Annotated in this window: 44 protein-coding genes; 10 read left to right on the forward strand and 34 right to left on the reverse strand. The window is 63.4% G+C overall.

The genetic code is table 11. The annotated features are described in order from the left end of the window. The first annotated feature begins 134 nt into the window (after positions 1-134). Positions 135-536 (forward strand): hypothetical protein, encoded by a 402-nt coding sequence (locus IED13_RS25625; protein WP_210323758.1) that lies wholly within the window; start codon positions 135-137, stop codon positions 534-536. Positions 537-607: 71 nt separating this feature from the next. Here the strand turns inward: IED13_RS25625 and IED13_RS25630 are convergent, their stop codons facing one another. The 6 genes from IED13_RS25630 to IED13_RS25655 form a co-directional block, all read right to left on the reverse strand. Further along, positions 608-1,684: a hypothetical protein gene (locus tag IED13_RS25630; protein WP_191125845.1), complete on the reverse strand. Its 1,077-nt coding sequence runs from the start codon at positions 1,682-1,684 to the stop codon at positions 608-610. Between the two features lie 181 nt (positions 1,685-1,865). After that, on the reverse strand, positions 1,866-2,954 hold the full coding sequence (locus IED13_RS25635) for a hypothetical protein (protein ID WP_191125846.1): 1,089 nt from the start codon (positions 2,952-2,954) through the stop codon (positions 1,866-1,868). A gap of 65 nt (positions 2,955-3,019) precedes the next feature. Beyond that, positions 3,020-4,585 (reverse strand): SAVED domain-containing protein, encoded by a 1,566-nt coding sequence (locus IED13_RS25640; protein ID WP_191125847.1) that lies wholly within the window; start codon positions 4,583-4,585, stop codon positions 3,020-3,022. A 10-nt stretch (positions 4,586-4,595) separates the two neighbouring features. After that, on the reverse strand, positions 4,596-5,540 hold the full coding sequence (locus tag IED13_RS25645; protein WP_191125848.1) for an AAA family ATPase: 945 nt from the start codon (positions 5,538-5,540) through the stop codon (positions 4,596-4,598). After that, positions 5,540-6,055, reverse strand: a complete 516-nt coding sequence (locus IED13_RS25650; protein WP_191125849.1) for an HORMA-1 domain-containing protein — start codon at positions 6,053-6,055, stop codon at positions 5,540-5,542. The genes IED13_RS25645 and IED13_RS25650 overlap by 1 nt, the downstream gene beginning before the upstream one ends. Positions 6,056-6,064: 9 nt before the next feature. Further along, positions 6,065-7,030 (reverse strand): CBASS oligonucleotide cyclase, encoded by a 966-nt coding sequence (locus IED13_RS25655; protein ID WP_191125850.1) that lies wholly within the window; start codon positions 7,028-7,030, stop codon positions 6,065-6,067. Between the two features lie 156 nt (positions 7,031-7,186). On the opposite strand from IED13_RS25655, the gene IED13_RS25660 reads away from it, so the two are divergent. From IED13_RS25660 to IED13_RS25675, 4 genes are read left to right on the forward strand one after another with little or no spacing between them, the layout of a single operon-like run. Continuing rightward, complete coding sequence (locus IED13_RS25660) at positions 7,187-7,399, forward strand: transcriptional regulator (protein ID WP_034464881.1); 213 nt, start codon at positions 7,187-7,189, stop codon at positions 7,397-7,399. Beyond that, entirely contained in the window at positions 7,396-8,016 is a 621-nt protein-coding gene (locus tag IED13_RS25665) for a GNAT family N-acetyltransferase (RefSeq protein WP_191125851.1), read from the forward strand. Before IED13_RS25660 ends, IED13_RS25665 begins: the two co-directional genes overlap by 4 nt. A gap of 4 nt (positions 8,017-8,020) precedes the next feature. Beyond that, a complete protein-coding gene (locus tag IED13_RS25670; protein ID WP_191125852.1) occupies positions 8,021-8,521 on the forward strand; it encodes a helix-turn-helix domain-containing protein in 501 nt (166 codons plus the stop codon). Further along, positions 8,518-9,438, forward strand: coding sequence for an ImmA/IrrE family metallo-endopeptidase (locus tag IED13_RS25675; RefSeq protein WP_191125853.1), 921 nt, complete (start codon positions 8,518-8,520; stop codon positions 9,436-9,438). The genes IED13_RS25670 and IED13_RS25675 overlap by 4 nt, the downstream gene beginning before the upstream one ends. A gap of 27 nt (positions 9,439-9,465) precedes the next feature. Here the strand turns inward: IED13_RS25675 and IED13_RS25680 are convergent, their stop codons facing one another. Beyond that, positions 9,466-10,725, reverse strand: coding sequence for a DUF2235 domain-containing protein (locus IED13_RS25680; RefSeq protein WP_191125854.1), 1,260 nt, complete (start codon positions 10,723-10,725; stop codon positions 9,466-9,468). Between the two features lie 357 nt (positions 10,726-11,082). On the opposite strand from IED13_RS25680, the gene IED13_RS25685 reads away from it, so the two are divergent. Then, positions 11,083-11,328 carry a WGR domain-containing protein gene (locus IED13_RS25685; RefSeq protein ID WP_191125855.1) on the forward strand — a complete coding sequence of 82 codons (246 nt, stop codon included), beginning with the start codon at positions 11,083-11,085 and terminating at the stop codon, positions 11,326-11,328. 85 nt (positions 11,329-11,413) lie between these two features. On the opposite strand, the gene IED13_RS25690 is transcribed toward IED13_RS25685, so the two are convergent. The 5 genes from IED13_RS25690 to IED13_RS25710 all read right to left on the reverse strand — a co-directional run bounded on the left by IED13_RS25690 (position 11,414) and on the right by IED13_RS25710 (position 15,116). Beyond that, complete coding sequence (locus IED13_RS25690) at positions 11,414-11,728, reverse strand: DUF736 domain-containing protein (protein ID WP_152014041.1); 315 nt, start codon at positions 11,726-11,728, stop codon at positions 11,414-11,416. Between the two features lie 682 nt (positions 11,729-12,410). Further along, the gene (locus tag IED13_RS25695) at positions 12,411-12,569 is read right to left on the reverse strand and encodes a hypothetical protein (protein ID WP_191125856.1); all 159 of its coding nucleotides are present in this window, start codon (positions 12,567-12,569) and stop codon (positions 12,411-12,413) included. 323 nt (positions 12,570-12,892) lie between these two features. After that, the gene (locus tag IED13_RS25700) at positions 12,893-13,078 is read right to left on the reverse strand and encodes a hypothetical protein (protein WP_191125857.1); all 186 of its coding nucleotides are present in this window, start codon (positions 13,076-13,078) and stop codon (positions 12,893-12,895) included. A 430-nt stretch (positions 13,079-13,508) separates the two neighbouring features. After that, on the reverse strand, positions 13,509-14,594 hold the full coding sequence (gene dinB / locus IED13_RS25705) for a DNA polymerase IV (protein WP_191125858.1): 1,086 nt from the start codon (positions 14,592-14,594) through the stop codon (positions 13,509-13,511). A gap of 12 nt (positions 14,595-14,606) precedes the next feature. Further along, positions 14,607-15,116 carry an SOS response-associated peptidase family protein gene (locus IED13_RS25710; protein WP_191125859.1) on the reverse strand — a complete coding sequence of 170 codons (510 nt, stop codon included), beginning with the start codon at positions 15,114-15,116 and terminating at the stop codon, positions 14,607-14,609. 58 nt (positions 15,117-15,174) lie between these two features. Between IED13_RS25710 and IED13_RS25715 the strand changes: the two genes are divergently transcribed. Continuing rightward, on the forward strand, positions 15,175-15,765 hold the full coding sequence (locus tag IED13_RS25715) for an SOS response-associated peptidase family protein (RefSeq protein ID WP_191125860.1): 591 nt from the start codon (positions 15,175-15,177) through the stop codon (positions 15,763-15,765). Between the two features lie 7 nt (positions 15,766-15,772). Here the strand turns inward: IED13_RS25715 and xth are convergent, their stop codons facing one another. The 19 genes from xth to IED13_RS29380 form a co-directional block, all read right to left on the reverse strand. After that, positions 15,773-16,603, reverse strand: a complete 831-nt coding sequence (xth, locus tag IED13_RS25720) for an exodeoxyribonuclease III (RefSeq protein ID WP_191125861.1) — start codon at positions 16,601-16,603, stop codon at positions 15,773-15,775. A 3-nt stretch (positions 16,604-16,606) separates the two neighbouring features. Next, positions 16,607-18,499: a DNA ligase D gene (gene ligD / locus IED13_RS25725; RefSeq protein ID WP_191125862.1), complete on the reverse strand. Its 1,893-nt coding sequence runs from the start codon at positions 18,497-18,499 to the stop codon at positions 16,607-16,609. Positions 18,500-18,562: 63 nt separating this feature from the next. After that, positions 18,563-18,778 carry a DUF3606 domain-containing protein gene (locus IED13_RS25730; RefSeq protein WP_404801911.1) on the reverse strand — a complete coding sequence of 72 codons (216 nt, stop codon included), beginning with the start codon at positions 18,776-18,778 and terminating at the stop codon, positions 18,563-18,565. Between the two features lie 98 nt (positions 18,779-18,876). Next, the gene (locus IED13_RS25735) at positions 18,877-22,149 is read right to left on the reverse strand and encodes an error-prone DNA polymerase (RefSeq protein WP_191125864.1); all 3,273 of its coding nucleotides are present in this window, start codon (positions 22,147-22,149) and stop codon (positions 18,877-18,879) included. Beyond that, entirely contained in the window at positions 22,146-23,669 is a 1,524-nt protein-coding gene (locus IED13_RS25740) for a Y-family DNA polymerase (protein ID WP_191125865.1), read from the reverse strand. Before IED13_RS25740 ends, IED13_RS25735 begins: the two co-directional genes overlap by 4 nt. Next, positions 23,584-24,336, reverse strand: a complete 753-nt coding sequence (locus IED13_RS28985) for an ImuA family protein (RefSeq protein WP_248312773.1) — start codon at positions 24,334-24,336, stop codon at positions 23,584-23,586. Before IED13_RS28985 ends, IED13_RS25740 begins: the two co-directional genes overlap by 86 nt. Positions 24,337-24,444: 108 nt before the next feature. Further along, positions 24,445-25,377, reverse strand: a complete 933-nt coding sequence (locus tag IED13_RS25750) for a hypothetical protein (protein WP_191125867.1) — start codon at positions 25,375-25,377, stop codon at positions 24,445-24,447. Next, entirely contained in the window at positions 25,377-26,303 is a 927-nt protein-coding gene (locus tag IED13_RS25755) for an ArdC family protein (RefSeq protein WP_191125868.1), read from the reverse strand. Before IED13_RS25755 ends, IED13_RS25750 begins: the two co-directional genes overlap by 1 nt. A 319-nt stretch (positions 26,304-26,622) precedes the next feature. Beyond that, positions 26,623-27,210 (reverse strand): hypothetical protein, encoded by a 588-nt coding sequence (locus tag IED13_RS25760; RefSeq protein ID WP_191125880.1) that lies wholly within the window; start codon positions 27,208-27,210, stop codon positions 26,623-26,625. Between the two features lie 765 nt (positions 27,211-27,975). After that, positions 27,976-28,395 carry a hypothetical protein gene (locus tag IED13_RS25765; RefSeq protein WP_248312774.1) on the reverse strand — a complete coding sequence of 140 codons (420 nt, stop codon included), beginning with the start codon at positions 28,393-28,395 and terminating at the stop codon, positions 27,976-27,978. Continuing rightward, positions 28,392-29,279: a DUF7007 domain-containing protein gene (locus IED13_RS25770; protein ID WP_191125881.1), complete on the reverse strand. Its 888-nt coding sequence runs from the start codon at positions 29,277-29,279 to the stop codon at positions 28,392-28,394. The genes IED13_RS25765 and IED13_RS25770 overlap by 4 nt, the downstream gene beginning before the upstream one ends. Next, on the reverse strand, positions 29,276-29,752 hold the full coding sequence (locus tag IED13_RS25775) for a hypothetical protein (RefSeq protein WP_191125869.1): 477 nt from the start codon (positions 29,750-29,752) through the stop codon (positions 29,276-29,278). The genes IED13_RS25770 and IED13_RS25775 overlap by 4 nt, the downstream gene beginning before the upstream one ends. A 90-nt stretch (positions 29,753-29,842) precedes the next feature. Further along, positions 29,843-31,522, reverse strand: a complete 1,680-nt coding sequence (locus tag IED13_RS25780) for a ParB N-terminal domain-containing protein (RefSeq protein ID WP_191125870.1) — start codon at positions 31,520-31,522, stop codon at positions 29,843-29,845. A 259-nt stretch (positions 31,523-31,781) separates the two neighbouring features. Next, positions 31,782-36,878 (reverse strand): DEAD/DEAH box helicase family protein, encoded by a 5,097-nt coding sequence (locus tag IED13_RS25785; protein WP_191125871.1) that lies wholly within the window; start codon positions 36,876-36,878, stop codon positions 31,782-31,784. A 105-nt stretch (positions 36,879-36,983) separates the two neighbouring features. Further along, positions 36,984-37,385 (reverse strand): DUF3085 domain-containing protein, encoded by a 402-nt coding sequence (locus IED13_RS25790; RefSeq protein ID WP_191125872.1) that lies wholly within the window; start codon positions 37,383-37,385, stop codon positions 36,984-36,986. An 8-nt stretch (positions 37,386-37,393) separates the two neighbouring features. Then, positions 37,394-37,996 (reverse strand): DUF1419 domain-containing protein, encoded by a 603-nt coding sequence (locus IED13_RS25795; RefSeq protein ID WP_191125873.1) that lies wholly within the window; start codon positions 37,994-37,996, stop codon positions 37,394-37,396. Positions 37,997-38,165: 169 nt separating this feature from the next. Next, positions 38,166-38,843 (reverse strand): hypothetical protein, encoded by a 678-nt coding sequence (locus IED13_RS25800; RefSeq protein WP_191125874.1) that lies wholly within the window; start codon positions 38,841-38,843, stop codon positions 38,166-38,168. Positions 38,844-39,027: 184 nt separating this feature from the next. After that, on the reverse strand, positions 39,028-39,957 hold the full coding sequence (locus tag IED13_RS25805; RefSeq protein WP_191125875.1) for a DUF3991 and toprim domain-containing protein: 930 nt from the start codon (positions 39,955-39,957) through the stop codon (positions 39,028-39,030). A 453-nt stretch (positions 39,958-40,410) separates the two neighbouring features. Further along, a complete protein-coding gene (locus tag IED13_RS29380; RefSeq protein WP_141694512.1) occupies positions 40,411-40,509 on the reverse strand; it encodes a (2Fe-2S)-binding protein in 99 nt (32 codons plus the stop codon). 99 nt (positions 40,510-40,608) lie between these two features. Between IED13_RS29380 and IED13_RS25815 the strand changes: the two genes are divergently transcribed. From IED13_RS25815 to IED13_RS25825, 3 genes are all read left to right on the forward strand, one after another. After that, a complete protein-coding gene (locus IED13_RS25815; protein ID WP_191125876.1) occupies positions 40,609-41,007 on the forward strand; it encodes a hypothetical protein in 399 nt (132 codons plus the stop codon). Between the two features lie 186 nt (positions 41,008-41,193). Then, complete coding sequence (locus tag IED13_RS25820) at positions 41,194-41,817, forward strand: acyl-homoserine-lactone synthase (RefSeq protein WP_191125877.1); 624 nt, start codon at positions 41,194-41,196, stop codon at positions 41,815-41,817. A gap of 30 nt (positions 41,818-41,847) precedes the next feature. Next, the gene (locus tag IED13_RS25825) at positions 41,848-42,093 is read left to right on the forward strand and encodes a hypothetical protein (RefSeq protein ID WP_019200156.1); all 246 of its coding nucleotides are present in this window, start codon (positions 41,848-41,850) and stop codon (positions 42,091-42,093) included. 8 nt (positions 42,094-42,101) lie between these two features. On the opposite strand, the gene IED13_RS25830 is transcribed toward IED13_RS25825, so the two are convergent. The 3 genes from IED13_RS25830 to IED13_RS25840 form a co-directional block, all read right to left on the reverse strand. Continuing rightward, entirely contained in the window at positions 42,102-42,794 is a 693-nt protein-coding gene (locus IED13_RS25830) for an acyltransferase (RefSeq protein ID WP_191125878.1), read from the reverse strand. After that, on the reverse strand, positions 42,791-43,270 hold the full coding sequence (locus tag IED13_RS25835) for a hypothetical protein (RefSeq protein WP_210323759.1): 480 nt from the start codon (positions 43,268-43,270) through the stop codon (positions 42,791-42,793). Before IED13_RS25835 ends, IED13_RS25830 begins: the two co-directional genes overlap by 4 nt. Positions 43,271-43,337: 67 nt before the next feature. Further along, entirely contained in the window at positions 43,338-43,928 is a 591-nt protein-coding gene (locus IED13_RS25840) for a hypothetical protein (protein ID WP_318652317.1), read from the reverse strand. Positions 43,929-43,930: the final 2 nt, after the last annotated feature.

Raw genomic sequence — 43,930 nt, forward strand, 5'->3', positions numbered from 1 at the left:
CCTCGTGATCCAGCACCATCCGCACAGCCCGGGCACGCACCTCAGGCGAGAACTTGTTCGTCGTCTTGTTCGTCATAGCCCCATCCTCTCAGGAGTTGGGGCCTCCGACAAACCCGGGGCGGTTCAAAGCAAATATGTTCGACGATGTTTTCGAACTCCAGAAGTTCGGGCAATTAAAGGCAAGTTTTGACTTCGTCGCCGAGACGTTGATCGGCGCTCATGGAGACTTCTATGTCGTCCCCGGAAAGGGGCACACGCTCTCGGTCTCCGTGGTGACCGAGAAGGAGAAGCGGGGCAGGCGGATCACGGGCGTGTTCATCGACACCGTTAACGTCTTCACATTGCGCGACCCGGAATATGCAGAAGATGAGGAAGGGCCGACGCTCACGCGAGGGGTGACGCGTGACGATTTCGAAGCAGAACTCGCCAAAGAATTGGTCGTTCCTCAACGCCTCCTCCAAGTACGATATACCCCGCCTCTCGAGAGCGACGAGACCCTCCGGCACCCGTATGGATGGGGCGTCTCTAAGCGGTAGCGAGAGCGGTTTTGCGCGATGAGTTTACGCTAAGAGGCAGGCCGGCCAACGAACCTTCTCGGCCGATCATGTTACCTGCTTGGCAACGGGTTTTTAAGGAGCCAATCAAGGATCGCGCGAACAACCTGCTCGGCCGTCGCCTTCGCGTCACGCGCTTCATCTGGTCGCACATCAGGAGGGCCGGCCGGGAAGTCCGACAACAGGCGGCCAGCGTGAATGCGCTGCCGCGACCGAATTAGCATTTCGGCTCGAGCTTTAGTCGGTAGATCGAGGATCGCCGAAGATCCGCCGGACGCAGCGCTCGCGACGAGTTTGTCGATGCGCCAAGTTTGAGGATCCTTAGCATAGTCCGGCGATTGGAAGTGACCGATCCGGCGGGCATGGGCAACGATAAATGTGAGCGCTCCTTCGACCAATGCCGCGGCAAGTACTGATGCGGATACAGGCGCCGAGTTGGGATCGAGGAGGCGCAACTCTGAAACCGTTTGCGTCCACCACAAGCGAAAGGGCCCATAGCCCAAACTCTCAAGTTGCTCAGCAAAGGCATCCAACGGCTCAGCGCGGGCGGGCCGCCCGTCTGAGCGGCGCGCAATGACGTCCTTTACGATCTGAAAAGCTCGTTCACGGTCAGGCTTGCGATGCGGCCGTGGGTGCATAAGCAATTGTTCACTCGGGAGCCCTCGCACGCCGCCATTCGCAAAGCGAACGAGACCATCCTTTTCCGTCAGTTGTTTCGACATGACTTGCCAAGTGATCGCGACTTCCACGTCATTGCGAGGAATGCCCCTGGCCGCACCGCGTTCGACAAGCACACTTCGTTCAATGAGGGCTCGAGAGGCCCCCTGCGATCGCATCAGCCCGTTTAGTTCCTCGACGACAAAATCGAACGCTTCGAAATTGCGATAGTCCGGCTCCTCGGGAAAATAAAACACCCAGGATTGGGTCTCTTGCGACGACGGCAGCAATTTCTTGACGCCGAAATACCCTGTCCCGACGTGCGGCAGAGCGTCACCGATTTCGCCGTCTTGGTAGCCAGCACGCTTGCCGATCTCGGCGAGTTCCTGAAACGTCAGGCCCGGCTCGACTGGAGCAATGAGCACGCTACATTCCAATGCGGTTTTCAGGAAGGAGATGATTTCTAAATTCATCGGACGATCTGTTTCCGGAAAACTCGCTAGGCGATTGAACAGAGATTATACGACGACCTCACGAGAGATGCCTCACACAAATAGTGCCGCGCCAAATCTTCCTGTCTCTAATCAGTAACGCGGCCAAAACGGAACCACATGTCCTCGATTACGCTGTTGGCCATGCGCACAGCAAAGGCAATCAGGTGACAGGCACGTTTCCAGATAGCGTCTCGATAAGTTCAGCCAAAACATACTCCGGCATTGTGTTAGGAGTAAATGGGATGTCGACGTGGAATGTACCATCGTCTCTATGATTGGAGATCGTCATCTCGCCGTCTGCGACGATCTCGTCCGCGACATCACCCAAGGCCTCGAAGGCACTACGATCCGTCCACTCGCCGTATCCAGCAGCGATATCCCCCAAAGCCCGTTTGAGCTTGCCGAAGAATGGCTCGAACCAGTGGCCGCTCAGGGCAGCGGCCGTCTTCGGCACGTCATTGAGTGTCAGACCGAGGCCAGTCAGGTTACCGAGGTGGTAGCTGGCGAACTTCATGAGCTCGCCATAGGCGCCGTAGACCTCGGCAATGACCTGCTCGAGATTGCCGTGAAGGCGATAGGCTCTTATGCAGCCATTCGCCTGAGGTCGCGTCTGGTCCAGCGCTGCAATGAATGTTTCCTCGTAGCCGTCGGTCGGACGCTGCCCGAAAGGCGCGCATATCTGGGTGACGGCGTATTCGTCCCAGCAGGCCTTGATGATCTCCCACCGACAATGGGCGTGGAGATTCGGCGATTTGCTCTGAAGCAGAACGCCGGGAAACGCGGCATTGAAACGCTCCGTAACCTCGACGTGCGCGCACTCATGGGCGAGGGTGTGGAGCGCTTGTTTAAACAATTCATTCTTCTCGTCTTCGAGCGGAAGCAGGACGCCGGCATTGAAGAGGATGTGGCTCTTGACGTTCCCGTTACGTATAACAGCGGGCGTCATGGCTACGCCCATTGCGATGCCTTCAGACGGTGTAAGCTTGTGGTTGGTCTCGTAGCCCCGGTCGAGTTCGAGGAGCGCCAGGGTGTAGTCGGCCGCGATGGTAATGCCGTCGAGGGCGGACATATCGATGTAGCGGCTCAACGCGCGGATATATGTGGCGACCAGGTTGCCAAAGGTTCTGGCGTGCTCCTCGGTGTCGAAACCCCGCAAGCTGACAGAAATGTTCTCGGGCGCGGTTGGGGGCGGCGGCTCAGTATCGGGGGTGGCTCCTGACTCCACCTCAGCCTGCGCGGCATCGGTCATTGGAAGCCTTCGAACGTTTGCGGTCGGGCGAGAGACGTTGGATGAGCACGAGAGTAGACATTAAACTAGGATCTCGCTGGAGGGGACACGCCGCTATTTGCATTGCTGGCGGAGACGCCGAGAGGCAAAGTTAGCGCTGGCATGTAGGAACGGCCGCGCCCTCCGTCGAAGTCGAACTCATAGAGACGAACAGGCCCGAGAGCGGTTCGACGCTGTCCGAGGAAGAATGTGAAGGCGTTAGGGGCTGCCACAAACAGATGCGCGAGCCCCACCTGGTGAGGCCGCGCCGTCCGGACCGCCGTGGATGCCGCATCGGCAAGCTCGAAAGCGTGCCGGCCACAGGCTACCGATTGCGCGCCGGGGCCAGTGTTGGGCTTCAGGATGAGCAAACGGCCAACGGAGGGAAGCGAGGTTTCGCAGTAACGCTGCACGTCCGCGACGACGTCATGAGTCAAACCGATCGCCACAGCGACGTCGGATTGGTCGGAACGGAGTTGCACGGTCTCGGCGATGAGCGTCGGCCATTGCGGATCGCGATCGACGTCGTCGGGTGCCCAAATCCGCCGGCCCGTGCCACGCTGGTCGAGCTCGACCGTGCGACCCGATTTGATGTCGATGATCGAGCCGGCCGCGAAGGCCAAGGTAACATGCGCATCGAGGGCCAGCCGGAGGCGAGCATGGTCCTTGGCCGCGTCCCTCAGAAAGCGGTGAAGCGCGGGATAGAGCGTCCCCTCCCAGTCTTGGTCACTGCGAATGTAGCGTTCGTCGAACGCGGGGATCAGATCGAGCACTGCATGGCACCGCTCTTCGAGCCGATCGAAAGCGTGTTCGAAAGATTTGACCCCGTAAATGCGCGGGCCGCCTTGCGCGGGTCCGAGCAGCCCTTCCCGGGCACAGATTGATTTGAAACTGGATCGATCGAACTCGAGCCGCCCCTGCGCCATCCACTGAAAGACTACGTCGTCGTAGGGAAAGGCGCTGTGATTGGCGGGGATCCGGCGTAGCCCCACAAGACCGAACAAGATGTCGAGGTTATCGCGCAGGGCGTCGAGCGTGTCGTTGGCCTCGCCAAAAGCAAGCGTGCGCGCCAGAAGACGCAGCTCATCCTCATCGATGCCGAGGTGCTCTCGCCAGGCCTTGCGGACGGTGCCGGCCTTGCTGTTGTCGGTCAGCGATCCGTAAAGTCGGTCGAGCCGGACGGCGCCGGATCGGTTGCCGACCATCGCGCGAAGCGGATCGCTGCGATCGAGTCGCCAGTTCGTCACGAGCTTAAAGCGGACGCCAACACCTGATTGCGCGTAGGCTAGCTGCGCGTCGCGGGCCCGCTGCAGCAGCGAGCGGGCATTGGCGTTTATGAATTCCGGATCGACCAGATGCGCGTAGCCGTAATTGTCAGGGGTGACATGCCATTTGCATTGCATGTGCTCACGCAGCAGCGGTTCGCCGTACTGATCAAGCGCGCTGCGGGCGGGGTCATATTCGACCCAGATGTCATCGAAGCTCTTCGGCCCAGTCTTGAAGGCGACGCGCGTAACCGGGCTTTCGGGGTCAAGCAGACGCGCCGCATGCCACCAGAAAAGGCGCGCCTGGAAGGTGTCGCCATCGCGGCGGACGGTTACGGCTTGCGTCATGTCGCTTTCCTCATGCGGCGGTGCCGTCCTTGAAGGGCGGCGTCGGAGCCATGGCGCGGGCAATCTCGACCGCCCGCGCGCCATCGATGGCTTTCGCAGGATAGGCGTCGAGAACGATCCCCGGCAGGAGCCGCTGCGTCAGATCGGAAAAGGTGAAGCCGAAGTCGCGGCCGCCGTGCTGCGCGCCGGTGGCTGCGACCAAAGCATCGACGTGGTGGCGGCTGAAGCCTATCGACTCCAGGCGGCTCGACAACACGAAGCGGCGTTGCTCATCGCTTGGTCGTGCGAAGCTCAAGACGTCGGCCGCGCGCCGCCGGACCGCTGGGTCCAGCGCGCTGAGACGGTTGGTGCACATGAGGACCGCTGCTGGGAGCTTGGCATTCGCGATGCGATCGATGCCGCGGATGAAAGCATTGACGCCGGCCCGGTCCTCGTGGTGCATCTGCGCCGCTTCGCGCGACTGGGCGAGCGCGTCGGCCTCGTCGACTAGAAGGATGACCGCGCCCCGCGCTTTCCCGCCGGAGGACTTCAGTTTCGTGGCCTCCGCCACGGTGTAGTCGAAGGCGGCCGACAGAAGCTGTGTCATCTCGCCGACGCGTCCTTGTCCACGCGTCGACAGGCTGAGCGGCAGGAGCGTGATGTCGATCTTCTCTTGCCGCGCCACCGCGTCGCCAATCGTCTCGGCGAGCTCGGTCTTGCCGGAGCCGACGTCCCCAGCCAGCACCACCAGGGGCGGACGCCGAAGGACCGCATCGAGCAGCGCCTCGGCACCGGGATGATGACGCTGAGCCCACGCGGCGAGACCACCGGGATTGACCAGGAGGCCGAGAATTTTGCCGAGGCGGGCCTTCTGCTCGTCCAGCCCCACAAGGCGTGCGAGCCGCGCTTGCGGCTCGAAGTCGGGGTAGGTGATGCGGCGCTCGAAAAGCTCGTCGAGGGTCGGCTTGGTGTTCATCAGAAGCTCCGGACAGTGGCACGATCGAGGGCGCGGCCGCCCGCGGAGTAGGTGCGGTCATTGGAAAGGTAGCCGGTGACGCCAGGCTCCGGCGCCCCGCTTCGGGAGAACGGAAGGCCTTGCTCGAATGCGGCGCGCCCGGTCTCGCCGAGCTGGAACCAGGCCGACGTGTAGGTCATGTAGCTGTAGAAGGAAGCCCCGCTGACGTCCGCGCCCGGTCGAACACGCCCGGGGTCGTCGTCGTTGGCGGCGGCTCCGGCAAGATCGCGGGCCGTGTAGCGCAAGGTCGGCTCGACCCAATTGCCGTCCCGCTTGAAGCCGTAGGTCACGGTCTCGAGGTAACCGGCCTTGAGCATTTCCGTCGCCTCGGCTTCGAACTCCGCGATCTTGGCGTCGGACGGGCTTCCGTAGAACCGCTGCATCCGCTTCAGGTCGGTGGCGACCTTGGCGGCCATGTGCTTGGCGTGGGTGACGGTGAACGTCGAACTCTCGGTGTAGCTGTAGCTATACGACATGGCTGAACCTCACGCCTGGAAAGAGGAGCCGAAGACCTTCTGCCAATAGGCGACGGTCAGCTGCTTGTTGGGGGCGGCGAGCGCGGCGTCGATCGCGTCGCCAGCTTCGAGAGCGGCGTCGACGATGGCGTCGGCATTCGCCGCAGTGTAGAGCCGCGCCACGTTGTTGGCGGCGTTCACCGGGTCGATGATCTGCACCGTGTCGCTGCAGGCGGCGACCGAAGACGCCGCATAATAGTCTGTGAAGACGATGCGCTGGCGGAAATCGGTGCGGGCGATGTAGGTGAAGAAGTGCTGCAGCGCTTCGGGGTAGTCCGAAAAGTCCAGGCCGTCGTCGCACAGCTTGGCGAGGACCATCTCGATCATGAATGATTTGAAGCGGAAGCCATCCCGCTCCTGCTTCATGCGCCTCGCCCAGAACTTCGCGAGCCGGACGACCTGCGCAAAGTGCTTCTCCTGCGTGCGCTTGCGCTTGGAGGCGAAATCAAGGTGCAGCGGAATGCTGGTCTTCAGGAACGATCCATCGTCCTGACTAACCAGGTTGCCATACCATTGCGCGTCGCCGTCGTAGAGGATCGGAACCACATCGACGTCGAGGCCGGTGCCGCGGAACGAAACGGTGACCGAGTATGTCTGCGGCTGGACCTGATCGGCGCTGAAATTTGGAAATGCCTTGCGAAGCCGCTCCGCGAGGTAATCGAGCAGCGCCCTCACATCCTTCGGCGCATCTGCGCCGCTGACATAGCAGGCGACGTCGATATCGTTGAGGGAGCGCAGGGCGGTGCCTTTCGCGAGGCTGCCCGACAGCATCATTTTCCTCAGTGTGAAATCGGGGTGTTCGGCAAGATACCCTTCGAGCTTCTCGCGCAGCCGCCTCGCTTGCGCCCGATATTCGTCCGCCTTGTCCTTCGGCAGGTTGACCTTGTCCTGCGCGAAGGCGGCTATCTCGCTGTGACCGACGTGTTGCCGTCCCATCTTCCCGCTCCTCTGTGGCCGGCGGCCTGAGGCTGCGGCGTTGACGGGAGAGATATAATAGCTACTTTTTGGCTATTCAATGGCATGCAAAGTAGCTATTTCACGTTGACAAATAACTCCTGATTCTCTATATGCTGCTCAACGACGGAGGACGAGATGACAGCGAAAAAGACCATGACGCTGAACCTCACCGACGCCGAAATGCGTGTGCTGGACGATTTGTCGGCACGGAAAGATCTGACTAAAACCGCTGTGATCCGGCAGGCTTTGCGCCTTTATCAAACCGTCGAGGCTAGGCTCGAAAAGGGCGAGAAGCTCTTGTTCGAGAACGATGCGACGAAGGAGAAGGCGGAGCTGATGCTCCTATGACCGACGTCTCGACCATCTACCTGGTGGACGTAGCGAGCGGGCAGGGCGTCGAGGCGGAGTTGCGCGACGCCATCGAGGAAGCGCAGCTCGCCGATTGGCAAACGCAGTGGCGACCTGCGCTCATCAAGTTGCTCCAGGAGCTGCGTCGTCAAGGTGTGCCGATCGCGCAATGGCCGCAAAGTTGGCATTGGGATTGGCGAGAAAAGACAACAAGGGTCCAGGGATTTCTGGCGTTTCCGGGATTTAGTGTCGTTTGCCACGGCGTGACCCAGGGCCTGATGTTGCTTGACCTGCGACGAGCTGCGCGTGAACCGTCGCAAGCGGGCAAGCCGCTGGTCTACGTGAATTATCTCGAGGTCGCGCCCTGGAACCGGCCGGACCTCGGTCAACACCCGCAACTGAAAGGCGTCGGCACGGCTCTTTTGACGGCTGCCGTCGCGCTGAGTGAGCAGGAAGGATACCGTGGCCGGATCGGCCTTCATTCCCTGCCGCAGTCAGAGGTCTTCTATCGCGAGCGGTGTCGTATGGCGGACCTCGGTCCCGACGATGCTTATCAAAACCTCAGATATTTCGAGATGACTGCGGAGAGCGCCCAGTCGTTTCTCGACAAGGAGTGACGCCATGAGAATCGAGCGAAGCAAGCAGTGGTGGCTTGATCGCGCCGCGCGCGAGGGCGCCGATGTGATCGGCGCTGGCCTCGTCGCGCGCGATCCTGTTTTGGAAAGCCGCTCTGGCGCCAGCGCGCCGACTCCGCGCGAGGAAGCGCGCATCGCGTTCGGACGGTTCATCAATTTGATGCGTCGCCAGCGCGGGTTTTCAATGGAGCGGCTGGCCGAGGAGGCCGAACTCGACGCTAGCGAATTGCTGGTGATTGAAAGCGACGTCCACTACATTCCGGAACCACGGACTGTTTATCGATTGGCTCAGACGTTCAGCGTTTCGCAACAGCGCTTGATGCAACTTGCCGGCCTTTCGGCGGCGAATGACAGCGGCCTCAGCCAAGAGGCGGTGAAGTTCGCGGCTCGATCCGAGTCGATGCAGAAACTTAGCCGAGAAGAGAATGCCGCACTCGATGCATTCATTGCCGTTCTCAGTCGGCAGGACCCAAAGCAGGGCAAGTGAAGAACATCCAGCTTGGCACGCGCACGGTCGCAGACATCGACGCACAGGTCGTCAAGGTTCTCCGGGGCCTCGGCAATCCTGAACCGCCGATCGATCTCGCTTTGGTGCGTGACCTGCTTCGGCTCGATCGCCAATATTACAGCACGACCGACGATGGCCTCCTGCGGGAAACCGTCAGTCGACTGAAAGTGGCGGGATTGCAAATCCTGCTGCGGCCGACCTTGCTCAAGGAAGCCGTCCAGACCCTCAGCCTGAAGGCCCTCTATTTACCTGACCAGAAGCGGATTCTCATCGACAGGGATCTGCCGAAGTTGAAGCACCGCTGGAATGAGGCGCATGAAGTCGGCCACGACATCATTCCCTGGCACGAAGGCATGATGCTCGGTGATACGGAGCAGACGCTTACGCCGACATGCCACGCGATCATGGAGGCCGAGGCAAATTACGCGGCCGGCCAACTGCTATTTCTGGCCGACCAATTTCGCACGAACGCCTGCGATTCCGAGCCGTCCCTGCAACATGTTCGGCAGCTAAGCGAGCGCTTCGGCAACACGATGACGTCGACCTTGTGGCGCTTCATCGAGCAGGGACACGGCGGTCGGCCGATGGTGGCACTCGTGAGCGGGCACCCGCATCCTGCCAAGCGCAAGCCGGATTTCGATCCAACCAATCCCTGTCGCTATTGTGTGCAGTCGCCGGCCTTCGCTCTGCGCTTTGGCGGGCTGGGCGAAATCGACCTGTTTCAGGTCGTCACGGGCTATGCTGGCGCGCAGCGCGGCGGAACCTTGGGAACGAGGGAGGTCGTCCTTTCCGACGCCGCGAGCGAGCGCCACCTATTCAAGTTTGAGACGTTCTTCAACGGTCATGAGGCTTTGACGCTTGGACATTGGCTCCGAAGCGCTCCGAAGCCAGCGTGAGGCGACATCCGCTGCCCGCCGCACGAATTAAGGCTGAGCGGAGGAAACGACTTGGTGACGGGACGGAAGATTGATCGGCGTGTACGCCGGTACGGCCTCCATCCGCGCGAAGACGGACTCATGGATATGGGCGCCCTCTGGGATCACGCGCGGCTCTGCGGCAGGGATATAATAACCGAACCGTGACGTGCGACTATTCCACTCTTTGAAATCGTCTGCCTTCGGAATCCATTCAAGGGCGCGCCAAGCCAAAGTCATCGAGTCATGAGGGTCACGCATGATGTCGGGGGCGACGTAACTGAACGGACTGCCCTGCCGCTGGATGCCCCAAGCGAGGTGGTTGACGGTCTGCCTGCTAACCGTCAATCCGCATTTGGTCGCCTCGTCGATCATCCACAGCAGCGGAAACTTGGACAAACCGCTTTCGCTCTCGGGGTAGCCTCCGCCAATGTCGGCATGGACGCCCGCAAACCAGACCTGTAGCGCATCCTGCGGTTCAGCGTTATTGGTCGAGCTGAAGCGGTTGTGCATGAAGGTTTGTGGTTCTCGCCATGGCTGGAGCCGAAACATTCGACGCCTCTCGTCGATCGCGATGGCTTGGCGAAACACCTTTACGCTGGGGTTTTCCTGCGTGAACGCCAACTTTTCGAGGCTAAAGGCATAGAAGCGATCCGCGCGCGGCACGATCACGCTTGCCACGGTGTCCCATACACCGAGAAATTTTATAGTTGGCCATCGGCTGGAAACGATGCGCGCGAGCTGGGAGGCCGGATCGTCGCGAGTGGCGACCGGCGCCTTGGGCTCGTCGTCTTCATCCAAGGTATCAGAGCCAACCGCGCCTTGCGGGGCTTGCACAACGCGAGCCGAGCTTGCCTGTTTGTAGGCCGTCAGCGCGGCGTCAGCCAAATTGCGTTGCTCCGGAGCGAGCAAACCGACTTTGTGAATCAATCCCGCCAGGACGCGCGCCGTATATGCACCACGGCTGAAGCCGAAGAGGAAAATGTCATCACCGTCTTCGTAATTGTCGATCAGGAAGTGATAGGCTTTCAGGACGTTGTCATCGAGACCGTAGCCGGTAGCGAGGCCCAACACCGTGACGGTGTTCTGTTTGAGACGCGTCCAGGGATTTGGTCGCGCCAGAGTTCCCACGCCAGGGTCGTAGAAAACGACTTGGCGCGGAACGGTCTTCTCGGTTTTTCGCAGCACGCGGTAGAGCTTGAGGACGTTTGAGATGTTCTCCCCGATCTCGTTACCGGTGCCGTCGCAACAGACGACGAGATTTCGCATTTTCACCCAATGACAAACATGGAAGATTACAATCCCTCAAACCGCTATTGGCCACCTACAGTATCTACCATCGAGGCTGTCCTTCGATCATTTATTTTACGAATGAGCTTGAGATCTTGGGACCAGCTTATACGCGATTGATTGAATTTGCCCTGCGAGATGGATCGTGACCCGCATGGGCGGAGACCGCACCGCGGGCTCCGCGAGCAAAGCGACGCGACGCGAGTAGAGCCAGGCCGCCGCAGGCGGCTCGCCCAAACCGCCCCTGCTAGACCCATCGATGCTGTGAATCGGTCATGCCAGATCGATTCAATAATTCAATTGGACCTTCCTGTGCCGCCAAGCGAGATTCTCGCTATGTCCAAAAAGGATCAACAGCCGCGCCATCTACGCCGTATCGACCCGGAGCAGAACATGCGACGCTTCTACGTGCTGATGGTGCAGCCGACACTGTTCGGTGGCGCTTCGGTCGTGCGCACCTGGGGACGCATTGGCACGGCGGGTCAAACAATGATGGAGACCTTCGATCAGCAGGACGCGGCCAATACGGCCTTTATTCTTCTCGAGCGCAGGAAAAGACGGCGGGGATATCAAGACGTCTAGCGTTCGGAAGCCGGCCAAGGCACCGGAGCGCGGCACGAGCATGGCGAAGGCCCCGCCTTTCGGCAGGGCCCTCTTGTCGCTGGGATTAATCCCGGTTCGGCCGGGACCAGATCAGCTGCAGACCTTCCTCGCCTTCGACCTCGACCAGGGTCGCGTAGATCGGGGCCGGGAAGCTCGGATCATCGAGCTTGACCGAGAGGTAGTCGCGGTCCGTCTGGTCGGAGTGCTTCTGCCAGGCGGCGCCGAGCTCGACATTCGCCGCTGCGAAGATGCGGAAGTGCGGGCCCTTGTCGGAGGGGTTTTCGATGCGGACCAGCCGAGCTTTGACGTTCAGGGTCAGGGTGCGGATCGTGCCGGTGAAGCCGTTGCCGTTCGAGGTGAAGTTGCCGATGTTAGCCATTGTCTCATTCCCTTGTTTCAGGGCCGCGACCATCGCGACCCGATGGCGGTCATGAGACCGGAGGCGATCGACCCGCACCCGGAGGGCTGAAACGCAGTGGAAGGCGTCCGGAGACGGCTTTTTTGTTTCGCGATGCAAAGCCGAAGGCGGCGGAAAAAAGTCGTCGTAGGATGTTGCGGGGACAAGATCGAGAGAACGCGCAGCGGACTCGTCCTTCGGTCAGACCAAGCCAATCGGGTTCGTGCTGGGGGTGGCTATCGCAAACACCTTGGGGAATGACGACATGCGCGCCCTCATCGCCCACTCAATCGCGTCCGACGGCATCTTCACGCTGCACTCGCTCTCCCTCCGGCCAGCGTCCAGCTCGCCGATCGCAACCGCATCCCCCCGCCGCGGGTCCCTATCGCCCGCCTTCGCGCGGGTGTCGTGCGCCAAAGCTCGCTCTGCGCGCGACGTCCAGACCGCACGATTTCTCGGCGCCCCAGCCGACGATCCACACTCCGCAGACCGAAAAGCACGTTCTGGCTCGAGACCGAGGCGTATGCCTGCAGATCCCTCTGGTCCGCGACTGCAACATCCGTTCGACAACGGTCCGCCGAGAGGCGGGGCCTTCGCCAGAGGGACGCGAGCGCTTTCTCCCGGAGGCAGCGAAACCTAGAGCCATCGCCGACAAAAAAGGGGGCTAAGCCCCCTCCGCCTTGCGCAGCCGGCGCTCGGCTTCCGCGATTGCCTGATCAAGCCGCAGCTGCGTTCCCCGGCGTTCCTTGCGCGTCAGAATGCAGTGCGTAAGCTCGGCGCGAAGCTCCGCGATCTCAGCGTAAATGTCACGAATGTCTTCCATGTGAACCTCCTTCGTCTCGATGACGGAGGCAGGCGACCAGGCGTTGGAGGGCCGGGTCAGGGATCGCGAAGCGACCGGCGGAGCCGGCGCGTGGGGGTGCCGATTTTCTGGTGGCGCCCCAGGAGGGGCGGCGGCGGAAAATCGGGGGTACCGCGCGTCCTTGACGCGGCCCGACTGCCGGTATGATCCGCTCTCAATGAGAGAGAGATGGCCCTGGCTCGACGTTGAGACTGGCTCATTCTTTCTTCCTTCCCGCAGCGCGCTGCGGGATCGGCTCTGCCGTTAGTCGAGGCGCCGCGTCGCGCGGCGCCAGCGCAACCGGCTCAGTGAGCCGGACCGCGCTCGTAGGGATCGAATTCGTGGATCAGCTCAAGGTCGTCGGCGTCGTCGAGCTCGTTGGAGGGGAGGGCGCCATAGGCATCGCCGGATTTGAAAAGCGTTACCGGGACCATGAGGGTGCGGGCGAGCTGGAAGGCGTGGTTCTGGGCAAGGGAAAGATCGTGCGACATCTCGAAGGTTCCATCCGGAGCGGGCCAATTCCCGCTCGATGGCTCCTCGAAGGACCGCCTCCGGTCGCGATCACCGCGAAGGCGCAGCCGCAGCGGCGGCAGCTTGCTAGCCGACCCCTTGCGGGTTGATCGTGGAAGATCCGGAGGCGGCCCAGGACGCCATCGCTGAGAGCGGGATTGGTTCGCGGCGGTCGAGCCGAACTCGTGTGCTACGATCATTTCTCCCCGAAACCGACGAAGGATCGCGGCTGGCGCCCTTCGCTCGGCCTACACGGCGCCGATCGCCAGGCAAAACTGTCCCGGCCAAAGAAGCTGTCGACCCAAACCAAGAGAAGATCGCCACGGCTTGTCCGGCGGGCTCCGGCGGTTAGGACCAGGGCCGCCACATTCTCTTCCGGAAGTGCTCTCAGCCAGCGTCGTCTTTCTTCCGCTAGAACAGCGCTAGTTGTCCTTCGGATACCCCGGCCGCATCCTCGAACGACGAGACCGTGATGCCGAGCAGCCGAATTCCCTTCGCGACCGGAAAGAGGGGATCGAGCAGCGCCCGCGATAGGTCCTCCACCTGCGCCGCGCTCTGGAAGGGCTGTGCGACGGTACGGCTTCGCGTTATCTGCCGAAAGTCAGCGTATTTCACCTTCAGCGTGACGGTGCGCGCCCGCAACTGCTTCACCTCGCAGAGACCCCACACCTTTGCGACGAGCGCGCTGATCTCGGGATAAATGCTCTCGGTGTCGAACAGGTCGCACTGGAACGTGTCTTCGGCACCGATCGACTTGCGCGGTCGATCGGGCTCGACGGGCCGATTGTCGATACCGCGGGCAATTCGATAGTACCACACTCCCGCTTTCCCGAAGTGTTGCTGCATGAAGGCGAGCGATTTCGCCCTGAGATCAGCGCCTGAATGAATCCCAAGCCGCTCCATCTTCTCCGCCGTCGCAGGCCCAACGCCATGAAATTTCTTCACTGCGAGCGCCTCGACGAAAGATGAGCCTTTGCCTGGCGTGATGACAGCCTGACCGTTCGGCTTGTTCAGGTCGCTCGCCATCTTCGCCAGGAATTTGCAATATGAAATTCCGGCGGAGGCATTAAGGCCGGTGACCTTCTTGATCCGCGCCCGGATGATGGTCGCAATCTCGCTAGCGATCGCAATGCCCTGCTTGTTCTCCGACACATCGAGATAGGCCTCGTCGAGTGAGAGCGGCTCGATCAGATCGGTATGTTCGGTAAATATCTCGCGGATCTGCGCCGACACCGCGCGGTACACCTCGAACCGAGGCGGCACGAAAATGAGCTCGGGGCAACGACGCTTGGCAGTGATCGATGCCATTGCCGAGCGAACGCCGAAAGCACGCGCTTCGTAGCTCGCTGCCGCGACGACACCGCGCGCTTCCGAGCCGCCGACGGCAACGGGTCTTCCGCGTAAGCGCGGATCGTCGCGCTGTTCGACCGACGCATAAAAGGCGTCCATGTCGATATGAATGATCTTGCGCGCGATGATGTCGGACTGCGTGGCCACGGCACGACGTTGTCAAAGCGCAAGCAGGGGTTGCTTGCGGGCGTCGTCGTGAAGGCGAGAGACACGGAAGCTCCCGGCCGGGAGGGGACGCAAGACATCCAGCTCGGATCGCGTCTCGTCGAGCCAGCGCATGCGCTGATTTCGACGGAGCACCGCCATCTGACGGTCGTGATAAGGCGCGATATCGCCGTTCGATTCGATTGTGACGATCGCATAGGCCTCGGGCCAGTCACGCGTCGCGGGCCGCCACATGCCGGCGAAATAGAACCAGTCGCCATCCGCAAGGCGGAAGCTGTAATCGTTACCGTTGCTCCGGTGGCGAAACTCAGTTGCCGGGACCAGGCAGCGATGACTTGGAAAGGTTCGTCCTTCCGCCCGCACGACAGTGCAGGGGCGTGCGCCGGTCTCGCGCGGCCTCAGGCCCCATGGCAGTTCGACCATCTCGACCTCGTCGCCGGAGCGTCGGACGATGACGCGGCGTTCGTTGAGTGGTGCTTCAAAATTGAAGGGCTTCACGGTCATGGCATTTTAGAACATAATAGGAACAACGATCCAGTGCAATCCCAAGAAAGGAGAAGTGATGTGTAATGACTATCGGCTGATGGTGGATGTTGCGTCGATCGTCGAGGACTTCGCCGATCTCAAAATCAAAATCCGCTTCAGTGAAGGCTCGCCGAACATCGAGGCTCGCGAGGATATCAAGATCACTGACGCGGGTCCGATCATCCGCTCGGTCGAAGGGAAGGGTAACGAAGGCGATCTGGTTCAGCGCCGCTGGAGCTGGCCGGGCCAAAACAAGCGGCCGGTCTATAATTTCCGCTCGGATGGCCGCGAGTTCACCAGCAATCGCTGTCTGATTGTCGCCGACGGCTTTTACGAGTTCACTGACCCGGCCGAAAAGGGAAAGAAGAAAAAGGACAAATGGCTCTTCACGAGGCGCAACGAGCGGATGTTCTGCATCGCCGGGATCTGGCGTGACACGAAGGACGTCGGCGAGGCCTACACGATGCTGACCATGGAGCCGGGCCCCGATATCGCGCCGTATCACGACCGGCAAATCGTCCTTCTCGACAGATCGTCGTGGGCTGATTGGCTCAACCCCGCTATCTCGGCGAAGTCGCTGATCAAGCCGTTGCCCGCAGGGACATTGTCGGTCGAGCAGGTCGGGTGACCACGTCCTAGTCGAGGGTGCCCGTCACCCGTCGACGGGACTTTGGTCGTCCCGGGGCCTTCTTGCCGTCCGCAAGTTCGATCCACACGGGGGCGTGGTCGCTGCTCTTTTCCCATCCGCGCACCGCAACGTCGACCTGTGCGTCGACGAGGCGCTCTGCAAGCGGCGGGCTGAGCAGCAGATGATCGATGCGCAGGCCGGCATTTCGTCCGAACGCGTTTCGAAAATAATCCCAGAACGTATAGATGACCTCGTCGGGATGGAGGGTTCGGAGCGCGTCGATCCAACCCTGGTCGAGCAGCCGGAAATAAGCGGCACGCGCTTCGGGAGCAAAGAGCGCATCGTCGAGCCAGCGCTCGGGCTTGTAGACATCGAGGTCGGTCGGCATCACGTTGAAGTCACCCGCGAGCATCACCGGCTGGCCGGTGGCGAGAAGTTCGCCGGCATGGGCGATCAACCGATCGAACCAGCGGAGTTTGTAATCGAACTTCGGACCGGGTTTCGGATTGCCATTCGGTAGATAAAGCCCGCCGATCAGGATGCCGTTGACGGCCGCTTCGATGTAACGGCTGTGGCTGTCATCAGGATCGCCTGGTAGGCCCCTACGGGTCTCGTGGATCTGTCCGACGCGGCTGAGGATGGCGACGCCATTCCAGCTTTTCTGGCCTTGCCAGATCGCGTCGTATCCGAGATTGCGGATTGCCTTCTCCGGAAATTTCTCCTGCGGCGCCTTCAGTTCTTGGAGGCATACGACATCGGGCTGAGCGTCTGCCAGCCAACGCAGCAGAACCGGCAGGCGGCCATTTATTCCATTGACGTTGTAGGTCGCGATTTTCATGGTTCACAGATCTGGCAGGGTCTGGTCGGCGCGTCCCCACCCCATCAAGGCTTTGGACCTCGCGCGGCGGATCAGCTCCAGCGCGTCGCCGATGTGAAAATGTGCCGGCGAGTCTATGGTCTTCATCTCGCCCCAACTGATCGGCGCGGCGACCGAGGCGCCGGCGCGCGTGCGGGCGCTGTAAGGCATGACCGCGGTCGCGCCGCGCTGGTTGCGCAGATAGTCGACGAAGATGCGCCCCTTGCGCCGCGCCTTTGCAAGCGCCGCAGTGAAATGCCTCGGATCGTTCTGCGCGACCGCCTGCGCGAGCCGATGGGCGAAGTCCTTGACCTGCGGCCACTCGGCTTTGGGCGTGAGAGGGGCGATGACATGCACGCCCTTGCCGCCGGTCACCATCGGAAAGGCCTCGAGGCCCATCGATTTCAAGATGTCTCGGAATTGGAAGGCAGCCTCGCGAACCGCCTCGAAATCGAGCCCTTCATCCGGATCGAGATCGAAGATCAGCCGATCCGCCTTCTCGACATCTTCGATACGTGCGCCCCAGCCATGGAATTCGATCGTTCCCATCTGCACGCAGGTCATGAGCCCATCGGCATCGTCGATATAGAGGTAGGGTTCTTCGTGGCCATCCTTCTCGACAATCCCGATGTGGTGAACCGTCTCGCCGAAGCTTCCCGCATCGTGTTTCTGAAAGAAGCATTGCTTTGCGCGGCCTTGTGGGCAGCGGACAAGGCTGATCGGCCGATTGCCGATCCAGGGCAGCATGATCTCCGCGACCGCCGCGTAATGGTCGGCGAGCTGCCCCTTCGTGACGTTCGATTCCGGATAAATGATGCGGTCGCGGTTGCTGATGACGACGGTGCTCGTCGCCGGCGCTGGCAATTCGCCAGCGTGGTGCTCGGTCTCGAGCACGACCGCTTCAGGCTTCTTGTCCTCGCGCAGCCCGAGATAGCTGGGGTGCCGGAGCGTTCCCTCGTTGGTCATCTCGGTATAGGCAATCTCGGCGACAAGCTTCGGTCGCAGCCAATGCGCGCCGCGGACCTCGGCGCGTGGCGCCTCGACCGTCGCTGCCTTCTGTTCGAGTGGCGTCATGATCTTCATGAGGCGCGAGAGTTCGGCCGTATCGAAGCCCGTGCCGACTTTTCCGGCGTAGCGCAGTTTTCCGCCGTCATGGATGGCGAGAATGAGCGACCGGAAGGCGCGGCTCTTGTCGGACGGTGTCCAGCCGGCGATCACGAATTCCTGACGCTTGATGCATTTGGTTTTCACCCAGCTGCCGGCGCGCGCGCCGACATATCGGGAGGCAGCGAGCTTGGAGACGACGCCCTCGAGTCCAGCTGCGCAAAAGCTTTTGAGCAGCTTCTCGCCGTTTCCCTTGATATGGTCCGAGTAGCGAATGTGCGACCCTTTCGGCGGAAGGATGCCCTTGAGCTTGGCTTTTCGTTCGAGAAGGGGAAGGCTGGTGAGATCTTCGCCATCGAGCTCGAGCAGATCGAACGCGAAATAGTCGATGCTCGCCGGGGCGCTCTTGAGCGCGCCCTGCAGCTTCTGGAAATTCGAGCGGCCCTCGGCGTCGAGGACGACAGCCTCGCCGTCGATCAGGGCAGAGTGGACCTTGAGCTTCCGCGCATCCGAGAGGATCGAGGGAAAGCGGCCGGACCAATCGAGGCCCGAACGAGTGTAGGCCCGCGCCTCGCCCCCGCCGACGGCGACGAGTGCGCGGTAGCCATCATATTTCATCTCGTGAATCCAGCGGTCGCCGGCTGGAACGGCGTCGACGAGCGTAGCAAGTTGCACGGGGCGAAACGCTGGCGGCGCCCTCATCGCGTCCCCGGTTGTCGAAGGCTTCGCGGCGCGCGGAGCCGATCTTACTTTTGCTTTGGGCGCCGTTGCCATGGCCGAACTACCCGTTCTTTGATCGCGCAGCCGTCCCGGGCGGACAGCGTTTTGCCGCGGCGTTTATTTCTTGAGCTTTTCAGCGGCGGCGTCGAGCTTGGCGCGGTCATTGCCGATCCGCTTGATCAGACTTTCGGCCTGATCCTTCGTGATGCCATGCTTTTTGGCGAAATAACTGACTTCGTAGCCCTCGCCGGCGGCAACGCGTCGACGGTCGGCACTGCCTCGTTTCGATTTATCATCCGCCATCTGCTTCTCCCTCGGGCGTTCGATCGGCAATTAGAACAGAACTCCGATCGTTATGGTATTTAAACGCAGTATTGTTGATCTATTCTCGAATGCTTTCAACAGCGAAACTGCTTCTCATTCGAGCGGTATCAATGGAAATTCCGCGTTTTGACCTTGATGGTGTCGATGTGGAGATCCGGCACATAGATATCGCGCGTTCGTACCGTTTTAGGCGGTTGCTCGCGCGGATCGGGGCCCGATCCCCCATTGCGAACCTGGTCGCCGCGACCGTAGGGCAACCGGAAGCTGGCCTCGCGTTCTCCGACGCCGGCGAGCTCGGCCGACAGGTCGACGATCCGTTGCGCGACGAGGTGGACCACCTCGCCCTCGCGCTGGATGCGGCCGCGCACGGCGATCATGCTTGCCGCCATGATGGCCCGGCGATTGGCTTCGAACACCTTCGGCCAGACAACGAGGTTGGCAATGCCGTTCTCGTCCTCCAATGTAATGAACATCACGCCCTTGGCTGACCCGGGCCGCTGGCGTACGAGAACGATGCCGGCCGCTTCGAGCCATCGGCCGTCGCGGGATGCCATCGCTTCCGCGCAGGTCACGATCCGTCGACGATGCAGGTCGCTTCGAAGGAACGAGACCGGGTGATTGCGCAGCGACAAGCCTACATGCCGGTAGTCTTCGACGACTTCGCCACCTGTCTTCATCGATCGCAACGCCACCTCGGGTTCGTTGAGCTCGGCGCTGGGTCCATGATCGCGTGCCGCAGCTGCCACAAATAGCGGCAAGGGTTCGTCCCTCAGAGCTTTGATCGCCCATAGCGCCTCGCGCCGGGCGAGACCGAGTGCCGGCCGGAACGCGTCCGCCTCGGCCAGCAGAACGAGTGCGGCTTGCGGCACGTCGGAGCGACGCCAGAGGTCGTCGACCGAGGCGAAGGGTTGATTGGCTCGCGCCGCGACGATCCGTGCGGCGTGGCCATTGGCGAGACCGCGAACCATTCGCAGACCGAGCCTGACCGCAAAGCGGCTCTCGTCGCCGGTCGGCTCCAGCGTGCAGTCCCAGCGTGAGGCTGTGACACAGACCGGGCGCATCTCGACGCCGTGCTCGATCGCGTCTCTTACGATTTGCGCTGGCGCATAGAAACCCATGGGCTGGCTATTGAGCAAAGCAGCGCAGAAGACATCCGGATGCCAGCATTTCAACCACGCGCTTGCATAGGCGATCAACGCGAACGAAGCTGCATGACTTTCCGGGAATCCGTACGAGCCAAACCCTTCCAATTGCCGAAACGTCTGCTCAGCGAAAACGCGTTCGTATCCGTTGGCGACCATACCGTCGATCAATTTGATCTTGAACGATGAGACCCCGCCTGTGAACTTGAACGTGGCCATCGATTTGCGCAGCATATCGGCTTCGCCGGGCGTGAAGCCCGCGCAGGTGATCGCCACCCGCATCGCTTGCTCTTGAAACAGGGGCACGCCCAAGGTTTTTCCGAGCACCTGTTCGAGCTCGGGCTTGGGATAGTGCACGGGCTCGCGCCCTTCGCGGCGGCGGAGATAGGGATGAACCATGTCGCCCTGGATCGGACCCGGCCGAACGATCGCCACTTGAACGACGAGGTCGTAATAGGTCCTGGGCTTGAGACGGGGGAGCATCGACATCTGCGCGCGGCTTTCGATCTGAAATGTCCCGAGCGTATCGGCCTTCCTGATCATGGCGTAGGTACGAGGATCCTCGGCAGGAATCGTCGCAAGGTCGAGCTCGACGCCCTTGTGCTGCGCGAGCAGATCGAGACCCTTCTTCATGCAAGTGAGCATGCCCAAGGCGAGGACGTCGACCTTCATAAATCGCAACGCGTCGATATCGTCTTTATCCCACTCAATGACCTGCCGGTCCTTCATGCTCGCCGGTTCGATCGGCACGAGATCGTCGAGCCGATCGTGGGTCAAGACAAAGCCGCCGGGGTGCTGTGAGAGATGTCGTGGCGCGCCCATGAGCTGGCGCGCGAGGTCGAGCGTCAATCGCAGCCGTCGATCGGCAAGATTAAGGTTGAGCTCCTCGACATGGCGATTTTCAACGCCTTCCTCGGACCAGCCCCAGACCTGGCCCGACAGCGACGAAATCAAATCTTCGGGCAGGCCGAGCGCTTTGCCGACATCGCGCAATGCACCTTTCGTGCGGTAACGGATCACGGTCGAGCACAGTGCGGCGTGATCGCGGCCATAGGTCTCGAACACCCACTGCATGACGATCTCTCGCCTTTCGTGCTCAAAATCGACGTCGATGTCGGGCGGCTCGCGGCGCTCTTCGCTGACGAAGCGCTCAAACAAAAGGTCGTTGCGTCCGGGATCGATCGAAGTGATACCGAGAACGTAGCAGACGGCGGAATTCGCCGCCGAGCCGCGTCCCTGGCAGAGGATGTCGCGTGAGCGAGCGAACCTGACGATGCTGTTGACCGTCAAGAAATAGGGTGCGTAATCGAGCTTCTTGATGAGGCGCAGCTCGTGCCGGAGGACAGCGCGCACCTCGTCGGGCAATCCCTCGGGATAGCGGGTAGCAGCACCCTCCCAGGTGAGCTTTTCCAGCGTCTCTTGCGGCGAAAGCGCGGGATCGTCGCGCTCCTCCGGATATTGATAGGCGAGCTCGTCGAGCGAAAAACGGCAGCGGTCGGCGATTTCGAGCGTACGCGCCAAAGCGTCGGGATAGCGCGTGAAGAGGCGATGCATCTCCTCGGGCGGCTTGAGAAAGCGATCGGCATGGCGCTCACGCCGATCGCCGAGCGTGTCGATCGTAACGTTGTGCCGGATGCATGTGACGACGTCCTGCAGGATCCGCCGATCGGGTGCGTGGAAGAGGACGTCATTGGTCACGACGGTTCGGACCTTCGCGGCCGCAGCGGCGTTCGATAGCTCGTGAAGCCGGAGTTGATCGTTCGGCCGGCGCCGGAGCGTGAGCGCCATATAGCCGCGATCGGCGAATGCCTCGTGCAGTTGGCGAAGGTGCAATCGACAATCGTCATCGTCCGTGTCCGGCACGAGCACCGCGATCAGGCCCTCGCCATAAGCAATGACATCGCTCCATCCAAGACTACACTTGCCTTTTCCTGCGCGTCGCTTGCCGAGCGAGAGCAATCGGCAGAGCCGCGAGTAAGCGGACCGATCGGTCGGATAGACCAGGAGTGACATACCGTCAGAAAGATCGAGGCGGCAGCCGACGATCAGGCGCACGCCCGTTGCCTTCGCGGCTTCGTGCGCACGCACGATTCCGGCGAGGCTGTTGCGGTCGATGATCGCGAGCGCCTCGATGCCGTGCATCGCGGCCTGGGCGAAGAGCTCGTCGGCCGAAGATGCTCCGCGCAGGAAGCTGAAATGCGATGTAGTCTGCAACTCAACATAGCGATGGGCGCTCATCCGAACACCCCGTGCATGAACCAGCGATGCGATCCGGTCGCAGCGTCTTCGCCGTCGCCGGCGCGATACACCCAATACCGCTCGCCGGCCTCGTCCTCGAGCCGGAAATAGTCGCGCACCGCGACGAGTTCGGCATCACGCTTCCACCATTCGCCGAAAACGCGTTCGGGCCCGTCTGCCCGTCGCACGCGGCGTCGGATGCTGCGCCAGGTGAAAGTGACGGGCGGATGGTCAGGCAAAAGCGCGACGGTCTCGATCACCTCGGGATGCGGCAGGAGGCGGGCCGGTCGCGGCCAATGCCCCGGCCATGTGGTGCCGGTGCCGGGCGCCATCGCTGGGATTCGAGCGACCGATCGTTCGGGCACGTCGCTGGATATCGGCGCCGCCCGGTAGACGGCTCGCTCGCCGACGCGGTTGGCGAGCGTATCGATGAGATCGGACACATCGGGGACGGCCTCTTCGATCAGCGAACTCACGGTCTGCTTGCGGACAAGCGGCTCGGCGAGACTCGCAGCGAGCGACATCAACTCGATACCGAAGCCCGGATCGATCGTCTCGATCTTGTCGCATAAAAGTCGGGTAAGACGCCTCACGTCGCGCACCGGGACCGCCATGCCAATGCGGATGGCCTGGCGTTGGTTGTCGACGCGCCGAAGATGAAGATCGAGCCGCCGCGCACCGAGGTCGGTCTCCTCAAGGCGTTCGCACAGCGCGACGACGAGCTTGCCGATGTAACGCGCAATGGTCTCGGCCGCGCTGATCGGCTCGGCAAAGCTGCGCCGCACCTCGATGAGGTCCGCCGGCCTGACGGGATCGATCGGCTCAGCCGCTTCTCCGATCGCCTGATCGAGCCGCCGCCCGAGCTCGGGACCGAAGCGAAGCGTCAGCGGCGCGCGCGGCTGCGCCAGAAGGTCGCCGATCCGCTCGAAGCCGAGTACGCGCAGATCGTGGGCCATGGCGGCCGGCAGGCGCAGCGCTTCCAATGGCAAGGGAGAGATCATCGACGGGCCATGCCCTGGTGCTGCGACGAAAGCCGGCTCCGCGACATAGCGGGCGAAGGCGTGCGCGGCACCCCAGGTGTCGGCGATGGCCGCGCGCGCGGCAATGCCGGACATGAGAAGACGTCCGATCAGCGCATCGAGCATCGCCTCTTCACCGCCGTGAAGGTGATCCGCGCCCGTGGTGTCGATCACGATACCGTCGGCGCCGTCCGCCGCGACGATCGGGGCAAAGCGCTGCAGGACCCATAGGGCGAGGCGTTCGAGCGCGGCGGAGTCCGCGATCGGATCGGCATCATGGATAAGGAGATCGGGTACGAGGACTTGCGCCTTCGCGGCCGGCATGCCGGGGCGCAGGCCTACCCTCCGCGCAGCGACATCCGCAGACATCACCACGCGCCGGCTTCCTTCCCGGCCGATCAGGACGAGCGGGGCCTCAAGCGGAGGCGCCGCGTCGCCAGCCTTCCGCCGAAGCCGGTCGATGGACCAGTTCGGCAGGAAGAGCGAGACAACCCGTGTCATCGCAAGCCTCCAACTCAAAATCTGCACTCTCGCCCGCGCGGGCGCGGATCAACTCGACAAGCCATCGATGACGGCCGACACCGGGAACGGGAAGCGGAGCCGAGGGCAGCACCGAGACCCTCCAGCGCGTCATAGCCGCAGTCGGCTGACCGAAATCGGCCGCCTCGGTCTGGCGCCGCCAGCGCCGGAGCGCGATCCCGATCGTACCGGCTCCTTCAGCCGCGAGCTGAAGACGCCGCGACGCAGTCATCGAGAGACGCGCGACCTCGCCGACGACGGCGCCCAGTCCGCCATGGCGAAGACCTTCCTCCATGCAGGCGAGAAGCGCCTTGTCGTCACCTGCCTCGACGTAGATTACCCTGTCGGGCGGCAACCCTGCCTGTGCAAGTGCGGGCGCAAAAAGGTCTGGGCGCGTGATGCACCAGAGCACCTTGCCTTTCGTCCGCGCGGCGACCCCGCCAGCGAAGAGCGCAGCGGCCGCGCCGTCGACGGCGCCGTATCCGCCACCCGCGACCTCATGCAAAGCACCGAGTGCAAGACCTCCGCCGGGAAGCCGCGAATCCACCTCGGCAATTCCGAACGGAAGCACCGATTTCGCGCGCAGGGTTCGGCCCTCGATCTTCTCGATTTGCGCGCGCAATGACTCTATGGCGGGCTCTGGCCGCAAGCTGGTCCTTGACCTCCTGAGATGGCTCTTGCATCATGTTCTCTATTTGTTCTCTAACAGAGGGCATGAGTCAAGGGCGATGACGGATTTCGGTGCGAAGCGATTGACTCATAGCCCGCACATCCCCTCGCACTCATTGCCGAAGAGATCGAGCTGGCCGTGGTCGGCGGCCGTCGACAGATCGGCAAGGTCGAGCGGCACACACGTGCGATGCAGGAACACATCGCCACGGATGCCGCGAAGGCCGGAGCGCAGGGCGCGATCGACCTCGACCGCATCGGCCCATGCCTCGGCGTCGTGATCGCGCATGTCGCGCCAGCGCGCATTGTCGTGGAACGGGCAGCCGATGCACGCGCTCTTCGGCGGAATCGGATAGCCCTGGCGGCGCAGCCATGCCAGGCAGTCCTGCCGGCTCATGCGCCGCTCGATCAGGGGAAAGCGCTTGATCTGCCAGGCCTCGAAGCTCGGCTTGGCCCGGATGATCTCGTCGGTGCTGATGCCAATCCATTGCTCGACGACAGGGAAGGGCGGCGAGCGCTTGCGGGCAAGGCCGGCGAGCTCGCGGACCTTGCGCCGGATCGGGACGATCTTGAACTCCGTGGTGCATTGCCGGCGGATCATGCCGATTGAGATGATGTCGTTCGCGCTGTGACGTTCGCCGATCTCGATCAGCTCGCCCTCGTCGAGAATGGGGATGGGCGTGCCGGCCGGCCGCACCGTGCGGGTGAAAGCCGGAATCGATGCCCAGCGACGGCCCTCGCCGGCGGCAAGAAGATGTTCGCGGATATTGCCGGCCGAAACGATGTGTACGGGAAAGGGGAGGACATTTCCCGACGTGAGCCATTTGAGATGCTCGTAGACGGCGGCAGGTTCCCAGCCCGTGTCTGCGAAAATTGCGCAGTCCGGCATGGGGCCGATTTCGCCATGGGCCGCGAGCAGCGCCATTGTCGTCGATTGGACGCCGGCGCCGAGCGAGAGCACACGCAAGCGGAGCGGGGAGGGCGCGAGACCCTCCCCAGGAATAGGCGGAACGTGAAACATCACGCTGCCTCCCGCTCTGCTGCTTCCGCCGGCTGGAGACCGTGCAGGAAGGCGGCGGCGCGCTGCGCGTGCGCGGCGGCCTGGAAGACCGCGCGCTTGTCGCCGTGCAGGACCTGCAGCCACGATTCAACGTAACTGGCGTGGTCGGGCCGGGGCTCAAGCTCGGGGACAATGCCGAGGTCGGCGCAGATCAGTGCCGATCCGATTTCAGCGACGAGCTCTTCACGCGCGCGTTCGCTGCGATCCTTCGCATAGCGGCTGAGGTCGCGGCCGACGCGGCGTGGATCGGCCGTCCAGTGTATATGCTCATGGCTCAGCACCGCCACGTAAGACGCGGCATCGCGAAAGGTCTCGAACGGCGGCATCTGGATGTGATCGGTCGATGGTGCGTAAAAGGCGCGGGGACCGCCATGCCGGATAACGGACCCGGTATTGGCAAAAAAGCGATCGGCATGATCGATCCGCTGGATCGGATCGATTGCCGGCGCCGGCTGCCGGTAGAAGTGATCGGGCAGTCCGGCGATCTGCTCGACGTTGAAAACCGAATAGGTTTTCAGGAACGGGATGTCACGCTCGATCTCGCCGCCGCTGGCGTCGGTTTCCGTTCGGGTGAAGCGGCTCGCGTAGATGACGGTCGCGCCTGACTCGCCCTTGCGGACATGAGCATCGAGCTCGATCGCCTGCTTGAACGTCATCCAAGTCGGCGAGGTAAAACCGCGCGCAAGCGCTTCCGACCATAGCAGGAGCACGTTCATGCCGCTGTAGGCTTCGCCGTTGTGGCGCAGCGGCCGGGTGATCCGACGGCCGGCATGACCGGCACTCCACGGCTGAACCCAGGGACGGACACCCTTTTCGAGATCGGCGACGATGCGATCGGTGATGCGCGCGTAGACGTCGGCGCGTGAGCCTTCCTTCTTCTCAGTCATTTTCCTGAACCTCCGTTTGGAGGTCGCGCCCATCGCGACCCCGTTACGGCGGTCCATCGCCAGGGAATACAGGGGAGCGGCGCACCCTTGGGCCGCAACGAAGTGGAGGGCGGCGAAGCCGCTGCGCCGGGCCCCGGCCCTGGCAGGACCAAAAGCCGGACGGTGTCGCGACGCGCCTCCTGCTTCTTTTTTCCTCTCATTCGATTTTCGTGGGGAGCGGTTGCGACAGCGACGCGAGAAAGGGCCGGACCTCCTTTAGGGGGCCGGCCCAGCGTCGTGGTGTCGAAGACGGGCGAGGCCGAAGCCTCGCCCGGTGCTATCAGCCGAAGGCGGCCAACTGCGTTTCGGCCGCTTTGCGATCGAGCGTCTGGCCCGGATTTTCGACCGGGCGCTCGAACGGCTTCCAGCGCTCGCCGACGACGTGTTCGTAGGCAGCGACGGCGCCCTCGGCCGCCATGCGCAGGGCGTGCGACTGCAAGGCCATGTCCGCGGCGAACTCGCGCTTGCGCTGCGCTGCGCTGTCGAAACCGACGGGGCCGTCGAGGTCCTCGTCGCGCAGGTCGTTGGACGCTTTGGCCGTCGCATCGCGGGCTTCGGTCACCGCGCGGCTGTAGAACTGGCCGGCGCCGTGCGCGGAGCCGACATAGGCGCCGACGATCCGCTGCAGATGAATTTGCATCGCTCTCTCGCCGAGGCCTTCGCTCAGGCTGTCGGCCGTCTCGATGATCATGCGCTGATGGAGATCGCGGATCCCGTCGCTGTCGAGAACGGGAAGACCGAAGCTCTCGGAGATGAGCGTTGCCTGGGCGGCGTCGGGGCAGGCAAGCCTGACCATTTCGAGCGTGGTGCTCTTGCGGAGCTGAACGACCTTTGCGGGCTGACGTTGGGTGCGAGCGGCTTTGGTCATGAGAATTTCCTTTCCTTCGGTTCGCCTGAAGGCCCGGATCGGCTCCTGCCGGTCCTCCCTTCGGGTGCGATCGACCGAAACCGGCGGAATGACGGGCGCTTCAGGGTCCGGGGCGGCCTGATCGAGCGGAGCGGGTTTGCGCGCAAGCAGGGCTTCCAGCCCTTGCGAAGCGCGCGGGCCCGCTGTGCCGAGATCGGCAGCTCCGGCCGCAACGCGGCGCGGCACGCGGCCTTGAAGCGACCGGCCGCCGGTTTAAGAGCGCAACAAAACCCGAGGGGAGGTCCGGCCGGCCGACACGCCAACCAGAAAGTGAAACCGACAGGCAAGGACCACATGTCCCCGCCGCATCCCACCACCAGACCGCCGGCCGTGACGCAGGACACCCGCCGGACCGTCCGGCTGCTTTCGCAACGTCCCGGCACCGCGTCGCAGAGAGCCGGCATTCTCTCCCGGCTGCGCCCGCCGGCGCAACGCCAGCGCCCGTCGTCTCGCCGACAGCCTGAGCGAGGGTTTCCACGAGATGGATGCACCCAACCATCGGCAAGGTCGCCGCCCGTATTGGACCCGCCGGCAATGGACGTTCTCGGCCGCAGACTAGACGCCGGGGCAGGCCGAGGTGATTCCAACGTTGCGCGAGCGCTGACCGGATAGCGTCAGGGAGCGACAGCCTGCGCTCCCTCACACGCCGCTGACAATGGCCGGAGCGCGCCGCGCGGGCGGCGTGCGCTCTCTGCTCGTCCCGCACGCCGTCGGATGCGATCATCGTCAGATCGACGAGCCGGTTTCCGGCCACAGCGCCGATGTCGGGCCGGCATGATGATGGTCCATCTTCGTGCCGGTCTGCTCGTGGCGGGCAGCGCTTCGCCCGTCACGATCGACACCGAGGCGCTCGCGCAGCGCCTCGATTGCCTGGCCTTGCCGCGCGAGCTTTCGCGACAAGGCGTCGATTTCCGGCTGGCGTTCCGCAGTAAGCGCCGCCAGGCTCGCACGATACCGTTCGAGAAAAGCACCTGGGTCCGGCGGCTTGCCACGACGATAACCGGATTGCTTGCGCCCGAGCGACGGTATCAGCGCGGTCATCCTCCGCGTGATCTGCCGATCGATCACATCGAGTTGGCGCTGCGTCTGCCGCTGCGCCTCCTCCATGCGATGGAGAAGATGAAGGCGATCGGGGGAAGGGCTCATGCCGCCCTCCCTGGCTGCCAGCCGATAAAGTCGGACTCGCCGCCATAAACGTGGTGGCGAGCGGGATCGACCACAAAGCCGAAGAGCCCGACGCGGTATTCGTCCGAGGGAACGAGGAAGCGGCGCTCCTCGGTCCCGTCGCCCCGCTTGCCGCCCGGCGTCGCGACAACCTCGACAAATCCTGCGACCTGCTTCGACGTGATCGCCGAGATCACGATCCAGTCGTGGGCGTGCGCTGCTTCGAACGCGCGGCGATCCTTCTCGTAGGATTCACCCGGCAGGAGGATCGTGCCGAAGATCGCCTCCCAGGCATCCGGCCAAGAGTCCTTGATCGTCCGCTCGGCACAGCGACGCTCGAAGGCTGTGAAGAGATGCGGAAAGGTGATCGCGACGATCGCCCACTCGGCATCTTCCTCGTACCATCCGCCGGCCGAGCGCAGCATGCGATGGACCTTGCGGTTTCGCTCGGCCGAGAGCTTGAAGCCGCCGTGCCCGGCGGTCGAGTGCGACGTGACGCCCTCGGCGTAGATCGTCGCGCCCTGCGAGGTGCCCCACGGCGTGTGGGCACGCGAACATTCCTCGACACGGCCGAGCATCTTGCGCTCGCGCTGATGTTCGGCATTTTCGAGCACCCGTGCCCGAAACGCCGCCTCGTCGGCGAGCTCGCCGGAGTGCCCGTAGAAATCGCTGCGCGTCCACTCGGCCATCGGACGCGTAAGACGCCAGGCGGTGACGAGATAGTGCCGATCGTCGCGCGCCATCGCCATGGCGAACGCTGTGTCGCCGACGAGCGCGACGGGCATGCCGTCGGCGCTGCGGCCGAAAGAAACCCCTGGAAATCCGTGGTTCCCTGTTTGAGGACGGGCAGGAGAGGGGGCGTTCATGCCGCGGTCCTCCCCTCGACGATATCGGCGCTGACCTCGTCGGCCGTCACCTCCTGGAGCACGGCGCGCGGATAGCTGTGCCGCGTCAGCCACTCGCGGGCGTCGGCCTCATGCATAGAAAGATGGACGAGCTCGGCGTCATCGCCGGGACCGTCGAACACGCGGACCGATCCGATCGTCGGGCGTTCGACGATGGTGAAGACCAGTCGCGAGTCGAGCGAGAACGTTCGATGGATACGGATCGCAATGACACCGCCGCCGCCGAAGTCGGCTTCGTGCAGGGTGAACGACGCCGCCAGCGAGATGTTGCCGACGCCATGCGCCGCTTGCTTGCGGATCAGGCGGCCGCGACTATTGTTGGTCCGCCAGGCTGAGAGCTTTTTGTTGAAGCGTGCCGGTGGCTGCGGCATTCCGTCGGACCAGGCGATAATGGAGCCGATCGGGGCATTGTCGAAGATGGTGTGCGCGGACATGGTGGCCTCCTTGGATAGCGCATGTGTGGAAACGACACCGCCGCCGGAGACCGGCGGCGGCGAACCTTTTGAAGTTGAAGGTGAGCGGCGTTACTCTGCCGCCTCGCGGAAGGCCTCGGCCTCCTCGTCGGAGACGCCCTCGCCGACGTCGGCCACGTCCTCGTCGGCCTCATCCTCGTCTGCTGCCGCCGCGCGCGAAGACAGCCAGTCGGAGAGCTTCGCCGGATCGGGGGCGAAGAGGGCGGAGGGATGGACGAAGTGGCCCTCCTTGTAATGCGCGACGAGCGCGGCGCGCGTGTCCTTCACGCGCTGGCGCGGCAGGACCGGCGTGTCCTTGCACGAGCCTTCGAGCGCCGGCCGCGACAGGCAGGAGAGGAAATCCTCGGTGCCCATGTTCGGAAGGAACGCGTCGGCGCCGATCATGTCGCCAGCGATGCGCGCGACGATGCCGCTGTTGGTGGCATTCTCGCGGCACGAGAAGACGTCGACGAGCATAGTGCGGGCTGCAACGCGCAGCGTGTCGATGTCGAAGGCGAGCTTGCCGTCTGCGTCGAACAGCACCGCCGCGTTCTTCGCCAACCGGCTGTAGCCGTAATAGGCACCGCCGCTCCCCGTCGTGACCGAAACGTTCTGACCGGCGAAGGCGAGGATCAGCAGCGCCATCAGCGCATCATCCTCGATCGGCGCGCGGCCGAGTGCTTCGCGAAGCGCGTCGGTGCGGTAGTCGCCGATCATCTCGACGCCCTTGCGCGTCACGTCGGGGCGCGGCCTCGCCACGTCGCCGACGTCATCCGGGGCGTTATCGGTGCCGCCCGTGTCCTTGCCGCCCTTCGGCTTCTTGGCTTCGGGCATGCGGTAATGCACGCTCTGCACGCGACCCTCGCGGTCGAGATACATCGCGGTGCAATCGGATTTCGCCGGCTTGCCGTAGACACGCTCGGCCTTCGGTGGCAGCTTCACCTCGCCCCAGTTCGTGGTTTCGGCGATGACGCCCTTCTTTGGCAGGTTCGCCGTCATCCACTCCTGCTGCGCGCCGAGGAAGCCCTCGACATTCGTGGTGTAGCGGCTGTCCTCGTCGGCCGGAGCGAACAGGTCCTCGACCCACTGGATGCCGTAAGCCTGGGCGAGGTCGTCGCCGAAGCTTGCATGGCGCGCATACATGCGGGTCTTCTGCAGCCCTTGCGCCACGCTCCACCAGGAGACCTGCGGATCGCCCTTCGACGGCTTGTGCTTCTTCCAGACCTCCTTCTGCTCGTCGAGCGAGGCCGCCGCGATCGTGCGGAGCTGCTGCTCGTTCGGCATGTCGCCCTTGGCCATGTGATCGAGCATCGCCGGCAGGACGTTGGCGAGCAGCCGCAGCTTCTTGATCTGGCGCACGGGAAGCGCCAGCGCCACGCCGATCGCCTCCTCGGTCCAGCCGAGCGCGACCAGGCGCTCGATCGCACGCCACTGGTCGACGGGGTTCATGGGCTCGAATGCGATGTTCGTGACCATCGAACGCATCGCGCCGTTGTCGTTGGCGACCTCGTCGACGAGCACGTCGATTTCCTCGAGCCCCGCCGCGATCGCCTGCTTCACGCGGCGATGGCCAGCATTGATGACGTAACCGTTGCCGCCGCCGGCTTCCGGCGTGATAACGGGGGGCTGGACGATGCCGACCGCCTTGATCGTGGCGAGCATCAGCGCATCGGCCTGTGGTGTCGATTTCGTCTGGCGCAGGCGGTCGGGATTTTCCTTCAGCGCGCGCGGATCGACCTTGATGAGATGCATGGGAATGCTCCTTTTGGGGGTTGCGGACCGGCGCTGCCGGCCCTTTCTCGTCTTCTTCCCGAAGACACCCCCCGGCCCGCGGAGCGGGCGGGCCGGTGCAACTGCGGCCGAGCAACCCCGCCCGGCTGGACCAGCAGGGCCAAAGCCCTGCGCAGGACGACGGGCCGGGTTTGCGCAGGCGGCGGTTGAGCTTTAGCGGCGACGGCCCGCCCGATCTGCGAGCGGGCATTTTCCCTTCTCTTCCCCTCTCTCTTTCGTTTCAGGCGGCCACCGGCATCTCGCCGGTGTCTCTGCCGCCCTCGGCCAGGGCCTTCTCCACCTCGGCGAGTTGCCGGCGCTTCTCCGCGAGCTCACCGCCGAATGCGAACTCGCCGCCATCGCGGGATTCGTAAGACACCAGCCGCCGCCGGGCATCGGCGAGGCGCTGGCGGTAGCGCTCGCGCTCGCCATCGAAATCGTCGAGCGCGTGCTCAAGACGAGCGATCGCGCCGAGCGGCGTCACCGTCACCGGCAGCTCGATCTCGTATTCCGCGCCGGTCCGCTGCAACATCGTGGTGTAGCGATAGCCGTCACGTCCGAAGCGCTCGGCGCTATATTCGATGTCGAAGCCGCCGATCGAGGCGATGACGACGTCGCCCTCCTGCTGGAGCTGCACGAGCGTCAGGATCTCCTTCAGCAGCGCGCGACCGGCGAGCTTGCGTTCGTCGTAGGATTCGTCCGTCACCGTCATCGCGAAAGCGTCGCCTGAGGTCGGTGTTCGCCGCTCGATATCCTTCGCGATTTCGCCGATGCAGCGCGTCGAATATTCGATGTCGCGCTCGGCATCGCGGATCTGCCGCCGCACGGCGTGCTGATCGTCGATATGCGCGGCACGCAAGCGCTCGAGCCGCGCGATGTCGGCTTCGAGGCCAGCCTTCTGCATCAGCCGCGGATCGCCCGATGCGATCGCCTTGGCCATCGCGAACTGGTTGGCCTGGCTCTCGCCCATGTCCTCGAGACGGCGGATCGAGGTGTCGCCAGACAGCGCCGCGGCGATGAAGCGGGCCTTGCGCTCATTGTTCTGCCACATCTGCGCGTCGAGCGAGCCCTCCGTGGCGTAGGCGAAGATGTCGACCTCGTCGTGCTGATTGCCCTGGCGTACGATGCGGCCCTCGCGCTGCTCGATCTGCGACGGCAGCCAGGGCACGTCGAGGTGGTGCAGCGCCTTCAGGCGCAGCTGCGCATTAACGCCGGTGCCCATAGTGTCGGACGAGCCGATCAGGAAGCGGACCTTGCCGGCGCGCACGTCGCCGAACAGGCGCTGCTTCGCCTCCGACTTTTTGAAGTCCTGCATGAAGGCGATTTCAGACGCCGGCACGCCCATGCGGACCAGCTCGTCGCGGATCCAGCGATAGGCGGAGAAGCCGCGCGACTTCTCGACGCTGATCGTGCCGAGATCGGAGAAGATCATCTGCGCCGCGCCGGGCAATTCGAACGGCTTGCCGTCGGAGCGGACATAGGTGCTCTCGGCGGTGTCGCTCCAGATGCGGAAGGCGTTGCCGACGAGCTGGTTCAGCTTGTTGTCGGCTTCGTTATCATTGTCCGGGTCGACCAGCCGCAGATCAATCGCCGCATGCCGGCCGTCGGTGATAACCGACAATAGGATGTCGTCACCGGGCTCCGGCGCACGGTCGCGTTCCTCGATCGCCTTGATGCGCTCGCCGAGCAGCGTCTGGTAGCGCTTGAACGCCGCCGACGGCTTCGCGGTGAGGATCTGCCGCTTGCCGGTCGAGATCGCCGGGACCTTGACGTATTGGCGCAGGTCCTCGGGCAAGACGACGTCCGCGAAGGAGCGGAACATCGCGATCAGCTCGGGCACGTTGACGAAGGTCGCGAAGCGCGTGACCGGCTTGTATTTGCCCGACGGCTGTAGTTCGAGCTCGGTCGTCACGTCGCCGAAGGTCGATGCCCAGGCATCGAACTCGTGCAGGCCACGCTCGCTGAGTGCTGCGTAGCCGAGGTAGCGCTGCACAGAGAACATCTCGCCCAGCGTGTTGGTGATCGGGGTGCCGGAGGCGAGCACGAGCGCGCGGCCCGGGTTCTTCATGTCGACGTAACGCGACTTGACGAAAAGGTCCCAGGCGCGCTGCGAGCCGTTCGGGTCGACGCCCTTCAAGGTGCTCATATTCGTGGCAAAGGAGAGCTTGCGGAACTCCTGCGCCTCGTCGACGATGATCTGGTCGACGCCGATCTCGGAGATGGTGAGGAGGTCATCCTTGCGCGTCGAGAGCGCCTCCAGCCCCTCTTTCAGGCCTTCCTTGAGCCGCTCGAGCCGCTTGCGCGAAACGCGGTCGTCGCTCTCGACCTTCGTCAGCAGCGTCTCGTAGAGCTCGAGCTCGTCCTGGATCATTTGGCTCTCGAACGCCGACGGCACGCTGATGAAGCGGAAGGCCGAATGCGTAATGATGATCGCGTCCCAGGTCGCGGTCGCCGCGCGTGACAGGAAGCGGTGCCGCTTGTCCTTGGTGAAGTTCGTCTCGTCGGCGACGAGGATCCTCGCGTTCGGGTAGAGCGCCAGGAATTCGCGCGCCGCCTGCGCCAGGCAATGGCCGGGCACGACGAGCATCGCCTTGGCGATCAGGCCGAGCCGGCGCTGCTCCATGACGGCGGCGGCCATCGTCATGGTCTTGCCGGCGCCGACGGCGTGCGCGAGGTAGGTCGAACCGGCCGAGATAATGCGCCAGATGCCGCGCTTCTGGTGCCCATAAAGGACAAAGGCGCGAGAGGCGCCCGGAAGCTTCAGATGCGAGCCGTCGAAGGCCCGTGGCGCGATGTTGTTGAAGCGGTCGTTGTAGACGCGCGCCAGCCGGTCGGTGCGGTCGGGATCGGACCAGATCCAGCGCTGGAACGCATCCTTGATCTTTTGCAGCTTGGTCTTCGCCGCCTCGGTGTCGACGACGTTGAGGACGCGGCGCTCGCTGTCACCGTCCTTCACCGTGTCGAAGATCTGCGGCACGCGGCTGTTCAGCGCGTCGGCCAGAAGTTCGCCGGCGTGCCGGCGGTCCGTGCCCCATTCCGAGGTCCCCGCCGCCATCCAGCCGAGTTGTCGCGCCTCGACGGTCCAGGACGCCAGTTCGGGCATGTGGTGGATCTTGATGTCGGCGCCCATCGTTTCCGTGACGAAGGCGACGATGTCGGAGGCCGGAATCCACGGCGCGCCGAGCCGAGCGGTGATGTCCGACGGGCTGAGATCGGCAGGCTGGACGGCCTGCAGCGCGGTGACGTTGCGCTCGTAGTCCGGATCGAGCGCCGCGGCGGCTTCGGCGGTCTTCAACTTGTCGCGTACGGGACCGGACAGATAGGCGTCGGCGGTCTGCCAGGAGCCGTCGGCCGGATCGCGGAAGATGGCGCTACCGAGCTCGGCGACGACATCCTCTTGATCGCGATGCAGAAGCTCGGCGATGTGGTCGACATCGACACGGCCGCGCTCATTCAGCACCACGGCGAGCGCATCGGCAGCACTCGTGATCACCGGCGCCGCCGGCGGCGAGATCACGCGCTCGGTGAAGATCGGGCCGGGTTTCGCGGTGTTTGTCTCAAGATCATAGTCCTCGATCGAGGCGACGAGCCAACAATCTGGATCGTCGAGGAAGGGCTGGATGTTCGGCCGGCGATGCGTCTCACGCACCTCGCCGGTTTCCTCATCCTCGGTCATCGAGACGGTCGTGAAATTGATCGGCCCGAAATCGCGCACAAAGTTCGACCAGGCGATGCGCAGGCGAACCTGCGCATCCTTCCATGGCCGGTCGGTCTCCTGGCATTTGAGGACCTCGCGCACCGCATCGCGGATCGGGATCAGCTTGCCGATGATCCGCACATGCTTTTCGGGGACGCCTTCGGCGCTGCGACCCTTGCGGACCTTGATCGCGACCGGCCTGCCGTCGAGGACCTGCATGATGCCGTGGACCTTGTCGGCGACGTAGCTGCCTTCGCGCACATGGCGATCGGCCGGAGAAACGAGATCGACGGACTCGTCATCTTCGTCGCGATCGGCGTCGATGACGTCGGGCTCGCCGTCGTAGATCGCCTCCGGGAGAAGAGCGATCGCAGCGGGAAGGAGAGATTCGAGCGCCTCGCCGGCACGCGGCAGGCAGGTATAGGTCTCGCCGAAGGGACCGGAGGTTAGCGCATGCGTCCCGAGCACGAAGGCGGGGTGCTGCGCGAACCAGCGGTTCACGCGGATCACGCTCTCGTCCTCGCCTGCCGGGCGTACCTCCTCGGTGTCGAGCCAGGATGCATCGCCTGCGGCTTCGCCGATCTTGCGCTTGCGGAAGAAGAGGAGGTCGACCACGACATCCGTGCCGGCGGCCGCGCGGAAGCTGCCCTCGGGGAGACGAATGGCCGCGACGAGATCGGCCGATCCGGCGATGTGCTCGCGCGCGGCGACATCCGCCTTGTCCATCGTCCCGTGCGAGGTCACGAATGCGGCGAGCGCGCCGGGTTTGAGGAGATCGATCGCACGCGCGATGAAGTAGTCGTGCAGGCGAAAGCCCTTGGAGCGATAGGCCCGGTCCGATCGGACGGTGCGGTCGGAAAAGGGCGGATTACCGATTGCGAGATCGAAGGCCGCCGGCAGTTCGGTGCGCGCGAAATCGCCGGTGAGGATCCGCGCCCGCGGCTGGAGCAGACGGGCGATCCGCGCCGTGACCGGATCGAGCTCGATGCCGGTGACATGCGCGATCTCGAGCAGTCCTTCCGGCATCAGCGCCGGGAAAAGGCCCGTGCCGATGCCGGGCTCAAGCACGCGGCCTCCGCGCCAGCCGAGACGTTGCAACGCCGTCCAGATCGCCCGCACGATCAGCTCGGGCGTGAAATGGGCATATTGCGTGCAGCGGGCGAGCGAGGCGTAGTCGAGTTCGCCGACCGCATCCTCGAGCGAGGCGCCGAGCTCCTGCCAGCCTTCGCGGAAATCGGGTTCGCCGGGCCGGCGGAAGACGCCGTTGGCGAGATCGGACGCGCCGAAGCCGGTGAAGCGGATCAGCTGCGCCTGCTCCTGCGCCGTGGCCGGGCGTTGATCGGCCTCGATCTCGGTCGCGAGCCGTATGGCGGCGATGTTGTCGCGCCCGCGATCCTTCCAGGTCCTGGCGAGCAGGCGATCGCCGACGAGACGGAAGTTGGACCCGCGCACGGGGCGGGCAGGGACGGCGGGACGCGCGGTGGCCGCGACCGGAAGCGCCGGAGCCGGCGTCGAGGGATCGGGCTCATCGTCGTCATCGTTCGCGAACGTTCCGCCAAAGGCGGTCACGCCGAGGCCGAGGCCCGACGAGAGAGCGGTGTTGCCGAAAAGGTCGAGAGTGAAGGGATCGTCGTGCGCCATCGTAAGGTCTCCTGTGTTGAAGGCGCGCGCCATCGATCCCGCCGGGGATTCCGGCTGGCGCGATGGTCGCGAGAGGTTGTGGGAACGGGCCGCGTGGCCCGGAGGTCAGCGGTGGATCGGCGTGATGGCCATGCTGTCGTCGGTCATCGCGATCGTGAGGTGCGTGGCCGAGGCAAGTGCCTCGATCGACCGCACGAGCAGTTCGGCGTCGAGGAAGTCGATGCCGTCATCGCCGCCGAAATACTGGCGCTTGTAGTGCCAGTAATCGAGGTTGGTCGTCGGATCGCATTCCTCGGCATAGACGATGAGCGGACGCTGCTGCCCTTCGGCGAGCTTGCCGTTGGACATGATGTACACGCCTTCGTCGCCGACCAGCCAGACGCCGGGCTTCTCGTCCTTGCCCGGCGCAAGGCCGTAATGCGGGTTACGGAAGCCGCCGTTCATCAGGGCGTCGATGCGCCCACGCGCGATCACGGCGTGGACTGCCGTCACGGAAAAGGTGAACATAGCAGCACCTATGCCGCGATCGCATCGGGCAGGTAGCGCAGATGCACCGGCAGCTTCACCGCGATTTCCGCGTCGGTCAGTCGATCGAGCAGCCGGAAATCATGGCTTCGATCCTGGCCGTAGACGATCACGATGCGCTTGCCGCGCTCTGCGGCGGGAAAGCGCCAGTCCGCATAGCCGCGATAGGGGTCATGCGTGCTCGACCAAATGTGATCGAGGCGCTCCTCGCGTGTCATCGCCCGGACCGGCCGCGACTCGCGTTCGACGATCGCGGCGCGCATCCGCTCCGGCGATTGCCGGTCGCCGAGATCGCAATAGCCGTGGAAATAGCGGATGCGTTCGTCGATCTTCAGCTCGAAGAAGACACTCGTGATGCAGCCGGTGAGAAATTCGCGCATGGCGAACATGTCGCCGCGCATCCACAGTGGGGGCAGGATCTCGAACATGTAGTCGTGCTCGGCTTCGCCGATCTCGAACCATTCGCCCGAATAAAGAGCGGTCGCGTTGTCCTCCACCCGGTTCGGTCGCTCCTTATGCCGATCGAACATGCGAAACATCTGCCGGCGGTCGGCGGCGCCTTGATAGACCTTGCGGATCGAAGAGGGGATCATGGTGGGCTCCTTTCAGCCTCGTCGGGCCGGAGCGCGGCTCACCCTTCCGGTTCGCCATCCTCTTCAGCCCTTCTGACCCCTCCTTCGCGGCCGCCTCTCCGGCCCGGCGGGTCAAGGGCCGCGAAGCGGGCGAAGCCTCCCTTGACGCGCCGGCCGGGCATGCGGCACGTCATTCCTCCTTTCCCGTCTCTCCCTTTTCCATCCTCCCATCCCGGCGCTGCTCGGCCGACCGGATCGCCGCGAGCGCGGCTTTGAACAGGACCGATCCTCTGTCTTCCGCGAAGTCGGCGGCTGCGACGGCCGCCACGCAGGCGGCATGGATATCGTCGTCACCGATCGAATCCGCCGAGAGCACCGTGACGACCTCATCATGCGCGATGACCTCGCCGATCGTCGCGCGCACCTCGCTCTCGTCGAAGGACAGCAGAATGTGCGGGCGCGGCGCCGGCGCATCCGGAGCGGGATCTTTCATACCGGCAAGGATCGCCTCCGCCTTGGCAACGGCCGAGGTGGCGCGCCCGGCCCAATAAGCGCTCTGCTTGGCGTCGCCCACGCCGCTCAGCATCTTGACCAGACCGAGCAGGACCTCGAAATGATTCGCTTTGCGCTGCACCGTCTCGTCGAAATGCGTAGGCACCCGCAGAGCCTGGCCCCGATAGGCACCGTCGGCCCCCACCCACGCGCCGGTGAGATAGGTTTCGCCAGCTGATTCATAGTCGCGCTTTGCGCTCTCCCAATCATCGTCCTCAATGGCGAGGCGGCAGGCCTCAGTGAGGCTCGCAGCTTCATAGGTGCGATGTCGGTAGACCGGCAGGCGATAAGTCGACTCAATCGTAAACAGGGGCATGGTTCGTCCTTCCCATTGGTGTTTTCAAACACCGCCGGGTGGCCGCCTCTCCGGTGCGGAGGGTCAAGGGCCGCATAGCGGGCGAAGCGCACCCTTGAGGCTCCGGCCGGGTATGCGGCAGCGGACCTTCCCCTTGTCCTTCTTTCTGCCCGTTTCTGTTCGAAGGGCGCGATCGGAAAGTTGTTTACGCGTGGGCGACAAGCCGCCGGTCAGAGAAGCGCGCCAGCAACGCCTTCAGGTCCTCGTTCCAATCGTCGCCGCGCGGCCGCGACCGGACGTAGCCGACCCCAGCTTCGGCGGCGATCGCCTGGATGCGCTCGGCATAGAGGTCACCTTGTCGATTGTTGTCGGTCGCGGCGACGAGACGGGTGTGGCCCCGCGCCCCGATGCGGCGAAGCGCCTCGTCGGTCACGGACGACCAGCCGCCGCCGGTGCTGACATAGAGCGTATCCGACCGCTGGACCTCGATCGTGGCAAGGCTCATGGCGTCGATCGCCGCCTCGGTCACGCAGATCCGTTCAGCGCTTGCCGGTCCGAAGCGGAAGAGCTCCTTGGCGCCGTCGGTCGCAAAACCGCGCCAGGTCGGCCCGCGTTCCTCCCAGCCGGTGAGTGCTCCGGACGCCGATCGATGCGCTGCCCACATGCTGCCGTGCGGTCCTTCCCGCAGGCAATCCAGGGCGATGGCGCGCCGGAGGACGTCGTCGGGGAGCGCCCGCTCGGCGGTGAGATAGCGCCAGGTCGTCGAACCGGGCCGCGGCCTGGGCCGGCGCTGCCAGCGCTCGGAGATCGAGATGGCCGGTGCCGGCCGCTGCGGGCGTATCCATGCAGGCTGACTCGGAACGAAGCCGATGAGACCAGCGAGCTGTTCGCAGGCGGCGACGAAGCCGTCGGCGCCGAGATGCTCGGCAAGATCGAAGATGTCGCCCTTCTTGGGCGAGAGCGGATCGAACCAGCCGCGCCCGTCGTGGATCACGATGATAATTTCGCCGTCGCCGCGCCTGAACTTCACCGCACGGCGCGTGCTCTCCTTCAGATCAACCTTCCAGCCTGCGGCTTCAAGGACGATCGCGCAGGTCACCTTCTGGCGCAGATTCTCGATTTCGTTCTTCTCCATCCATTCATCCGAGGCGCGCCAACGGCGCGTGCTCGCCCTTTCTTCGGTTGACTTTCCTCGTCCCGCACCTTGCGGAACACAACCGGCAAGCCGCGAAGCCTGCCGGATGCAAGGGCGCGCTGGCAAGAGATCCAAGACATTGGACGATCGGCGCGGCGAAGCCTCCCTTGCGTCCGGCGAGGCGCCAGCGGCACCGCCTGCCACCCCTTCGCGCCGGCCGGGCAGGCGCGCGTCAGGGATGGCTGCCCGGCAGGGGGAAGACCTCTCCCGGGGGGCTTCAGCTCAGCCACCAGCCCGGCCCCGTCAGGGGAGACGCTCCACATCCCTCACACAAAATGGCCTCTAGGGGGTTGGCAAGCCAAGATTTATCGAAAGCATCTGGATGCCGAGCGAATGAGCGGTTATGAGTCGTGCGGGGCAGTACGCGCTGCCCTGGGGCTTGGAAAACCCCTGTTAGCGGTTGGCGCCGGCCGATACGGCGCCGCACTCCTTGACCTTATGGTCGGGGAGCCTGTGGCGTATGCAACAGGTTCTCCGAACTAAAGGCCACAGGGCCGTCTAACAGCGGTTTTCCAACTCCCCGATCACCAAGAGTCAGAGAGAGTTCGTTTGCGGGGGCGTACCGCGGAGAATTTCTCCGGGGAGATTTAGGTGCCCAAAGGCAAGGATCGGGGGCTGCCATCTCTTGAGACACAAGCCGTCGCCGCGCACCGTGCCTATTTGGACGCATTAGTGTCCTGGGACGCCGCGCTGCACATGGCAACGTGTCCGATCTGCCGCCCGGAAGGGTGGTCCGAGGCCGAGGGTTCGCGTCGCTGCGACACGGCCGAAATCGAGAAAGAACGCTGTCGACGGCTCTTCCGGGATCTTTGCGATGATCTCGGATATGTCCCAAGCGGTCATGGCCTTGCTTTACCTGACGAGAAACGGTCGTGCCGTCAGGCAGATAAACCTGATCAATCAACAGACATCGCTCTGGATCATCCAAGCAAAGAAACGACGCGAACGATTGCGAGAGGCCCGAAGACTGATCAAGCCAGCGAAAGCTGAGTGGCTTGTTTTGTCTCATCCGCCTGTTGTGCCATCGGTAATCAAGCCCCGGCACGCAGTGATTAGCACAGCGGCGCGACGCACGCTGAAAGTGCCATCGATTTCGTGGCAATAGTCGTTTGTGACCATACCCTGACGACCGCGAGCGTGACTAACTCGGTTGCAACTTAAGCCGAGGAGTCAGTCATGCTTGCAGTTATTTCGGGTGCGGATATGGATCGACATTCCGCCCTCATGAATCAGGTTTTTAGCCTTCGACATAAGATTTTTGTTGAAGAAAAGGGTTGGGAGCAACTGAGACAGCCCGATGCTCTCGAGCGCGATCGGTTCGATGACGCGCACGCGGTCCACCATATCTGCATGCGTGACGATGCGATCGTCGGTTACCAGCGTCTGCTGCCGACAACCCGGCCTCATCTTCTGACCGACGTGCTTGGCGACCTATGCCGACGCCCGCCGCCACGTGGACCGCGTGTTTTCGAGTGGACGCGGTTCTGCGTTGCACAGGGTCACCGCGAAATGCGGCCTCGCGGCGACAGCCCTTTCCTTGAACTTGCCCAGGGCGTCGTCGAATGGGGCATGGCAAAGCGGGTCGACACCGTCACCGTCGCGATCGATTGGCGGCTGATGGTCATTGCCATGCAACTGCGCTTTTTCGTTCGGCCTTTGGGATTTCCGGTCCGGATCGGCCGCGATGAGGTGGTCGCGCTCCGAATGTCCTTCAACCGCGAAACGCTGTCGACGATCCACGCAGCGCGCGGATGCACGCGCTCCGTTCTGGACAATGCGTCATGGCCGTCGGCGGCCTAGACCGAGCCTGCAACAGCTGAGGAACCAACAGTGATCCGAACTGCCGATACCAAGATTGTCGCGTCCGAGCTACATGCCCGATACGAACCCATCCGCGCGGTGGCGTTGATCGGGCGCACCCTGCAAAAGGCCTTGTTCGCCGGCCGCTCAGACGAAGTCGTTTTCTGGGCTCTCGTCCATGCCCATTATCGGGGCGGTGATCTTTGCGCCGCTGTCGAAGAGCAACTAAACGCATTTTCGCGTTTCATCCTGCGCGACCCCACCGAGCTGAATTAGCCGACATCTCAGATTTCCGTCGGCCCGACGATAATCGAAGCGGTCGAAGCCGATGGCGGGTTCGACGCGATCCCGGTGGAAGTCGGGAAATCTCCTGGTCCTGTCGGCATTTGGACGCACACGTTCGACTGCTGGCCGGTGAAGCAGGAGACGTCGTAGCCGGCGCCCCGCAGCAGGTAGGTGCAGACGCTGACGCCGTTGCCATCCTTGACGTTGCGTGCGTTGCAATCGCCGCTTGCGACGTAGTTGGCGAGCTTGCCTTTTCCACCGCACCCGAACTGGCATGCCATCAGGATCGCGGATTGGTCGATCGTCGCGCACTTGCCGCCCGAACACACCTGCTGACCGACGATCGAAGTCAGGCCGTTGCTCTGCGCCTTCGACCACTCGTTTTGCTCGTACTGTGTCCACGCCGCGGTTTGCGCGGAGGGGTTGTTGAGGAAACTCTGGGCGCTACCGCTGTAATATTGCTCGAACGTACCCGGGCAGAACTGGAAAGCGCCGAGGCACCCGAACTGGTTGGTCGTGCCGAAATTGCCTTCGCTTGCCGAGACCTTCGAGGCGAAGTCGGCACAGTTTGATGGAATACCGGCTGAAGTAAGATTAGCGGCCGATTCGCCGGCGAAGGCGACGGCGGCCGACAGGCAGAGAAACAATCCTGCGTCGACGAGCGACTGGCGCAATGGGCGAGACAACATCATTGTTTGTCTCCGTCGACCCCAAACTTAAAATCGCCGTTGACGAGCGTCTTGCCGTTGTCGCTGAGCGCGAAGGGACGGCGGGCAAACTCCTCGGTCTTTTTGTTGGAAGACAGGTCGGCAAAGCGCGGATCGTCGGGCGGCACGATCTGATGCATCATGTCGTCCACGACAACACGCCGTTCACCACTTGCGGCGATCCGCACGAGCCGCGTCGGGCAGGTACCCGACGAGCAGTCGTCATTCCAGATCTGCGAGATCAGCCACTCGCCGTCAGGCGTGCGCAGCTGATACTCATGGATCGTCACTGTCCCCTTCGGATTAGGCGCGAGTGTATCGCCGGTCCAGATCTTGTCGGGATCGCTCGTTACGTTGCGATAGCTCGTCTTGTAGGAAAACGCGTTGTCGGCAGCGAGGCTCGGAGAAGCAAAAAACGCCAGCGCGGGGGTTGCGAGAATTATCAGGGCGGGCAGTCGCATCTTTGTCTCCTTGCATTGGCGCCGATCGGTGCGCCGAGTCACCGGCTTATTGCATGCTGCAACCCCGCTATTGCCGGGGAAGTGGAACGTCGAATGAGCAGCCATCGACCGCCTCGTGGTTGACAAGCAGTCCCGTCTTGAGCGTCCGTCGCGCGACGTCGTAGGACGCATAGGCTCCCGACGCGGCTGCTGTTGCCGGGGAGGGCTGGTCGAGTTCGAGAAAGCACGCCTTGCCGCCATCCATCGTGCGCACCTGCAGACCTTCGTAGACGGCGATGCGCACCGGGCAGAGCTTCACGGCGGCGCCGGCCTCGGAAAAGGTGGTCTTCGGCTCGCACTGGCTGGCGGTATCGAGGATGCTGAACACGACCGACCGGCGGCTGCTCCAGATCACGAAATGCGCCTCGTTGGCCGGCGCATTCCCTTTCGAGAAGCGGCGGTCTCCGCGCTGCTCGTAATGGCGGTTGTTTTCGTCAATCGCATCCTTCCAGATATCAACATAGGTCGCCGTTGCGGGCGACGGGGTCTGAAGGTTCGCGTAGGACATCGAACGCCAGGCACCGGGGTCGGCGGTCGGGGTCTGGGCTTTTGCGCTCGATCCTTCCATAAGAACGAAACCTCCAACACATGTCGCGGCAGCAATCATACAACATCTAATAT

Source organism: Allobosea spartocytisi (assembly GCF_014764685.1).
GTDB lineage: Bacteria > Pseudomonadota > Alphaproteobacteria > Rhizobiales > Beijerinckiaceae > Allobosea > Allobosea spartocytisi.

What these genes read in the sequence shown, in the direction of transcription:
- IED13_RS25635 (WP_191125846.1), bottom strand. Translation starts at nt 2,954, where the DNA reads ATGACCGATGCCGCGCAGGCTGAGGTGGAGTCAGGAGCCACCCCCGAT.
- IED13_RS25820 (WP_191125877.1), top strand. Translation starts at nt 41,194, where the DNA reads ATGCTTGCAGTTATTTCGGGTGCGGATATGGATCGACATTCCGCCCTC.
- IED13_RS25665 (WP_191125851.1), top strand. Translation starts at nt 7,396, where the DNA reads ATGACCGACGTCTCGACCATCTACCTGGTGGACGTAGCGAGCGGGCAG.
- IED13_RS25770 (WP_191125881.1), bottom strand. Translation starts at nt 29,279, where the DNA reads ATGAACGCCCCCTCTCCTGCCCGTCCTCAAACAGGGAACCACGGATTT.
- IED13_RS25670 (WP_191125852.1), top strand. Translation starts at nt 8,021, where the DNA reads ATGAGAATCGAGCGAAGCAAGCAGTGGTGGCTTGATCGCGCCGCGCGC.
- IED13_RS25805 (WP_191125875.1), bottom strand. Translation starts at nt 39,957, where the DNA reads ATGGAGAAGAACGAAATCGAGAATCTGCGCCAGAAGGTGACCTGCGCG.
- IED13_RS25640 (WP_191125847.1), bottom strand. Translation starts at nt 4,585, where the DNA reads ATGACGCAAGCCGTAACCGTCCGCCGCGATGGCGACACCTTCCAGGCG.
- IED13_RS25830 (WP_191125878.1), bottom strand. Translation starts at nt 42,794, where the DNA reads ATGATGTTGTCTCGCCCATTGCGCCAGTCGCTCGTCGACGCAGGATTG.
- IED13_RS25710 (WP_191125859.1), bottom strand. Translation starts at nt 15,116, where the DNA reads ATGACCGTGAAGCCCTTCAATTTTGAAGCACCACTCAACGAACGCCGC.
- IED13_RS25780 (WP_191125870.1), bottom strand. Translation starts at nt 31,522, where the DNA reads ATGCATCTCATCAAGGTCGATCCGCGCGCGCTGAAGGAAAATCCCGAC.
- IED13_RS25685 (WP_191125855.1), top strand. Translation starts at nt 11,083, where the DNA reads ATGTCCAAAAAGGATCAACAGCCGCGCCATCTACGCCGTATCGACCCG.
- IED13_RS25680 (WP_191125854.1), bottom strand. Translation starts at nt 10,725, where the DNA reads ATGCGAAATCTCGTCGTCTGTTGCGACGGCACCGGTAACGAGATCGGG.
- IED13_RS25775 (WP_191125869.1), bottom strand. Translation starts at nt 29,752, where the DNA reads ATGTCCGCGCACACCATCTTCGACAATGCCCCGATCGGCTCCATTATC.
- IED13_RS25750 (WP_191125867.1), bottom strand. Translation starts at nt 25,377, where the DNA reads ATGTTTCACGTTCCGCCTATTCCTGGGGAGGGTCTCGCGCCCTCCCCG.
- IED13_RS25735 (WP_191125864.1), bottom strand. Translation starts at nt 22,149, where the DNA reads ATGAGCGCCCATCGCTATGTTGAGTTGCAGACTACATCGCATTTCAGC.
- IED13_RS25695 (WP_191125856.1), bottom strand. Translation starts at nt 12,569, where the DNA reads ATGGAAGACATTCGTGACATTTACGCTGAGATCGCGGAGCTTCGCGCC.
- IED13_RS25690 (WP_152014041.1), bottom strand. Translation starts at nt 11,728, where the DNA reads ATGGCTAACATCGGCAACTTCACCTCGAACGGCAACGGCTTCACCGGC.
- IED13_RS25660 (WP_034464881.1), top strand. Translation starts at nt 7,187, where the DNA reads ATGACAGCGAAAAAGACCATGACGCTGAACCTCACCGACGCCGAAATG.
- IED13_RS25785 (WP_191125871.1), bottom strand. Translation starts at nt 36,878, where the DNA reads ATGGCGCACGACGATCCCTTCACTCTCGACCTTTTCGGCAACACCGCT.
- IED13_RS25790 (WP_191125872.1), bottom strand. Translation starts at nt 37,385, where the DNA reads ATGTTCACCTTTTCCGTGACGGCAGTCCACGCCGTGATCGCGCGTGGG.
- ligD (WP_191125862.1), bottom strand. Translation starts at nt 18,499, where the DNA reads ATGGCAACGGCGCCCAAAGCAAAAGTAAGATCGGCTCCGCGCGCCGCG.
- IED13_RS25715 (WP_191125860.1), top strand. Translation starts at nt 15,175, where the DNA reads ATGTGTAATGACTATCGGCTGATGGTGGATGTTGCGTCGATCGTCGAG.
- IED13_RS25650 (WP_191125849.1), bottom strand. Translation starts at nt 6,055, where the DNA reads ATGTCGTATAGCTACAGCTACACCGAGAGTTCGACGTTCACCGTCACC.
- IED13_RS25700 (WP_191125857.1), bottom strand. Translation starts at nt 13,078, where the DNA reads ATGTCGCACGATCTTTCCCTTGCCCAGAACCACGCCTTCCAGCTCGCC.
- IED13_RS25760 (WP_191125880.1), bottom strand. Translation starts at nt 27,210, where the DNA reads ATGACCAAAGCCGCTCGCACCCAACGTCAGCCCGCAAAGGTCGTTCAG.
- IED13_RS25765 (WP_248312774.1), bottom strand. Translation starts at nt 28,395, where the DNA reads ATGAGCCCTTCCCCCGATCGCCTTCATCTTCTCCATCGCATGGAGGAG.
- IED13_RS25800 (WP_191125874.1), bottom strand. Translation starts at nt 38,843, where the DNA reads ATGCCCCTGTTTACGATTGAGTCGACTTATCGCCTGCCGGTCTACCGA.
- IED13_RS25795 (WP_191125873.1), bottom strand. Translation starts at nt 37,996, where the DNA reads ATGATCCCCTCTTCGATCCGCAAGGTCTATCAAGGCGCCGCCGACCGC.
- IED13_RS25625 (WP_210323758.1), top strand. Translation starts at nt 135, where the DNA reads ATGTTCGACGATGTTTTCGAACTCCAGAAGTTCGGGCAATTAAAGGCA.
- IED13_RS25835 (WP_210323759.1), bottom strand. Translation starts at nt 43,270, where the DNA reads ATGCGACTGCCCGCCCTGATAATTCTCGCAACCCCCGCGCTGGCGTTT.
- xth (WP_191125861.1), bottom strand. Translation starts at nt 16,603, where the DNA reads ATGAAAATCGCGACCTACAACGTCAATGGAATAAATGGCCGCCTGCCG.
- IED13_RS25630 (WP_191125845.1), bottom strand. Translation starts at nt 1,684, where the DNA reads ATGAATTTAGAAATCATCTCCTTCCTGAAAACCGCATTGGAATGTAGC.
- IED13_RS25655 (WP_191125850.1), bottom strand. Translation starts at nt 7,030, where the DNA reads ATGGGACGGCAACACGTCGGTCACAGCGAGATAGCCGCCTTCGCGCAG.
- IED13_RS25740 (WP_191125865.1), bottom strand. Translation starts at nt 23,669, where the DNA reads ATGACACGGGTTGTCTCGCTCTTCCTGCCGAACTGGTCCATCGACCGG.
- IED13_RS25645 (WP_191125848.1), bottom strand. Translation starts at nt 5,540, where the DNA reads ATGAACACCAAGCCGACCCTCGACGAGCTTTTCGAGCGCCGCATCACC.
- IED13_RS25755 (WP_191125868.1), bottom strand. Translation starts at nt 26,303, where the DNA reads ATGACTGAGAAGAAGGAAGGCTCACGCGCCGACGTCTACGCGCGCATC.